Source organism: Pseudoalteromonas sp. DSM 26666 (assembly GCF_900116475.1).
Classification (GTDB): Bacteria; Pseudomonadota; Gammaproteobacteria; order Enterobacterales; family Alteromonadaceae; genus Pseudoalteromonas; species Pseudoalteromonas tetraodonis.
Genome location: NZ_FPAR01000015.1, coordinates 1 through 57,671 on the forward strand (window position 1 = coordinate 1; position 57,671 = coordinate 57,671).

Sequence of the window (57,671 nt, forward strand, 5' to 3'; positions counted from 1 at the left end):
AGTCGTTTCCAACTGTTGTCCCCCACCTCAAGGCATGTTCCCAAGCATTACTCACCCGTCCGCCGCTCGTCAGCAGATAGCAAGCTATCTCTGTTACCGCTCGACTTGCATGTGTTAGGCCTGCCGCCAGCGTTCAATCTGAGCCATGATCAAACTCTTCAATTAAAAAGTTTTATGTCTTTCGACAGCTCAATGAATTCTGAATTTATTTAATATCTTTCGATATTGAATTGACTGTGCTGAATAATTACCGAAGTAACTATTCTGTTGGTCACTCAGTTTCAATTGAGACTCTAAATTTGTTTGCCTCGTTACTTGCTCAATAAAGAGCGAAGTAGCTTGGCTGTTAGAACTCAATCTGTACGAGTGCCCACACAGATGATTGCTTTATATTGTTAAAGAACGTTGCGACATTGTCGCTAGGGATGCGTATAATACATCCTTTATTTTTCGAGTCAACACTTAATTTTAAACTTTCTTTCGATGATTTAAACTTAAGTTTTACTTAACTCTCTGAGTAGCTCATTCCTCGCTATGCGTTGGCGTTCCCCGTCTCAGTGGGGTCGCATTATAGGGAGAACAGATTTTTACGCAAGTACTTTTTTAAAGAAAAACTAAAAAAACACACTGTTCGGTCAGTATCTGAGCTAAAACAGATGAAACAGCTAGTTTTATAATCAAATCAGGCTTTGCTGGTACTTAAATAAGCGCTACTGTTACACTGATACTATTCATATTGTTTAATTTAAAGGTGCATATATGGCAATACGTTCTTATAAAGGAATAACTCCTGCGTTTAATGATTCTGTTTATATAGACGAGTCGTCTGTATTAGTCGGTGATATCACCCTAGGTGATGATAGTAGTGTATGGCCACTAGTTGCTGCCCGTGGTGATGTTAATCATATTCGTATCGGTAAGCGTACTAATATACAAGATGGCAGTGTTTTACATTTATCAAGAGCGACTAAAAGCAATTCTGAGGGTTACCCACTTATTATTGGTGATGATGTTACCGTGGGTCATAAGGTAATGCTGCATGGCTGCGTTCTAGGTAACCGCATACTCGTGGGCATGGGCGCTATTATTATGGATAACGTGATTGTAGAAGACGAGGTGATTATTGGTGGTGGTGCTTTAGTACCTCCTAATAAGCGTTTAGAGTCTGGCTATTTGTATGTAGGTAGCCCAGCGAAACAAGCCCGCCCTTTAACAGAGCAAGAGCTGAGCTTTTTAAAAGTGTCTGCCGATAATTACGTGCAGCTTAAAGATGAATACTTAGCTGAAGACGCGAAATAACCACAACTTTTTGCTTAATTAAGTAAACTCACTTCTATTTGCCCTGCCGAGTTATAGCTTTCGTCTTCGATTAGCTGCTCGGCACGCTCTTCATAATCAAATCGATATTGTTCAAAATAACGCGTTGCATGACTCTCATCGGCTAAATTTAAACTACTTACAGCAATCACACACTCAACTAGCATTCCGCTTACTTGTGCAAAAAAAACTAATTGATGAGTTGGCTCTCTAAATTCGAGTCGGTCTATAAACTGTATTGCTTGATTCATTTAAGTACTCCCTGCTTTAGTGCAATAACAACGGGAACAATGTCCGGCATTTTATTTCGCCATACATAATAAGCTTGTGCAGCTTGCCCTACTAACATGCCACTGCCATCTAATAGCTTAGCCGCTTTATTGTGTTCGCTCACCCAATTCATAAATAGCGTATTTTGCGTCGCATAAAACATATCATAAGCCATTTCACATGCGCTTAAGTGCTTTTCGCTTAACGCAGGTAATTCGCTATTCATGCTACTTGAGGTTGAATTAATAACTAAATGATAATCGGCAGAAGGAAGGTCGTCAAAACCATACCCCGAAACATTGCCGTGCTCGGTAAAGAGTTTTGCCAATGTTTGGGCTTTGTGTGCCGTGCGATTAACAATAGTGATTTCTTTAGGCTGCTGCTCAAGTAAAGGTAAAATAACACCACGGGCAGCGCCACCCGCACCAATGATCAACAGGCGTTTACCTGTTATTGTTATTTTATTCACTAGTAAATCGTTCACAAAACCTATGCCGTCGGTGTTATCACCGAGTAAACTGCCATCATCGCGCTTTTTAAGGGTGTTTACTGCGCCTGCAAGTTTAGCAACTGGAGTGAGTTCATCGGCTAAAGCAAAGGCCTGCTCTTTAAAAGGAACAGTGACATTTGCGCCTTTGCCCCCTTGCTCAAAAAAAGTCGCGACTGTTTTTTCAAACTCATCGATAGGTGCTAAGATTGCGCTATAGTCGATTTGCTCTCCCAATGACTTAGCAAACTGCTGATGTATGCTGGGAGATTTTGAATGTTTGATTGGATTTCCAAAAACCGCATATTTGTCCATTTTAAACAACCTCTTTGCAGTTTTAGTACTGCCTATTAACGATGATAAAACTATGATTAAAAGACTCTTTTCAAGATCAAAGCCGTCTACAACCACTCAAGCGCCTACGCCAGAGAAAACCCCGTATGAAATCATCGGCGGAGAAGCGCCCACGCGTGCAATTGCCAATAGATTCTACGACATAATGGCCAGCGATGAATACGCTAAACCGTTATATGATATGCATCCTCAACCATTAGATAGAATTCGCCAAGTATTTTTTGAGTTTTTATCGGGTTGGCTTGGTGGCCCAGACTTATTTGTAGAAAAACATGGCCATCCAATGCTGCGCAAACGCCATATGCCATTTCCTATTGATCAAGATTTACGTGATCAGTGGATGTATTGCATGAATAAAACCTTAGATATAGAAATAGATAATCCTGTGTTACGCGAAGGCTTACGTCAATCACTGGCTCAGCTTGCCAGCCATATGATTAACCAGCATTAACCTACCTAGTTCTTTAATTGGGGATTATTTGCGCTAAGTCAAAATCCGCTTTTCTAAAATAGAGATAATACCCTATCAAATAATTAGAAAAGCGTGGCGCGTGTGAAATCAATCCAACATAAAATTTATGCTTTATTAGCTCTAACTGGCGTTATTGTATTAATAGCTAGTATTTTTAGTAGTGCTAGCCAACAGCGCACGCTCGCCCAAGATACGGTGGCAGAAAACATTAAACTGCTTGCCGATAATTATTTTGACTCAATAAACACCATGATGCTAACCGGTACTATGGCTAATCGAGAATTATTGAGCCAAAAGCTGCGTAAACATCCTAATATTGAAGACGCCCACATTATTCGCTCTGACATAGTTAATAAACTGTATGGGGCCGGAAATAAAAACCAAACAGCAAGTAATAACAACGAACGCGAAGCACTAAAGGGTAAAGAAAGCTTATTTATAGAGCAAAACACTGATAGCCGCAGTATGACCTACCTACGCCCTATGTATGCTAGCTCTGATTATAAAGGTACTAACTGTTTAGGCTGCCACCAAGCGCAAGAAGGCGATGTACTGGGCGTGGTAAAAATTAGTTACTCCTTAGCCGATATTGATAGCGAGGTGACCTACAACACATTAATAACCACCAGCCTGCTTTCTACTATTTTTATTATTGCCTTTGTGCTGCTAGGTATAGTGTTTAGAAAAATATTTATACTACGCCTTAAAAAGCTCGGCCATGCAATGCACTTAGCCACTACTAATAAAGATTTAACCTTACGCATTGAAGATAACGCCGAAGATGAACTCGGCTGGCTTGCCACTAGTTTTAACCAAATGATTGCTACGTTTAAAGATAACATTGCTCAGGTATCTCACTCTTCAAAAGTGCTTATTCATTCAGCAGAGAAAATTTATACTTCTGCCGATACTACTGAGCGCGCTATTTTAGAACAAAAGAAAAGTACCGACTCGGTAGCTGCAGCAATTAATGAGCTAGAAAGCTCATCCAATGGAGTAAGAAACACCACTCATTTTGCTCAAGAAAAATCTGAGAACAGTAATGAGCTAGCACAGCAAAGCATGCAGGTTGCAGAGCAAACCGAACTCAGTATAAATCAACTAGCTGAAGATGTACGCCAAGCGGCAGATCAAGTGAGACAACTGCAAGAGCAAACGCTTGAAGTGGGTAAAGTGCTTGAGGTGATCAGCAGTATCGCCGAGCAAACAAATTTATTAGCACTTAATGCAGCCATTGAAGCTGCCCGTGCAGGTGAAGCAGGCCGAGGGTTTGCCGTTGTTGCTGATGAAGTACGAACTTTAGCAACCCGAACTCATGCCTCTACCGATGAAATACGCCGTACTATAGATAAGTTGCAATCAGAAGCAGCGCAAACAGTTAAAACCATGGGTGAGTCCTGTGCGGAGGCAGACGAAAGAGCGCAACAAGTACAACAAGTTGCACAGGCTTTAAAAGATATTTCTAGCCAAATGAATGAAATAAATGAGCTAAATATACAAATAGCCGATGCAGCAGAGCAGCAAAATCTAGCCGCCGAAGAAATAAACAGAAGCGTTGTTGGTATCAGTGATAATGCAGAGCAATCGTTAGTGGATGCGGATGAAAATCAAAAAGTCAGTGAAGAGTTACTCAATTTAGCTCGCTCGTTAGATGAGCAGGTACGAAGCTTTAAACTAAAACAATAATTTTAAAAGCCAGTCAATAAGTAGTTTATTGACTGGCGGACAATTTCTAGCCTAGAGCTAACCAATCACGTGGCTTTAAGAAATCTTTATATAGTAATGCCTCTGCACTGTCTTCGGCTGGGGTATAGTTATATTCCCAACGTGCTAAAGGTGGCATCGACATTAAAATAGATTCAGTTCGGCCACCGCTTTGTAAGCCAAATAATGTGCCGCGGTCCCAGACTAAATTAAACTCAACATAACGACCACGGCGATATAATTGAAAATCGCGCTGTTGTTCGGTGTACTTATCGTTTTTGCGACGCTCAATAATAGGAACGTAAGCATCTAAAAAGCCATTACCCACCGATTGCATAAATGCAAAACTTTGCTCAAAACCTAACTCATTCAAATCGTCAAAAAATAAGCCGCCTACGCCGCGAGTTTCATCACGATGTTTTAAATAAAAGTATTCGTCACACCATTTTTTATATTTTGGATATACATCATCGCCAAACGGCTGACACACATCGTGCGCAACTTGGTGCCAATGCACTACATCTTCAAGTACAGGGTAAAACGGGGTTAAATCAAAACCACCACCAAACCACCAAATCGGTTCTTCACCTTCTTTCTCGGCAATAAAAAAGCGCACATTGGCATGGCTTGTTGGTATATGTGGGTTTTTAGGGTGGATCACTAACGATACACCACACGCATGAAAACTGCGCCCGGCAAGCTCAGGTCTATGTGCAGTGGCAGAGCCCGGCATAGAGGCACCAAATACATGAGAGTAATTAACTCCCCCTTGCTCTATCACATTACCATTGGTGATAACGCGAGTACGACCACCGCCGCCCTCTTCTCGCTGCCAGCTGTCTTCAACAAACTGTGCTTTCCCGTCTGCTGCTTCTAAGCCTTGGCAAATGGTATCTTGCAAAGCCATAAAGTACGCTTTTACTTGTTTTAATAATTCGCTTTGCATCGTTAACCTCTGAATACATTGCCTGTCATGGCATCTTTAATGGTACTTGGTTGCGTATTACCACCTAATGGTTCATCAACATAAAAACTAACCTGCTCGCCAAACTGCTGCTGAGCTTCAACAATACTTGTTACCGTTGCTTGGCCGGTTAAATTTGCACTTGTTGATACCAGTGGTTTACCAAACTGTTGGCATAAACGTTTAACTGTAGGGTGGTTAGTTACTCTTACTGCAATAGTATCAAACTGCCCTGTTAACCACTTTGGGGTAGACTTAGCTGCAGGCATCACCCAAGTGAGTGCGCCTGGCCAACTTGAAAAAATATCGGCACGTTTATCCATAGGCAGCTTAGCGTCATCGACGTATTTTAATAATTGCCCGTAATTGTCAGCAATTAAAATAAGCCCTTTTTCAACGGGGCGTTGTTTAATATCAAGTAAACGTTCCACAGCCTGTTGATTGTCAGGATCGCAACCAAGGCCATAAACAGCTTCGGTTGGGTATAAAATAACATCGCCTTGTTCTAAGCTAGTTATTGCAGCAGATAAAGAAGAAAGGTCAGACAAAATTGTCTCCAGAGATATTTACGTTATTCAGTGGCAGCAAACTTATGCATACAGCTTTTTTGTGGGCATTGTAACACAACACCACTCGCGGTTTTTTTCTCAGTAACAACTGGCCAGTCACATACAGGACACGCTTGAGCTACAGGTTTATGATTAAGCGTATATTTACAGCTTGGATAACAGTCGCAAGAATAAAACACTTTCCCAAATTTATTGCTGCGTGAAACCAAGTGGCCTTTTTTACATTTAGGGCAACTAATCACAGGCTCTTCACTTGGCGTATCGTCATGCTCACTGGCAATATAATGACATTCAGGGTAACCGGTACAGCCAATAAACATACCGTAGCGGCCATTTTTCACCACCAGCGGCTTGCTACACTCTGGACACTCGCTGTCCTCAAGTATTTTGATTTCATTGCTATCATGATGTGCAAGCGGGCGAATAAAATCGCACTTAGGGTAACTAGCGCAGCCTAAAAAAGGCCCAGATTTACTATTACGAATAACAAGTTCTGAACCACATTGCGGGCATATCTCATATTCTTTTTCTAAGGCGTGTTTATTAGCCGAGAAAAGTGAATGATCGATTTTACTCATGTAAATCCTAGTGGTTGGTGAATTTTCGCCTAATATACCCAAAACCCTTAAAGATACAAGCTATGGCAGTCGGTTTGTTAACGCTGAAAATAATAAAACACGCAATAATGATTAATGTAACACTTCACTGGGCTCATCAAAAATAAGATCTTCCATTTGCTCATACGCCTGCTGAGAATCAGGGGCGTTAAATAACACCATAAGAATTAACCATTTTAAATCTTCCAAAGTAATAGCTGAATTATCAAGCGCCGCTAAACGGTCCATCACCATTTCACGAGTGGTGCTATTAATAACGCCCGTTTGTTCAACAAACATTAAAAAGCCGCGACACTCGGTGTCGAGAACTTGGCACTCACTGTCGGTAAAAATACGCACTGCATGTTGTGGAGTGGCTAATAAATAAGGCGATTCATTGCTGTATTGTAATGCGGCAAGTTGATCTAACCAGTCAATGGCTTTGTTAATTTCGGGTTTGTTAAACCCAGCGCGGAGTAACTCATCGGTAAGTGTGCTTTGCTCAACAAATACATCACTTTCGCTGTGAACATAGTTTTCAAATAAATACATGAGAATATCAAACATATTATCCTCCAGCGCTTAATTTAATATAGCCGTCTAATACACGTTCAATTTGATCGTCTAACTCTAAATCAAGCAATCGCGCTTGTACTTTATCAATTGGCCACTGTACTCGACGCATAATATCGTCCACACTGGTCACCTCAAAACCAATACTGTTAAGCACCTCGCAATCTGAGGTTACAGCATCAGTTAACTCTTTATAGTTTAGACCAGAAGGGTATGAAAAGTTCATCTCATCAAGAATATCGGCGACGTTTTCTACCAGCTTAGCACCTTGCTTAATTAAAAAATGACTTGCTTGTGCCAGCGGGTTTTTAATTGAGCCTGGCACCGCAAAAACGTCTTTATTTTGTTCAAGCGCATAACGTACGGTGATCAGTGAGCCACTTTTAATTTCGGCTTCAACAATTAAAACGCCTAAAGAGAGTCCTGAAATAATACGATTACGCCGTGGAAAGTTATGCGCGTTGGCCGCGGTGCCCGGTAAAAACTCACTTACCAATAAACCCTGTGTTAATACTTGCTCTGTAAGTAACTTATGGCGTTTAGGGTAATAAACATCAACACCAGTCCCTAGTACGGCAATGGTTTTACCATTTCCTGCCAGCGCTCCTTTATGGGCAGCACCATCAATGCCACGCGCCATACCAGAGGTTACTGTTATGCCAGCAAGCGTTAGCTGATGTGCAAATTCTGCAGCAATTTCAAGTCCTGTGGTGGTTGCATTTCGACTGCCAACAATCGCAATTTGTGGAGAAGACAGTAAGCTGATATCGCCTTTACAAAAAAGTAATAATGGCGCACTGGCTATTTGTTTTAGGTGTTCTGGGTAGGTGGTATCAAAAATACTAATAACAATAATATGTTGCTGGCTAATAAGCTGTTCATAATGCGCAACTTGCTGCCAATTTGTATTACGTAAATTGCTTGCTTGGCTCGCTGTTAAGCCCAACATAACCAGCTGGGAATGCGATAAGGAAAACAGCGACTCTAAACTGTGCTGCTTAGAGAGGGCTAATAGCGTTTTTATTCCAAGCCCTTTGCATAAGTAAAAGGCAAGCCAATGGCTTAGCTTGCCAAACGATTGCTCCATGTTCCCTCCTAGAACACCGACTCGCTACTTAATGAATTACTGCCAAATCTCCAATGCGAATTGGGTGCTGATTTTTAGTGATCAGCGCATAACTAACTTTGTCATACACTTTAAAAATAATCATTTCACCAACTTTCTCTGCTGGCATTTTCCAAGTAACGCTATCTTCATCGGTTTCTGAGCCAAATAATTCGCTAGTAGCCGATACCAATTTTTCTAAACGACTTGAATCTTCGGTATAACGCGGGCCTCTGGCACTATCAATCACCTTAGGTGACTGACGTTCAATATCCAGTACATGACCTACTTTAACTTGTTGCTCTGAACCTAAGTTTAGCACCACTACATCCATCGTGCTAAATTCTCTCACCTCGCGCGGAGAGGCAATCACTTGACCCTGCATTGGCTGTTCAGGACGATGCATCTCAAAATATACTGGCAGCATCTGCCCTTCCATTGCAGGTAATAAAAAGTCACCCTGTTTGATCTCACGTTTTACTGATTCAACTCTTACTGAGGCAGGTTCGCCATTGGCCGCATCACCTGTTCTAAATGCACGAGCCATACCAACATAAGATGCTCTACTCGCTAACTCTTCACCGGTATTAGGGTCAGTATAAGGCGCACCTTTATGATAAATAGCATATGCCTGATGACGTTTTAAGTTACCTTTTACATATAAAATATGGTCAATAGTTTGGGTTTTGGTATTTTCGTTGGCGCCCAAAATATAGGGCTTTTCTTTTATCGAATCGCTGTTAATAGCTTGCTCAAACGACAAATACGGTTTAATCAACGCAAGAGGTAAAGTTGTTATCGCATCTTTCCCTTTTGGCGTAATACGTCCCATAGGTGATAGCTTTCGATACGCTTTATTAATCACTAAACGCGGATTACCGTCTGTATCGTAAATTAATGCTAACGCATCTCCCGGATAAATAAGGTGAGGGTTGTCTATTTGTGGGTTCATTTGCCATAGTTCAGGCCATAACCAAGGTTCGTTTAGATATATAGCTGAGATGTCCCAAAGCGTGTCACCTTTTTTCACAACATACTGTTTAGGTGCATCTTTTTTTATAGTTAGTACATCTGCCAGCACAGGAAAAGTTGCACCTAATGCAAGTATAATTGCAATTAATGGAGATTTCATTGAGCTTCCTCATAGTGTTTTTTCATTATTATTAACCAAAACCTGTTAAAGGGGAACGTGAATGGCTAAAATAAGAACATACAATACCCTAAATTTAAGCATAAGTGTAAAAGGTAACTATGGCTAGGTTAGAAGTTTTAAGATTTCCAGATGAACGTTTACGTACAATCGCAAAAGAAGTAACTGTTGTTGACGATCAAGTGCGTGAAATTGTCAAAGATATGCTAGAAACTATGTACGATGAAAATGGTATTGGGCTTGCTGCTACACAGGTTGATATTCACCAGCGTATTGTGGTGATCGACGTATCAGAAGAGCGCAATGAACCACTCGTGCTTATCAATCCGCAAATTATCAAAAAAGATGGCTCAACCGTGAGCGAAGAAGGCTGTTTATCAGTTCCTCATTCGTATGCAAAAGTTGACCGTGCAGAAACCGTTACCGTAGCTGCACTGAACGAAGAAGGTAAAGAATTTATTCTTGATGCTGACGAATTATTAGCGATTTGTATTCAGCATGAACTTGATCACCTTCAAGGTAAATTATTTATTGATTATTTATCTCCATTAAAGCGCCAACGCATTCGTAAAAAGCTTGAAAAAGAAGCGAAGTTTGCAGCGCAGTAATAAGCACCTTAGTAAATAATTAGGAAACTCAGTGACACAACCATTACGCATTATATTTGCCGGTACGCCGGACTTTGCTGCACGCCATCTGCAAGCACTCATAAATAGTGAACACCAAATAGTGGGCGTTTACAGTCAACCAGATCGTCCAGCGGGTCGCGGAAAAAAACTAAAAGCCAGTGAAGTAAAAGCGCTTGCATTAGAACATGACCTACCCGTTTTTCAACCGCAATCACTCAAAACAGACGACGCACTTGAAGAGCTAAGCAGCCTCAATGCCGATATCATGATTGTCGTTGCCTACGGTTTAATTTTACCTAAAGCCATTTTAGATGCCCCACGTTTAGGGTGTTTAAATGTACATGGTTCTATTTTACCGCGCTGGCGTGGCGCCGCACCTATTCAACGCGCTATTTGGGCAGGCGATCAGCAAACCGGTGTAACCATAATGCAAATGGATGAAGGGCTAGATACCGGCGATATGCTGCATATTAGCCGCTGCCCTATTGATAGTACTGAAACCAGTGCAAGCTTATACACTAAGCTTGCTGAACTGGGACCTGATGCATTAATCGACACCATAAATCGTTTAGCTAACGGGGACATAACGCCTGAACCACAGAACGACGCCGATGCCAATTACGCTAAAAAGCTCTCAAAAGACGAAGCCAACATTGATTGGTCTATGGATGCCGAGCAAATCGAGCGTAATATTCGTGCCTTTAACCCATGGCCAGTATGCTTTACCCAAATGCGTGGTAATACGGTAAAAATATACCAAGCAAACGTGGTTGAACAATCAGGCGCAGCTGGCACTGTATTAACAAGTGATAAAAACGGTATCGTTGTGGCTTGTGGTAAACACGCTTTATCTATTGGCGAATTACAACCACAAGGCAAAAAGCCAATGGCAATTAATGATTTTTTAAACGGTCGTAGCGACTGGGTCACACCCGGCACCGTATTAGGCGAAAATAATGAGTAATGTAAGCAATGTCAGAGCGCTAGCCGCTGAAACTTTATATAACGTGGTTGATAAAGGCGCATCGCTTAATCAAGAACTCCCTTTCGCTAGCCAAGGCCTATCTCCTAAAGATAAAGCCTTACTGCAGCAAATTTGCTATGGAGTATTACGTTACTTACCTAGCCTAGAAAATTATTGCCAGCATTTAGTAGAACAACCGCTTAAAGGCAAACGCCGTATTTTCCAGTTTTTGTTGTATGTGGGTATTTACCAACTACAACACATGCGTGTACCGCCGCATGCAGCAATTAGCGAAACAGTTAATGCGTTACAACAATTACGCGCTCTTGGCTTAAAAGGGCTTATTAACGCCATTTTACGAAGCTTTCAGCGCCAACAAGCTGAGCTTGAAGAAAAAGCCAAACAAATTCCGGTGTGTTTATACAACCATCCAAACTGGTTTATAAAGCAAGTAAAAGAAGCCTACCCAGATAGCTGGGAAGACATTCTAGAAGCTAATCAGCAACAAGCGCCAATGTGGCTTCGAGTGAATCAATCGCAGTTTAGCACCCAAGAATATAGCGAAATGCTAACCGCTAACGATATTGAACATACTCTAAATCCTGATTTTATTGATGGCATTAAACTAAGCAAACCACGCGATGTGTTTTCACTTCCTGAGTTTGATACCGGTGCCTGTTCAGTACAAGATGCGGCAGCGCAGCTTGCTGCACGCTATCTAGACCCACAAAATGGTGATGCAATACTTGATGCCTGTGCAGCACCTGGTGGTAAAACCTGCCATATTTTAGAGCTTGCCGACGCAGATGTGCTTGCGCTTGATAGCGATGCCACACGCCTAGAACGTGTTAAACAAAACCTAGAACGCATAGGTTTGGGCGCCGACTTACAATGTGGTGATGCATCGCAACCTCACACTTGGTGGGATGAAGAACAGTTTGATCGTATTTTGTTAGATGTACCCTGCTCTGCAACTGGCGTAATTCGTCGTCACCCAGATATTAAATGGTTACGTCGCGCATCCGACATTAACGATTTATCGACCCTCCAAGGCGATATACTCGACAGCATTTGGCCATTGTTAAAGCCAGGCGGTACATTGGTGTATGCAACCTGTTCGGTGCTTCCACAAGAAAACCAACAACAAGTTGCTAAGTTTTTAGCTAATAATGAAGACGCAGAGCATATTCCTTTGCACAGCGAAGACACTAAAACCACACCAGGCTTGCAGTTATTACCAGGCGAAAGTGACGGTTTTTACTACGCTAAATTAGTTAAAAAAGCCTAGGCAACACATTTAGCTACTTCAGTTTAGAGGTAGCTAATACTTTGATGTAATTAGTATTAATAATACGGGTACATAATGAAAATAATCATACTCGGTGCTGGGCAAGTTGGCGGCACACTCGCAGAAAACCTAGTGGGTGAACAAAACGAAATAACCGTAGTTGATATCGACGGTAACCGCTTGCGCGAACTGCAAGATAAGTACGATTTACAAGGTGTTGCAGGCCACGGCGCCCACCCCGACGTGTTAAGTCGCGCAGGGGCTGAAGATGCCGATATGATTATTGCGGTGACCAGCTCAGATGAAGTTAACATGGTGGCATGCCAAGTTGCCTACAGTATTTTTAATACACCGACTAAAATAGCCCGTATTCGCTCTGAGCAGTATTTAAAATACCGCGAAAAACTCTTTCATAATGATGACTTACCTGTCGATCATTACATAGCCCCAGAAGCACTCGTTACTAAGTATATTCGCCGCCTAATAGACTACCCTGGCGCATTACAAGTACTGCAATTTGCCGATGGCATGCTCTCTTTAGTGGCTGTAAAAGCCTACTATGGCGGCTTATTGGTAGGCTATGCCCTATCTACACTTAAGCAGCATATTCCTAATGTTGAAACTCGGGTAGCCGCTATTTACCGCCAAGGTAAAGCGATAAAACCCTTAGGCACCACCGTAATAGAAGCCGACGATGAAGTATTTTTTATTGCCGCAACCAAACACATTCGTGCGGTAATGAACGAGCTACAAAAGCTGGAACGCTCGTATAAAAAAATCATGATTGCCGGTGGCGGTAATATTGGTGCAGGTCTAGCCCGTTCACTGGAAAGAAACCACAGCGTTAAGTTACTAGAGCGAAGTAAAGAGCGTGCCGAACAGCTTTCTGAAATGCTCGACAACACCGTGGTATTTTGTGGTGATGCATCCGATCAGGAGCTGCTCTCTGAAGAACACATTGAACAGGTTGATGTTTTCATTGCCGTTACCAACGACGATGAAGTAAATATAATGTCGGCTATGCTCGCAAAACGCATGGGGGCACAAAAAACCATGGTACTTATTCAACGAGGCGCTTACGTTGATTTAGTACAGGGCGGCGAAATTGATATTGCGATTTCACCACAACAAGCGACTATTTCTGCATTGCTGACTCACGTGCGCCGTGGTGATATTGTAAACGTGTACTCGTTGCGTAAAGGGGCTGCAGAAGCCATAGAAGCGGTTGCCCATGGTGATGAAAATACCTCTAAAGTGGTAGGTCGCGCAATTGCCGATATTAAATTGCCTGCAGGTACCACAATAGGTGCAATTGTGCGAAATGACGATGTACTGATTGCCCATGACGATACAATTATTTTGTCAGGCGATCATGTAATCATGTTCTTAATTGATAAAAAGCACATTAACGTGGTTGAAAAGTTATTCCAAGTTAGCGCTATTTTTCTATAATTAAACTGCTTGAGTTAAGTAATCAACAAACACAAAAAAGCCGCTGACTATTAAGCGGCTTTAGTGGAGTATGATGGGGTAATACTTATTGTACTCTTGCAAATTCTTCTTTAGAAAGTTCACCATTTCCGTCAGTATCTAAGTCATCAAAAATGTTCATTAGTTGTTTATTAGCGGCGGCTTCCTGCTGGCTAATTACACCATCGCCATTACTATCAAAAGAGGCAAAATCTACCGCTGCATAAGCTGCTGATGATGACGCTAATACTAAAATCGCAAGTGTTGTGTTTAATGCTTTCATAATAAGTCTCCTATAAGAGGGAAATCCTTTTCTGAGATCCCTGTGCAATGAAAAAAGTCAAAAATTAAAAGTTTGCAAACTCAGCTTTAGAAAGCTCACCATTACCGTCAGTATCAAGCTCAGTAAATTCGGCTGTTAAATCAGCGTTTACAGCGGCTTCGCTTTGACTAATAGCACCGCTACCATCAGTATCAAGCATGTCAAAGTCGCTTGCTGCAAAAGCAGCTGATGAAGAAGCTAGCGCGATAAGTGCAAATGTTTTATGTAATGTTTTCATAATTTAATCCTTCAAAATGTAATGCAATGGTCTATCAAAAAATTGTGTCTGGCTATCACGGTCCTTGTTATTCTCTTTCATAGGCTTCCTTGCCTATTTAGGCTGTCTTTGGCAACTCAGAATATACTTAGCCTTGTCTTATGCTTTCGAAAATTCTTCTTTTGATAGCTCACCGTTTTGGTCAGTATCAAGCTCTGAGAACATGCTCATTAATTTTGCATCAACCGATGCTTCGCTTTGGCTAATAGCGCCGTTACCGTCGGTATCTAGTGTGTCAAAGTCGCTCGCTGCAAAGGCAGCTGATGAAGAAGCAAGAGCGATAAGTGCAAATGTTTTGTGTAATGTTTTCATAATGAGTATTCCTTAAAATCGTTTAAATAATGGGGGAGCTTTTAACTCCCAAAACTTTAATAGCTTAGGGTTATGCTTTAGAGAACTCTTGTTTTGATAACTCACCGTTTTGGTCAGTATCAAGCTCTGCAAACATGCTCATTAATTTTGCATCAACCGATGCTTCGCTTTGACTGATTGCGCCGTTGCCGTCAACGTCTAGCGTGTCAAAGTCGCTTGCTGCAAAAGCGGCTGATGATGAAGCTAATGCGATAAGTGCTAAAGTTTTATTAATGCTTTTCATAATCAATCTTCCTTCAAAGTTTATGTTTTATGCGATTAAGTGTTTTACTTTAAATCACGTTTCGTTCTATACAGCCTGACTATTACAACTTCGATGCCAAAAATATAAAAACCATAATTTTCAATAAATTAACCAGCAACTAGCTGAAAATGGTGCTATTTAACTCGTTATTTTGTTGCTTTTTAGCAACAGTAGATAAGGCAATAAAATTAAAACAATAAAAATCAAAGAGTTGAGTTTAAGGAAAACCCCACACAGTCGGTGAGCAACCACTAAAAAAGAGGATTAAATAAACAAAAAGGAAGGTGAGTTGAGTTTAATTTTGTTATAAACAAAAAAATTAGAATAAAAAACATATTTAACTAATTGTTTTTAATGAATTTATAAAATAAATTTGAAATGGCTTTTAAAAATAACAACAACACATGGCTATTTGTTGCAAAAGAGCGAAAATGTTAGAGCTTGTTGATATTTTAGAATTGTAAAATGTTCAGCGTCGACAGATAACAGGCCTTATACAATTTCAACTTCAAGTGCACTAGGGTCAATGAAGTGATCCCCCATCAGGGCTTTCATTTGCTCTTCACTGGCAAATAATCGAATTCCGCAATATATGCCCTTAGCATGTTTTTTCACACTGCATATTTGCCCTTCGTGCTTTGTATCTTCATCAAACACTACGATGCAACGCATATCTTTAATGTCGTCGATTTCTTGGGTTGTTTTAATATCAAACATAACACCCGTTAACGAAATATCTTTTATAACGCCTTCAAAAGAAGGGCGATCATCCGATAATTTTAACTTGGCTGGAAACAGCGTCGGTATACGCGCTTGCGAGCGCAGTTCAAATAGCTGTACTTGTGAAGGATAGTCGATAAACAATAACTTAGCCGGGTGAGATGCTACAGACATAAGCTGCTGACGAAACGCTAAAACATGCCCACCACTGCCCTCTATAAGCGCTCTTACCACCACCATCACACCATCGCGTAAATAATCACTTGCCATGGGGAGCCGTTTTGCATTGGGGTAATTTAAAATAATAAACTTATTTTCTAATAAGCCTATAAACTCTGTTTTTACGCGTCGGCTACTCGTGGGGGTGAGAATTTCTAAATCAACTATGCCACCCGTGACGATTTGGTTTAACTTTTCCAAATTGGTTTTTCGCATATTTCCTTCCTGATATTTATAACGTTATCCACGCCAAAATGTTGGGGTAAATAGCACAAGTAAGGTAAATATCTCTAAACGACCAAATACCATTGCCACGGTTAATATCCATTTTGCAGTATCGGTAATAGCGCCATAATGAGAAGCAACATCACCTAAACCAGGCCCAAGGTTATTTAAACACGCTGCCGTTGCTGAGAATGCCGTTATATTGTCTAACCCGGTGCCCATTAACGCTAACATAATAATAATAAAGACTAGTGCATAAGCCGAGAAAAAACCCCATACTGCTTCAACTACTTTATCTGGTAGCGCCTTTCGTCCTAACTTTATAGAGTATATAGCTCGAGGATGCACTAAGCGGTTTAGCTCTCGCACCCCTTGTAGATAAAGTAAAAACACGCGCACTACTTTCATACCGCCGCCAGTTGAACCAGCACAGCCACCAATAAAACTAGAGAATATTAATAAAATAGGTAAAAACAAAGGCCAAGCAGAAAAGTTATCTGTGGCAAATCCTGCGGTGCTGCTTATAGATACAGCTTGAAACAATGCCTGATCGAGGGTTTCATCGCCATTGGCATAAACATCGTGAGATGAAAGTACCGTGAAACAAATCACCACCAGCGCGAGCTGAATACATAGAAACACTTTGAATTCAGGGTCACGAATGTAGACACTAATATTACGACTCGCTACAGCAGCATAATGCAGAGAAAAGTTAATGGCTGCGATAATTAAAAAGAACACACAAATAAAGTTAATTACTGGGCTATCAAAATGCCCCATTGAAGCGTCATAAGTAGAAAAACCACCAATAGCCACCGTAGAAAAAGCATGGCAAATTGCATCAAACCAATTCATGCCAGCGCTCCAATACGCCAAAGTACATGCAAGGGTAATAGACACATAAATATACCAAAGGTGTTTAGCGGTGTCGGCTATACGCGGGGTCATTTTGGAATCTTTTACGGGGCCTGGAATCTCAGCCCGATACAACTGCATACCACCTACGCCAAGCATTGGCAGGATTGCTACCGCTAATACAATGATCCCCATACCACCAAACCACTGTAATTGTTGGCGATAAAACAATACCGATTTAGGCAGATACTCTATACCGGTCAGTACGGTAGCTCCTGTAGTGGTTAAGCCAGAAAAGGCTTCAAACACGGCATCGGCCAAAGAGAGATTGGGTTCTTGTAAAAATACCAGCGGTAAGGAGGCAAACGCGCCTAGTACCAGCCAAAACAAAACCACGATTAAAAAGCCTTCGCGGGCTTTTAAATCGCCATGCTCATGCCTATTTGGGTAATAAGCCATTAAGCCAATAACAACACTGAATATAAAGGCTAAAACAAACGGCACCCCTCCACCATCTTTATAAATTAAAGACACTAGCGCTGGTGGCACCATAGTAATACTGAATAGCGCAACCAATTGGCCAAGAATTTTTATGATGGTACGAAATTGCATTGAGCGTATCGCTTTTTTATTAGTAAATTAAAATAACTACTGTATGACTCGAAATTTAATGTTTAATCATTAAATGGGATGAATGTAAGACTATTACTCTTTGATTGTTAACTCAACTGCGCCGTGGCTTAAATCAAAAATATCTTTGATGGCTTGCTGCGCTTGGCGACTATCAATGGTAATAGTCCACTCAATATTTGCAGTAAACTGCTTTTCAATATTAAGTACCTGAAAGTTCGTTTTTAAATGTTGCTCTATCGCCCCTTGCATACTGTATTCACTAAAGCCCACCAGCTCAGCGCTCGGCACTTTCACCACGGTTTGTAGTTTTGCTAAGGCATTATTGAGTGAACCACCATAAGCACGCACCAGCCCACCCGTACCGAGCTTTATACCTCCAAAGTAACGTGTTACCACAGCGGTCACTTCACCTAAGCCTGAGCCCACTAGCACATTGAGCATGGGTTTACCGGCGGTGCCATTGGGCTCTCCGTCATCAGAAAAGCCATAAACATGGCTGCCCCCTGGGTTACCTGCAACATGTGCCCAGCAATTGTGGCGTGCATCACTATATTTTTCTTCAATATTTTTAATAAAGGCTTTCGCAGCATTTAGATCTGGCGTGTGACCTATATGAACGATAAAGGTACTTTTTTTAATTTCTTCTTGATGAAATACAGCTTCGGCTGGGTATTTATATTCAGACATAGCACTTACTTAGGCTTTAATTAAAAAAATGGGGCCAAAAGGCCCCTTTGTATCCGTTTATTTTAGCGCGTATTGGCTAACTCGTCTTTATAAGGATTTAGTCGAGTAATAAATTACGCGTCATATTTTCTAGGCTATCTTCGTGAACAATAATATTGTCCTCGATACGAATACCGCCAAAAGGTTTAAACGCTTCGACCTTTTCCCAGTTAATAAATTGCTTATTGTCTGTTTGTGCTAAATCACCCAATAAAGAGTCAATAAAGTACAAACCTGGCTCAATAGTAAACACTTGGTTTTTCTCAATTAAGCGAGTACAGCGCAAGAATGGATGACCCTCTGGTGGCGCTTGATGTGCCCCTGTTTCATCACGCATAAAACCACCCACATCGTGAACCTGTGCACCTAAATGATGCCCGAGTCCATGCGGGAAGAAAGTTGAGGTAATTTGACGCTCAACAATTTCAGCTGCAGGTAGTTTAACAATATCAAAATCACTTAATAGCTGAGCAATACGGTTATGACAATCAATATGCAGATCGCCATACAGTAAACCTGGCTTTAAGCTTTTTCCTAACTCAATTTGATGCGCTGTCATAGCGTTAACTAAGTCAGCAAACTCACCCTGCTTTTTAAAGTCGTAGGTACGGGTAATATCCGCAGCGTAACCATTAAAATTAGCGCCCGCATCAATTAAAAATGAATTATGCGTTTGTGGTGCTTTTGGCTCAAAATGGGTGTAGTGCAAAATAGCGCAGTTTTCGTTAAGGGCCACAATGTTGCCATATGGCATTTCGTTTTCACTTTGACGCGTTGCCATTAAGTAAGCTTGCTGAATATCAAACTCGCTACCACCATTAAAAAACGCATCACGCGCTGCTTTATGGCCATCAACCGCAATACGGTTCGCATTACGTAAACACTCAAGTTCATATTGCGTTTTATAAGCACGGTGGTAATGAATATAGTTAAGTACTGGCTCAGGGTTCATAATACTAAAGCCAAGTGCTTGTGCTACTTCGAGGTATTCACCAATGTAGGCAAATTTAGCTTTATCGTAAGGTAGTAGCTTTTCAACCTGATCAGGTTGTAATAACAATTCAATATCGAAGTATTCTGCCCAAAAATCTCTTGGCTCATCAGGTACTTTATGCCAAAAATCAATTGGACGATAAAAAATAAGTTTTGGCTTATCGCTACCATTTACCACTATCCAGCAATGTGGATTATCAATAACCGGTAGCCACGCTTTAAAATGGGGGTTAACTTTAAACGGGTAATACATATCATCTAAAAATTGGCGCTTAGCTTGGCCTGAATGAATGACTAATCCTTCTAACCCTTCTTGCTCACAAATAGTACGTGTACGCTGCTGCAATGTTGCAATATGTTCGGCGTATAAAACGGCTAATTTTTCCATAATAAACCCATCTGTTAAATTTAACTTGCTTTGAGTCTACCACTTATACACAAAGCGCTCAAAAAAGAGGGATACTTACTGTGTAAATATCCCTCTGTGGTTGTAGATTTATTTTTACTATCCGCCCATCGTCATTTCTAATATGGGGGCTAGAAGGTTTCCCTCCCGACCAAGGCGAGTATGATAAACCTGCCGATAAGCAAATACATTTTTTACATAATCTCGGGTTTCTCTGTAAGGAATAAGTTCAACCCATAGCTCAGCCGGCATTGCTTCTTCTGGTAACCAACGCTTAATACGATGATACCCAGCGTTATAAGATGCTGTAGCTAACACCTCATTGCCGTGGTTTTTCTTTTTTAAATACTGTAAATAACGAGTCCCAAGACGAATGTTGGTTTTTGGTTGATACAAACGACGATTAGAAACCGTGCCTTTATTAATATACTTTGCCGTACTCGGTAATAGCTGCATTAACCCGCGTGCATTTGCATGGGAGCGCGCATCAGGTGCAAATGAGCTTTCGCGACGTGCAATAGCAATACTCCAAGTTAGGTCAATTTTGCTTCGCTTGCTGTAACGCTCAAACATTTCTTGAAATGCAAAAGGGAAACGCAAATCCACATAATCCCATGCTTTTATTTTTGCTAGGGTGAATATAGTACTATCAAACCAATCCAGCTCGGCTGCAAGTACCGACGCAGCTAATTTTTCATCATCAGCTGAGGTATCAGTTAAATAATTCCACTCGCGTCGAGCAGCAGTAAAGCGCTCTAACTCATACAAGGCTTTGGCACGCTTAAAGCCCGGTGCGTTACTCACTCTTGTTACTAAAGCTTGATTTACATTAACGGGCAACTCATTTAAATCAACCGGTATGCCCAAACGTGCAGCGGCTAAAAAGCCGTAATAATCACGATTAGCGGCCACTTTAGTCCAAATTGCCTTGGCTTTTTCATGATCTGCGCGTTTGTCATAACTATAAGCAAGCCAATACTGTTGCCCTAAGCTAAGATTTTCTTTACCTGTAAAAAATGCCGCAATTCCCTCCCAATCTTGGGTTTTGAGTAGATTAGCTAACTGCCATTGCATTAATTTACGATCTTGGCGCTCTTTGGGTACTTTATTTAAATAGAAGCTAGCTTGGCTATGGCCGCTCGACGCCAATGAAAGCGCAAAGGTATAATATACATCCGCTTTTTCATCATCAGTGTAATCAAATAACCCCTCAATTTTTTGCCATGCCTTTAATGCCAACTCTTTATCACGCCAAATTAAACGCTTAATACCGTAAAGCGCTATTTCACCCTCTTTCACTGTTTTGCGCTTATAACGGTATAACCCCGCCGCTGCACTTGGGTCACGTCTTACTTTTGAGTATAAATCGGCTAAGTAGCGCTCATTGGCTGGCAACAATGTTTTTAAATAAGGCAGTAAACGATAAGACCCACCTTGTGCCGCTAAAGTGACACGTTGCCAAACAACATCGGGCGTTAAATAACCATTTTGACGCCAGCGTTTAAAAAGGCCATCGCATTCACTTGGCTGCGACTCGCCCACTGTCCATAAGTCGGTTACCTGATTGAGTATTGCTTTTTTAGGCGCACCAAGATCAAGCTGAAAAGTAAGGTGGGTACAAGTAAGCTCACTGTCAGAGGTTTCACGGTAGTTTTTAATAAACGCTGCTTTTTGATTTCTGCGTTTTAAATAGTTTAACCATGCTTTACGCACTGGCCACTCTAATGGCGTATGTTCATAAACAGTGAGAAAATTTTCTATCTCTGTTTGGTGGGCTAAGCTTGGGTAACGTTCCCAATAGGCTTTTTCAACATACGGTTTAAGCGGATGAGACAATGAATCCACCGCTTCTTTAAAATTTTGATAATTGCCATAGCGCGCCTGTTTTTCAGCGTCTAAAAATGCATCAATATCAGTTTTCGCGTTGGCAGAGGGGAAAGAGAAAAATAGAGTCGCTGCCGCTACGCTTAATAAGTATTTTTTCATAATGTCCTTTAGGGCATAGTAACCTTCAAGGCTGACGAAGTGTGGCGAAGAGTAAGTAAACAACAGCACATACACAGCTGTACTATTTATTCTAATAAAACCCAAGCTATGAACACTAAGACAGCGCAATAAAATGAATAAAGAAAACTTTCAAACCCACCTTAGCACCAAACCAGCTATATTTTAACCAGACGTTTGTAACCAAGATAAATTTTTCGTTGCATTTTTAATTTAAAGCAAGCACACTGGTCTGAATATGAACTCATCGTACCAGTCTTAGTTCATCAACTAGGGAGAATAATAATGTTATATAAAAGCGATTCCTTTGAAGTTAGCTTCGTGAAGGAAAACATCGCCGAGTTTAAGTTTTGTGCTACAGGTTCTGTAAACACATTATCTCAACAAACTCTTTCAGATTGCGCGGCAGCATTAAAAGAATTAGCCGCTAACGCTGATATTAAAGGCATGATTTTTACCAGTGATAAAGACCACTTTATTATTGGTGCAGATATCTTCGAATTTTTACCTACTTTTACTAAACCTGAAGCAGAATTAGTAACGTGGATCAAAGATGCAACTGACGTTTTTGATGCAATTGAAGATTTACCATTTCCAACACTAAGTGTTATAAACGGCTTGGCGCTTGGCGGCGGCTGTGAGTGGGCACTTGCTACCGATTATCGTGTTGCAAGTGACTCAGCAAAAATGGGTTTACCAGAAGTTAAATTAGGCATAATGCCTGGATTTGGCGGCACAGTGCGCCTTCCGCGCATTATTGGCGCCGATAACGCGATGATGTGGATCACCACAGGTAACGAAAATCGCGCAGCTGATGCCCTTAAAGTAGGTGCGTTTGACGCAGTAGTTAGTGCCAACAAACTACAAGAGTCAAGTATAGCAACATTAGAATTAGCGATTGCTGGCAAGCTAGATTGGCAAGCAAAACGCGCTGTAAAATTACAACCGCTTAAATTAAACCGTGTTGAGCAAGGCATGAGCTTTGCAATGGCAGAAGGTATGGTAATGGGTAAAACCAAAGGCCACTATCCTGCTCCAGTTATGGCCGTTCGCACTATTAAAGCGGCAGCAAACTGCTCACGCGCCGAAGCAATGGCAATTGAAAATGCCAACTTTGCAAAGCTTGCTCGTACCAACGAAGCAGCCGCGCAAACAGGTATCTTTTTAGCAGACCAATACATTAAAGGTAAAGCACGTAAATTTGCTAAGCACAGCGATGTAGAAATTAAACAAGCTGCTGTATTAGGCGCAGGTATTATGGGCGGCGGTATTGCATACCAATCTGCTTATAAAGGTACACCAATCATAATGAAAGACATCCAACAGGATGCACTTGATTTAGGTATGGGTGAAGCGTCTAAGCTATTAGGTGCAAAAGTTAAGCGCGGCCATATGCCGATGGAAAAAATGCTAGCAACGCTTAGCAAAATCAAACCAACGCTTAACGATGCAGACCTACAAAACGCCAACATTATTGTTGAAGCGGTAGTAGAGAACCCTAAAGTGAAGCAAGCCGTACTTGCTGATCTTGAAAAGAATATGCCAGAAGGCACTGTGCTTACGTCAAATACATCGACTATTTGTATTGACCTACTTGCAGAAGCACTTGAAAAACCAGAAAACTTCTGTGGTATGCACTTTTTCAACCCAGTACCAAAAATGCCATTAGTAGAAATTATCCGTGGTGCAAAAACCTCAGATAAAACCATTAATGCCGTAGTTGATTACGCACTTAAACTAGGTAAATCGCCGATTGTTGTTAACGATTGCCCAGGCTTTTTTGTAAACCGTGTTTTATTCCCTTACTTTGCAGGCTTTAGCAAATTAGTGGTTGAAGGCGCTAACTTTGCAAAAGTAGATAAAGTCATGGAAAACGTATTTGGCTGGCCTATGGGTCCGGCTTACCTACTTGATGTAGTCGGTATTGATACTGCTTTCCATTGTACTGGCGTAATGGCAGACGGCTTCCCTGAGCGTATGGCACGTGCAGAGAAAGATCCAGTGACTGTTTTTGCTAACGAAAAACGTTTTGGTCAAAAGAACAAAGCAGGTTTTTACAAGTATGAAACAGACCGTCGCGGTCGTCTTAAGAAATCGCATGACCAAACAGCGATTGAACTACTTGCACCAATTACAGACGCACCAAAAGAATTTGATAAACAAGAAATCATTGACCGTTGTATGATCCCAATGATCAACGAAGTGCTACTTTGCTTACAAGAAGGCATTGTTGCTTCTCCTCAAGAAGCTGATATGGCACTTGTATACGGTGTTGGTTTCCCTCCATTTAGAGGCGGCGCGTTCCGTTACTTAGATCAAACAGGTTTAGCTAATTTTGTTGCAGCAGCAGACAAATACGCTCACCTAGGTGCGATTTACCAAGTATCAGAGCAAACTCGCAAGTGGGCTGAAGAAGGCCGTGTTTTCTATAAGGTGGAAGGTTAATATCATGAATAATCCAGTAATTGTAGATTGTATCCGCACACCAATGGGTCGCTCAAAAGGCGGCGTATTTAAAAACAAACGTGCAGAAGACTTAAGCGCTCATTTAATGAAAGGCTTATTAGAACGTAATCCAGCAGTTGACCCTGCGTCAATTGACGATATTTATTGGGGTTGTGTACAGCAAACTTTAGAGCAAGGCTTTAACGTTGCACGTAACGCATCTCTACTTGCAGGCATTCCACATTCAGTGCCAGCAACCACAGTTAACCGTTTATGTGGCTCATCAATGCAAGCATTGCATGACGCTGCTCGCGCTATTATGACTGGCGCTGGTGATACTTACCTAATTGGTGGTGTTGAACACATGGGCCACGTACCTATGACTCACGGTAACGACTTTCACCCTGGCCTAGCTACATCAATTGCACAAGCATCTGGCTCTATGGGTTTAACTGCTGAGTACCTTGCTACTATTCACGGTATTAGCCGTGAGCAACAAGATGAGTTTGCTTACCGCTCGCATCAACGTGCACATGCAGCAACAGTTGAAGGGCGTTTCCGCCGCGAAATTTTAGCAATGGAAGGTCACGATGCTGACGGTTCACTTATCCTTGTTGAAGATGATGAAGTAATTCGCCCTGAAACAACCGTTGAAGGCTTATCGCAACTTCGCCCAGTGTTCAACCCTGCTTCGGGTTCTGTTACTGCGGGTACGTCTTCAGCACTTTCTGATGGCGCATCAGCTATGTTAGTGATGAGCGAAGAAAAAGCAAAAGAACTTGGCTTACCAATTCGTGCATATATTCGCGCGATGGCCGTTGCCGGTTGCGATCCATCAATCATGGGTTACGGCCCAGTACCAGCAAGTAAAAAAGCATTGGCACAAGCTGGTATTACTATTGATGACATCGATGTTGCTGAACTTAACGAAGCATTCGCAGCACAATCATTACCCGTACTTAAAGACTTAGGTTTAGCGGATGTGGTTGACGAAAAAGTGAATTTAAATGGCGGCGCTATCGCACTGGGTCACCCGCTGGGTTGTTCGGGTTCGCGTATTAGCACCTCACTTATTCACTTAATGGAAGACAAAAACGCAAAATACGGATTAGCGACTATGTGTATTGGTTTAGGCCAAGGCATAGCAACTGTATTTGAACGTGTTCAAGACTAATTAGTGTTGAATATGTAAAACCAGCTTGGTGATTAAAAAGGCGAACTAGCGCAAGTTAGTTCGCCTTTTTTATGCCACCAGCAGTGGGGATTTTTGCTATTTAACCTGAACTCTGGTTAAGAGATTTACTAACACATTGAATCAATGAAAGATATTTGTGCTTATTTATCTCTAGCTAGAGATTTTTAGTGAAAACAAGGCGAAATTACGCGTCAATAGCTCGCCTATTACAAGTAAATTCAACGCAGTTAGCGCTGAAAATAGCTGCTTGAGATGGATTTATTATCCGGAGTTCAGGTTATTTATATTGTGTGATCGGGTGTAGTAAATTATTTTTAATAAGGCCGACTGATTTACACTCAGCAAAACAGTTAACCAACCGGCTGAATTACGCTAAACTATCCGACCTAACTTAAGCAGCGACTATATTACAGGTAATTTTTATGAGTTTTGATAACCCCGATCACCAATTAGATGCCATCGGCCTGCGCTGCCCAGAACCTGTGATGATGATACGCGCTGCAATTCGCAAAATGAGCGACGGCGAAACACTGCTTATTATTGCCGACGACCCTTCAACCACCCGCGACATCCCCAGCTTTTGTACCTTTATGGATCACACGCTAGTGGCTAAAGATGTTGAAGAATCACCGTATAGGTATGTGGTGAAGAAAGGGTTGTAAAGCTATCAGCTATCAGCTATCAGCTATCAGCTATCAGCTATCAGCTATCAGCTATCAGCTATCAGCTATCAGCTATCAGCTCAAAATTAAAAAAACCGTGTTTGTTAAATCAAGCACGGTTTTTTATTTTATCTTTAAACTAACGACTGACGGCTGATGGCTTACAGCTTTTACTTCTTCGTTATCGTCACTTGCGGCTCATCGTAGTCACTAAAATCAATGCTGACTATGTAGGAGCCTTTAATCGCTGGTGTGTAGCTAAAGTAATTATAAATGGTATTACAGTCGGCGCGTGTTGATTGGCCGAGTGTTAGGCTTTGCCCTGATGGCTGTGAATCGCTGTAGCCACAGTTAAAACCTTCACTAAAATCCGCATCGGCTATTTTAAATTCGTACACTTTGCCAGGGGTCGAAAATTTAACTTGAGCTTGATAAAGCGCAGGGCCAACTTGTTTAAATTGATATTGAGGTTCGGCATCCCATAATGTGAAGTCCCCTCTTAAATAAATACTACGATCCAATTCTTGCTGCGGCAACACGTCGTTAATTGAAATTTGGCTGGTACAAGCACTCAATAAGCCCACTAAGGCTAACGTGAAAATGCGTTTCATTGGGAGCTTCATGGTGAATCCTCTATTAACTAATATAAATAAAACACTAAAAAGCCAGCATTATGCTGGCTTTTTTAATAGCTGTTAGCTGTTATTTTTGTAATACAGAAATATCTGCAATTTCTAAAAATAACCCACTTAACTGACTTAAAAGCGCAAGGCGGTTTTGCTTAACCGCTTCATCGTCGGCCATTACCATGACATTGTCAAAAAAGTTATCAACACTGTCACGAATGCCAGCTAATTGGCTTAATGCCTCTTGGTAGTTTCCATCGCTGTATAGTGGCGCTAAGTCGGTAGCAAATTTTGCAACTTGAGAAGCCAGTACTTTTTCTGCGTCGTCACTTAGTAAGCTCTGTTCAACATCACCTTGCGTTGTAATGTTGTTTTTAGCCAGAATATTACTTACACGCTTATTAGCGGCTGCAAGCGATTCTGCGGCGTCTAGAGTGCGGAAATGGCTTACGGCTTTAACTCGGCGATCAAAATCAACAGGCTTCGTTGGACGGCGCGCAAGTACCGCTTGAATTACATCTACCTCAATGCCTTCATCTTGATACCAAGCACGGAAGCGCCCTAGCATAAAGTCAAACACATCCGTTGATACATTTAGGTTAGTCAGCTTTTCACCAAACAGAGTTTGTGATTTAGCAACCAGGTCTAAAATATCAAGCGGTAGCTGTTTTTCTACCATGATACGTAATGCACCAATAGCAGCACGACGAAGTGCAAATGGGTCTTTATCACCTTTTGGTGCTTGGCCTATACCAAAAATACCCACCAGCGTATCAAACTTATCGGCAATGGCGACTGCACAGCTGATCACATTAGTTGGTAAGTTGTCACCGGCAAAACGTGGCATGTATTGCTCGTTTTGTGCCACTGCGACTTCTTCTGCTTCACCATCGTGACGCGCGTAATGCATTCCCATTACACCTTGTACGTCGGTAAATTCCATTACCATTTCGGTCATTAAGTCAGTTTTACTTAATAAGCCAGCGCGAGCTGCCAGTGCTTTGTCGGCACCAAGTTGCTCTGCAATGTAACCTGCCAGTTCACTAATACGCTGTGACTTATCTTTAAGCGTACCAAGTTGTTTTTGGAACAATACGCTATCAAGAGATTCTAAACGGCTTTCTAATGTTTTCTTTTTATCGGTTTCAAAGAAGAATTGTGCATCGGCTAAACGCGGGCGCACTACTTTTTCGTTACCAGAAATAACTACACTAGGATCTTTACTTTCGATGTTAGAGACAAACAAAAACTTATTTAAAAGTTTGCCGTCTTGATCTAATAACGGAAAGTATTTCTGATCGTCTTTCATGGTGTAAATAAGCGCTTCAGCAGGTACATCTAAAAATGCTTCTTCAAATGTGGCTGTTAGCGTTACTGGCCATTCTACCAATGAAGTAACTTCTTCAAGTAAGTCTTCATCCATAGCAACAACGGCATTAACTGCTTTGGCTGCGTCTTCTATTTGCGCGCGAATCTGTGCTTTACGCTGTTCGTAGTCAGCAATAACGTAAGCTGATTTAAGTACCTCAAACACCTCATCAGCATGATCAATGCTAATTTTTTCTGGATGATGAAAACGATGACCTTGCAGTTGATTACTCACTTGCTTACCAAGAATTTCACCTTCAACAAGTTCACTACCGAATAAAATAGTCACGGTATGCACAGGGCGAATAAATTGTGTTTTATTCGCACCCCAACGCATTGGTTTAGGGATAGGTAACTTAGCGAGTGCTTTGCTTATAGCGTCGGTCATTAACGTTTTGGTTTCTTGCCCTGCTACTTTAGCAATATGTAATAACCATGCGCCTTTATCGGTTTCGAGTGTTTGCGCATCTTTTACTTCAATTCCACAACCACGAGCCCAACCCATGGCTGCTTTGGTTGGGTTGCCCTCAGCGTCAAATGCCGCTTTAGTTGCAGGGCCGCGTTTTTCAACTTCTTTGTCTTGTTGTTTAGCGTCTAGCGCTTTTACTTGTAAACCTAAACGACGAGGCGATGCATACCAGCTCACACCTTGGTGAGCAAGTTCTAAGCTTTCAAGTTCTGCTGTTAAGTTTGCAGCAAAGGCTTCGGCTAATTTACGAAGTGCTTTTGGTGGCAACTCTTCGGTGCCAATTTCTACTAATAAATTTTCTGCTGACATGCTTACTTATCCTTACACAGCGGGAAACCAAGTGCTTCACGTGCATCGTAATAACTTTGTGCACACGCTTTTGATAACGCACGAACGCGTAAAATATAACGTTGACGCTCAGTTACTGAAATAGCATGACGTGCGTCTAATAAGTTAAATGCGTGCGATGCTTTCATTACTTGCTCGTAGGCTGGCAATGGTAGGCTTGCTTCAATTAGCTTTTGGCTCTCAGCTTCACATTTATCAAACTGTTCAAATAAGTCGGCTACGTTTGCATGTTCAAAGTTATAGGTTGATTGCTCAACTTCATTTTGATGAAACACATCACCGTAAGTTACGCGCCCAAATGGGCCGTCTGCCCATACTAGGTCGTAAATGCTATCTACGCCTTGAATGTACATTGCTAAACGCTCTAGGCCGTAAGTAATCTCACCCGTTACCGGTGAGCATTCTAAACCGCCCACTTGCTGGAAGTAGGTAAACTGCGTTACCTCCATGCCATTTAACCAAATTTCCCAACCTAGGCCCCACGCACCTAATGTAGGTGATTCCCAGTTATCTTCCACAAAGCGAACTTCGTCAGTGAGGGTATCAATACCTACAGCAGCTAAAGAACCTAAGTAAAGCTCTTGAATATTGTCTGGTGATGGTTTTAACACAACTTGGAATTGGTAGTAATGTTGTAAGCGGTTTGGGTTTTCCCCGTAACGACCATCGGTAGGACGACGACACGGTTGAACGTATGCGCTCGACATTGGCTCTGGGCCAATTGATTTTAAAAATGTTTGCGGGTGAAATGTCCCTGCGCCCACTTCCATGTCAAGTGGTTGAATAATGACACAGCCTTGCTGTGCCCAATAATCCTGTAAAGCCAGGATCAAACCTTGAAAGGTTTTAACGTCATATTTTTGCATATTTGGCTTTTTACTATCTGAGAAGTAGCGTGAAAATTACCCTCAGTATACCTTGTGCACACTCAGGTTTTAAGCAGTTTGTGCGTTTGAAAAAATAAAAAAGGAGCCTAAGGCTCCTTTTTTGTGATTACGATAATGTTTTATACGTCTAAGTTAACCACACGCAGTGCGTTCGTTTCAATAAACTCACGACGCGGCTCAACTTGATCGCCCATTAAAGTGGCAAATAATTGATCCGCTGCAACAGCATCTTCAATTGTTACTTGCAACATACGGCGTGCGCTAGGATCCATGGTGGTTTCCCAAAGCTGATTTGGATTCATTTCACCCAGTCCTTTATAGCGTTGAATGTAGATCCCGCGCTTAGACTCTGCGATCAACCATTCCAATGCATCCACAAAGTTATCAACAGGTTTTGTTTTCTCACCACGTTGGATATATGCACCCTCTGTGATGATATTAGCAATGTTTTTACCTGTTACAGCAATGCGTTGGTAGTCTCTTGATGTAATAAAGTCATAATGAAGTACGTGTGCTTTATCCACACCATGCTGACGAATATTCACAACTGGATAATACAAGTTACGCTCTGTATCGTGCTCAGTTCCCGCATGGAAAATAGTTGCATCTTCATCACGTTCAATTAAGTCATCAACCAGCTCTTTAGTCCAAGCAATTACCTTAGCTTCGTCTGAAAGGTCTTCTTTTTTCAGCTCACTTTGGTAAATCAAACGGTTCATAACTGTGTTCGGATACTTACGCTTTAAGCGCTCGATAACTTTAACCGTGTTTTGATAATCGTGAACAATTGACTCTAATGCTTCACCATCAACCGCTTCAGCACTATCACTAGTGTACAGTGCTGCATTGCTTAGCGCTAAAGATGTAAGGTAATCAACTAATGCTGGATCATCTTTAATATAACGCTCTTGCTTGCCTTTTTTCACTTTATAAAGTGGAGGCTGAGCAATATAAATATAACCACGTTCAACAATTTCCGGCATTTGACGATAGAAGAATGTTAGTAGCAAAGTACGAATGTGAGAACCATCCACGTCGGCATCGGTCATGATTATGATACGGTGATAACGTAATTTCTCAGGGTTATATTCGTCACGGCCAATACCACAACCTAGTGCAGTAATTAGCGTTGCCACTTCTTGTGAAGAAAGCATTTTATCAAAACGTGCTTTTTCTACGTTTAAGATTTTACCTTTAAGCGGAAGAATCGCTTGATTCTTACGGTTACGACCCTGCTTGGCTGAACCGCCAGCTGAGTCACCCTCCACTATATATAGTTCAGATTGGGCTGGATCTTTTTCTTGGCAATCCGCTAGTTTACCCGGTAAACCAGCTAAATCCATAGCACCTTTACGGCGGGTCATTTCACGTGCTTTACGAGCGGCTTCACGCGCGCGTGCTGCATCAATAATTTTGCCAACAACAATTTTTGCATCCATTGGGTTTTCTAATAAAAACTCAGTGAATTTTTCAGCCATTGCTTGCTCTACAGCAGACTTAACTTCACTAGATACTAGCTTGTCTTTTGTCTGTGATGAGAATTTAGGATCAGGAACTTTAACACTAACAACAGCCGTTAAGCCTTCACGAGCATCATCGCCCGTTGCGTTACTTGTTGTTTTAGCCTTTTTGTTAAAGCCTTCTTTTTCCATGTAGTTATTAAGCGTACGTGTTAGCGCAGATCTAAAACCAGCTAAGTGAGTACCACCATCACGTTGTGGAATGTTATTAGTAAAACAGTAAATGTTTTCTTGGAATGCATCATTCCACTGCATTGATACTTCTACACTAATACCATCTTCTTCACGTTCGTGAGTAAAATGGAATACCCCTTTATGCACTGGTGTTTTATTGCGGTTTAGGTATTCAACGAATGCTCTGATACCGCCTTCGTACTTAAAGTGGTCGCTTTTATTTTCTTCGCGCTCATCGCTTAATATGATACTTACACCTGAATTCAAAAACGACAGCTCGCGTAAACGCTTTGCTAAAATATCGTAATGAAAATCAAGGTTAGTGAACGTTTCGCCACTTGGCCAAAAACGAATTTCAGTACCATTTGTTTCAGAATCACCAATTACAGCTAGTGGTGCATCAGGTACACCCATAGTGTAAAACTGCTCATGAAGTTTACCTTCACGACGAATGGTTAGTTTTAATTTTTCTGATAATGCATTTACTACCGATACACCAACACCGTGTAAGCCACCTGATACTTTATAAGAGTTATCATCAAACTTACCACCGGCGTGTAGCACCGTCATAATTACTTCAGCTGCAGATACACCTTCTTCTTCATGTATAGAAGTAGGAATACCACGGCCGTTATCTCTTACAGATACCGAACCGTCTAAGTGAATAGTGACATAAATATCATCACAGTGACCCGCTAAGGCCTCATCGATAGAGTTATCAACGACCTCAAACACCATGTGGTGTAAGCCCGTACCATCATCGGTGTCCCCTATATACATACCAGGACGCTTTCTTACTGCATCTAATCCTTTAAGTACTTTAATACTCGACGAATCATAATTCTCAGACATGGTTAATCCCACTTATCTTGTTATTAGGTTGCCATGTTTCACGTGGAACATTTTTAGTTCTCGTTGCATGGGTTCCACCACAGCAGAAATACTTTCAGATAAAATTGAAGAAATAAATATTTGAGAACTACAGTGAGTCAATAACTGGCCCACTTTCTCTTTTGTATCTTCGCTTAGTTCTGAAGGTAGATCATCTATTAGCAATATAGATTGCTTATCTGTCTCTGACTCAATTAAGCTATTTTGCGTTACTTTTAACGCATACAACAATAACTTTAATTGCCCGCGTGAGAATACATTCTCAACACTGCTGCCAGCGACACTAAAACTAAAATCAGCCTTATGAGGGCCTTTACTTGTAAAGCCTTGGCGAGCATCTCGCTCAAAACTTTGCTCTAACGCATCACAAAGAGATTCACTCTCTTTCCAGCCCGCATTGAAGCTAATTTCTAAATCGCGTATTAGCGTTAATTCTGCACACATTTTATCAAAAAATTGCTGCTTAAACCTAGTTATATACGCGATTCTTAATTTATTTATTTGTTCTGCCAGTCTAACAAATTCTTTGTCCCAAAACTTGATTTGGTCAAAATAATTCTTAGGCTTAGATTTTAATAAGGCGTTGCGTTGTTTAAGCACTTTATTAAACGATTGCCATAAGAAAAAAAACTCATGTTCCACGTGGAACAAACCTAAGTCTAAAAACTTTCTGCGCTCCTTAGGACCGCCAAAAAATAGTGAATAGCTTTCTGGTGTTATTATTTGTACCGGCATTAACTGGGCAAGTTCAGATACTTTCCGACTCGCCTTACCCTGGATTTTTAAATTGGTTTCACCCGCTTGGGTTTTACTAATACCAATAGGGATAGATAAATCGTATAACGCTTTGCGGCCATGAATAACAAACTGATCTTGCTGGTGTGCAATAATACTTTTATGTTTAGAAGTTCGAAAAGATTTGCCGTGAGAAAGGTAATATATAGCCTCTAAAAGGCTGGTTTTTCCGCTGCCGTTTTCACCATAAATTATATTAACGCCATTAACTGGTTCTAGCGTCAGCGCCTCAATATTACGAAAATATTTGAGGCTCAAATGACTTAAGCTCATTATGTATTTATAATCTTATAAACGCATAGGCATAACGACGTACATCGCTTCTTCATCGCCTGCACCTTCTATTAGTGCACTGCTATTTGAATCGGCAAGTGTAAATAACACATCTTCAGTTTTTAATGTATTTAATACATCAAGCACGTAAGACACATTAAACCCTATTTCTAGGTCATCGCCCTCGTACATTACTTCAACTACTTCTTCCGCTTGTTCTTGCTCTGGGTTGTTAGCCGTAATTTTTAATAAACCGTTTGATAAATTTAAACGTACACCACGAAATTTTTCGTTCGATAAAATCGATACGCGTTGAAATGCATTACGTAACCATTCTCTGTTTGCTGTAATAACTTTATCGCCACCGCGTGGTAAAACACGACGGTAATCAGGGAAACGGCCATCAACTAATTTACTCGTAAAAGTAAACTCAATATCAATAATACGGATGTGGTTAGCACCAAACTGAATAGTCACTAACTCTTGGTCGGCAACCATTAGGCGCATAATTTCTTGCACGCCTTTGCGCGGTATAATTAATTGGCGCTGTGTATTTAATGACTGACCTAGTTGCTTTTGTGCAATCGCTAAACGGTGCCCATCAGTGGCGACTGTTTTTATATCGCTGTTATCAACTTCAAACGACATGCCGTTTAAGTAATAACGCACATCTTGGTTTGCCATTGAAAAGTGCGTGCTTTCAAGTAATTTACGTAACTCTAAACGCGTTAGTTGAAATTCAACTTCACCATCCCACTGCTCTAAATTAGGAAAATCTTCAGCCGCTAATGTGGTCAATGAAAAACGACTTTTACCACTGGTTAAAAGTAGCTGATGGTCTTGCAAGCTTAAAGTAAGATCAGAACCATCCGGTAAACTTTTACAAATATCGAGTAATTTTTTAGCCGGTAATGTGAGCTTGGTATCGGCAACATCATCACCTACAAACACGCTCGCCACTAATTCAATTTCAAGGTCGGTCCCTGTCATTGAAAGCTGGCCATTTTCTACCACGAGTAATACGTTAGATAAAATGGGTAACGTATGCTTACGCTCTATGGCACCCGATACTTGCACCAATGGTTTTAAAAATTGTTCTCTTGATATTGTTATTTGCATAATAAAGTCAGCCCTAAGATGACAATGTTCTTATTAAATTTTGGTAATCTTCTTTAATCTCGTGGCTTTCGTCACGTAATGATTTAACTTTGCGACACGCGTGCAGTACTGTTGTATGGTCACGCCCACCAAAGGCATCCCCAATCTCAGGTAAGCTGTGATTAGTGAGTTCTTTAGATAATGCCATGGCAACTTGGCGCGGCCTTGCTATAGAGCGGCTGCGGCGCTTAGACAGTAAATCAGACACACGTATTCTATAGTATTCTGCTACCGTACGTTGAATATTGTCTATGGTGACTAGCTTATCTTGCAGTGCGAGTAAATCACGCAGTGCTTCTTTTACAAAGTCGATAGAAATTGGGCGGCCGGTAAAGTTTGCATTAGCAATTACACGGTTTAAAGCCCCTTCAAGTTCACGTACGTTTGAACGTAATTTTTTAGCGATAAAAAATGCCACTTCATGCGGTAAATTAATTTTACTTTGCTGGGCTTTTTTCATCAAAATGGCAACGCGTGTTTCTAGCTCTGGCGGCTCAATCGCGATAGTTAATCCCCAACCAAAACGAGATTTAAGGCGATCTTCAACCCCTTCTATCTCTTTAGGATAACGGTCAGAGGTTAAAATAATTTGCTGGTTACCTTCTAATAATGCATTAAAGGTATGAAAGAACTCTTCTTGTGAACGTTCTTTATTAGCAAAAAATTGAATGTCATCAATCATGAGTGCATCAACACTGCGGTAATAACGCTTAAATTCTTCAATCGCATTATTTTGCAGTGCTTTAACCATGTCTTGCACAAAGCGTTCTGAATGCATGTAGACAATTTTAGCATCTGGCTTATTGGCCATAATACCGTTGCCTACCGCATGTAATAAATGCGTTTTACCTAAGCCCGTACCACCGTAAATAAAAACAGGATTAAATGCAGAGCCAGGATTATCTGCTACCTGAGTGGCAGCCGCTTTTGCTAATTGGTTAGATTTACCCTCAACAAAACTATCAAAGGTATAGTTTTCTTTAATGTTTGATTTATAACCCGATTTAGGAGCGGGCTCAACAACTGGTTTTTGTTCTCGTGGTTGTTGTTTTGCCGTTGCTTGCGTACTTGGTGCTGATTGTGTTTCAACTACCGGCGCAGCTTGTGCATTTAATAGCGGCTTGCTGCCTACATCAAAGCGTAATTCAGGGGCTTCTACACCACAAATTTCAACCAGTAACTCATTTATTCTATTTAGGTATTTTTCTCTTACCCAATCAAGTACAAAACGATTAGGCGCATAAATCGTCAAGGTATCTTCGGTACTTTCTGCTTGAAGTGGTCTGACCCACATACTAAATTGCTGCGAAGGCAATTCATCTTGCAATACATATAAACAACTTTGCCAAACCGACAGATACACAGTAAAACTCCCAGAGATATAATTTTTATTCCCGCACATCAATAATGATTCAAAAATCACACCTGTATTGCGTTTAAATGGCTCAATAAGCAGCCCAAGACCGACTATTATGAATGCACTTTATCCACAAGTAAAAGATTGATTTTTATAAAATTGTTGATATCGATGTATAAATATAATAACAGACTGATTTAAATAGCTTTTTATTTTAAAGCCTGATTAGAGATCATAACAAAACTGGCAGCAGATCGCGACTATAATTTATGATCTAATTTACTTTTCCCATGCTTTTATTCACTTTTTATACAGGGGCTGTGGAAAACTTCTTATTTATGATGATCCTATCGGATCATGAAAATTGATCACAAATAAACATGCTTTACGCGCTCTATTATGATTGACTTTTCGTCACTTCATCTATAATATCTCGCGCTCGCAATGGCACCTGTGCCAGGATCGCGACCTGCATAGGATGTTTTAACTTTAACCGATCGGATGAGATTGTTATGAAAAGAACTTTTCAACCTAGCGTTTTAAAACGCAAACGTACACACGGTTTCCGTGCTCGTATGGCAACTGTAAATGGCCGTAAAGTATTAGCTCGTCGCCGTGCTAAAGGCCGCAAAGTTCTTTCTGCTTAATTTATAAGTGGAAGACTTTAGCTTTGGCAGGGAGTTACGTCTGTTAACTCCCTCGCATTACTCTCGCATATTTAATGAACCCGCTCGGGCTGCAACTCCTTTCTTTACTTTATTAGCAAAACCAAGTGACCAGTCAAAACCTAGGTTAGGCCTTACTGTTGCTAAAAAACGTGTAAAAAAGGCATGTCAACGAAACCGTATTAAACGTCTTGCTCGCGAAAGTTTTCGTTTAAACCAACATACTCTCGATAATATAGATATTGTGTTGATGGTAAAAAGTGGCATTGATGAACAGTCTAATGAAGAATTAACCAAACAACTTACAAAGCTGTGGCGTAAGATTAATGAACGCTGCAAACCTGGTGCCCCTAAACCGCCACCATTTAAAAAACGCCCAAACAAATCAGCTAAATCGACTAAACAAACCCAATAGCAATAGAATTACAGGGTTAATTAAGGTATCTTTAGCTCACCTTTTAATCATGCGTTTAAAATCTCATAGTGAGTCTTTAAATACATGGTATCTATTCACTAAACATAACGTAGGGGCATGTACAACATGAGGTTACTTAAACCACTTGCTGCGTTACCAACACGTTGTTTAGTTTTATTTATCCGCGGTTATCAAAAGTGGATTAGCCCGCTATTAGGTCCGCATTGTCGTTTTAATCCAACATGCTCTAGTTACGCTATTCAAGCAATTAATTTGCATGGATCGGTAAAAGGGAGTTGGTTAGCAGTTAAACGCATATTAAAATGCCATCCTTTACATTCAGGCGGAGACGACCCCGTACCTGAAAAATTAACCCGTATTAACCACCAACACGAGAAATAAGAGCTGTTATGGAATCGCAACGCACGTTTTTATTCATCGGCCTAATGCTAGTGTCGTTTTTATTATTTCAAGAGTGGAATAATGACTACAACACACCAAAAGCCGATCCTAGTGCCACTACACAAACACTAAAAGCAAACTCACCGGAATCAGATGATTATGTTCCAGCTTCATCAGACTCTGGTTTACCTGCTTCAACTACTTTAGCTAAACGCTCAGTCATTGATATTACAACTGACGTGTTCAAAGTTAAAATTGACACCAAAGGCGGTGACATTGTTGAAACAGACTTAATTAATTATAAAGAAACCAAAGGCAGTGATGTTCCTTACATGCTACTTGGTGAGTTTGATGGTAAACAATACTTTTCACAAAGTGGTTTAATAGGTTTAAATGGCCCAGATGCATCTGCAAATGGTCGTCCTACTTACCAATCAGAGCAAACCTCTTACACCTTAACAGGTGATGAGCTTCGCGTTCCACTGCAATTTACCGACAGCAACGGTGTAAGCTTTACTAAGACTTATGTATTCAAAAAGGGTCAGTATGATGTTGGCTTAGAATATAAAGTTAACAACACCACCAGCGCGCCTGTACAAGTACAGCTTTACACACAAATAAAGCGTACCGTACAAGAAAAAGGCAGCATGGTTGATCAAAACTATTTAGGGGCTGCATACGGTACAGATGAGGAACCATACGAAAAGTATAGTTTTTCAGATATGGCCGATAAAAACCTAAACATTAATACCCAAGGTGGTTACGTTGCCTTTATTCAGCATTACTTTGTAAGTGCTTGGGTACCAATGCAAGATCAAGCGAATACACTTTATAGTTTAATCACTAAAAGTAACGCAGCTATTATTGGTGTTAAAGACGAAGCGGTAAATGTTCAAGCTGGTAGTGAGCAAGTACTTACTGCAACTTATTACATGGGCCCTAAAGAGTCAGATAAACTTGAAGCGATTCACACTGACCTAGACTTAACCGTTGATTACGGTTGGTTATGGTTTATCTCTCAGCCGTTATTTGTACTATTAAAATGGTTACACAGCATTTTAGGTAACTGGGGTGTAGCAATTATTGCTATCACTATTATCGTTAAAACATTAATGTATCCACTGACTAAAGCACAGTACACCTCAATGGCTAAAATGCGTGCATTACAGCCTAAGATGAAAGCGCTAAAAGAAAAGTATGGCGATGATCGTCAAAAATTCGGCCAAGCGACCATGGAAATGTACCGTAAAGAAAAAGTAAACCCTATGGGTGGCTGTTTCCCTATTTTACTGCAAATGCCAATCTTTTTAGCCTTGTTCTATGTATTCTTAGAATCAACAGAACTACGTCATGCTGAATTTGTACTTTGGCTAACTGACCTTTCTGCGAAAGACCCATACTACGTATTACCAATCTTATTTGGTGCGAGTATGTTTATAACGCAAAAACTACAACCTATGACGGTTACCGATCCAATGCAGCAAAAAATGATGACCTTTATGCCGGTTATCTTCTCTGTGTTCTTCTTATGGTTCCCATCTGGTTTAGTACTTTACTGGTTAGTGTCTAACCTTATCTCTATTGTCCAGATGTTAATCATCTACCGTGGCATGGAAAAGAAAGGTATTAAAGTAAGGGGCTAACTCCCCTTACCTACAAAAAAGGCGACCTAGGTCGCCTTTTTTAATATCTGAAATTTACTCACTAAGAATAGGCGAATAAAGCGACTTTGGTACACTGCGCTCACTAAAGTTCACACCCGTTATTGTCAGAGAGAAAATAGCTAAACCTATCGCCACGTAACCTGATATGCCTAACCACTCAAAAACAGTTTTTTTACGCCTCACTCTGAGCCAACTCATATATATGCCAACAGCACTAACAAAACTCATAAAACTGCCGAATAGCGCCCAAATAAGTTTAGTGCCGAGGCCTGCAAAGTTACCAAAATGCAAAGGATCGGCAGTATCTTTAATACGAGGAATAAGCGGTAAATCCTCTCCTTTTTGTACTGCTAATACTGTGCCTGTCGTTGGCTTTAAATACACGCGATTAGCGCGTAAGCGAAGTAAAATATCATCGTTATAACCACGTACTTCAATAGGTTGATTCTTTTTATTACCATAACGTATATAGCGAATATCAAGCGTCGGAAATGCCTGCTGAGCAGCGTTATAAGCCTGAGTTAAGCTTATTGGTTTTGCATTAACAGTGGGTGTTTGTTTTTTAAATTCACTAACAGCGACTGGTGGTGCAATATAATGCTTTATTTTCGCTGTTTGCAAACCATGTTCAATAAGGTACCACAGACCTGTTATGGCTATGATAGCCATAAACCACATACTCCATAACCCAAGAAACTTATGCCAATCAGACCAGCCATTACGTTTATCTAAAACCAGCTGGGCAGGCTTTTTAAAAAAGCCCTGCCACCAGCGACGATACACATAAAAACTCGAAACCAGCAGAATAACCAATAAAATACTTAAGCTTGTAACAATTAGCTTACCTATCCAGCCCATGGATAAATACATGTGCCAGTTACGTAAAAACCGTGAAGCACGTGCCCATTCACCCTCACCTAACACATGCCCTGTGGCTGCATCTAAATAAATAAACCGAAATGCGTCATCTATTTTTAGTGCAACTTCCAAAGCAAAGTACTCTTGCTTATGGCGCTGAAGATACAACACTTGTGCACCTGAATAATGCTTGTTGAGGGTATTTTCAATGGCTTGATAGTTGGTGATTGAAGAGGACGTTAACGCACGATACTTACTGTCTGTCAGGTATTCAATTTCATGACTTAACGTCGCAAGTGTACCAGATAAACAAACAACAAAAAGCAGGACACCAACAAAGAGCCCTGCCCATGAATGCAGATTAAACCATTGTTTAGCGTTCACACGCCACCTTTAAAAGCTGTATTTAGCACTAAGATAAATACGGCGAGGTTCACCTGGGAAGTGCCCTGTACGTTCAATAAAGCCACTACTAGCATATTCTTTATCAAACAAATTTTTAACCGACAATTGCCACTGCCAATTATCTACTGTGGTTTGCCATGCCATATTATAAATAGTGTAAGGCTTAACTTGTTGACCACCTAAGCTTAGCTGTTCGTCAACATAGTCTAAACCGGCAGAAATAGAGGAAGATAAGCGAGGAAGCTCGTAGCGTGTCCAAATGCCCACTGTATTTTGTGGGGCATTAGCAAACTTATCACTATCAGGGATTTGATTACGAATGCTTTCATTCGCTTTAGTGATACGGGTATCATTATAGGCATAGTTAGCAGTCACAACCCAGCGCTCGGTAATATCACCAACCACTTCAATTTCAAATCCTTTACTTTCTACTTCACCTACAGCCACCAGATCGTCAACACCATCGCCAGCCACATCACCTAATAAGCTTGCTTGGAGGATATTTTCACGAACAATATTGTAAGCGGACAAATTAACTGCCAAGCTATCATCAAGCAGTTTACTTTTTAAACCAACTTCATTGATACGGCTTGTTTCTGGAGAAAATGGCCCACCCTTAGCCGTTTCTTGATCACTTGCACTTTGTGGAACAAAGCCCGTACCGTATAAAGCATAGGGGTAGAAAGTATCGTTAATGTTGTAAGTTGTACCCACACGATAAGTCACATCACTATCTGAAAACTCAGTTTGATTTAACTCGTCTTTATCTTCAAAGCGATCATATCTTAACCCTGCGGTGATACTCCAATTAGTGGTAATATCGAGCTGATCTTGAACATAAGCACCAAAACGAGTGCTATTCGTTCGACCTAACCGTGGTGTAATGCTATCTAAATTATAATCATCAGCCGCTGTAAGACCATACTCAGGGTTGTAAAGATCAAGCCCGGGTACAGGCCCACCTTGACTCTGTTGCTTTGCCGTACGATAAACACTTTCAAAGCTATGCTCATACCAATCACTACCCAGTAATACTTGATGTTGCATATCAGCCAATACAAACTCCGCAACCGCATTAGCCGTTAAACTAAAACCTTCATTCTCACGAACTTGATCACGAAACTCTCGATCACTCCAATCAAGCACACCATCGCCATCTGTATCATCGAGTCCTTTCGGTTCATGATAGTTTTGCACTTCTTTATTATCGAAATAACGAGCCGTAATATCCGTTCGCCAAATATCATTAATATCGTGCTTTAAAGTAGCTTGATAAACATGAGCTTCAACATTTTGAAAGTCAGTCGCTTCATTATGATTCCAGCTAATATCTGTAATAAATTGGCCATTATCATCAGCGGGTACACCGCGTAAACGTGCACCACCTAACTCTTGCTCAATAAAAGTGTATTGCGTAGTCAGCTCTGTCGCACTATTAATTAACCAAGTATAACCAAGATCAACAATGGTGTTATCGCTACTGGTATTAGTACGAAAGGGATTTTCTGAATCACGATATAAACCAACACGGTAAGCATGGTTATCGAGCGATTCACTTAGCGTACCAGTACTTTGTATTGCCCCACTGAAAAAGTCATCATTGCCTACTTCAACTTCAATGCTGTGCTCATCGGTAAACTTTGGCTTTTTAGTTACATAATTAATAATGCCGCCAGGGTTTCCGCTACCATAAATAGCGCCCGCAGGGCCTTTTAATACGGCAACTTGTTCAATATTAAATAACTGTGGGACAGCAAAACCATTAAATGGGTCGCCTTTTACACCATCGTATAAGATCTCATCTTGGCGAAAACCACGAAACGTCACCCCGGAATAACTAAATGCGTTAACCCCTGCAATATTGCTATATAAATCGGTAATTTGACGTGCAGCCTGATCGTTAATTAACGCTTGGGGAAGAATTTGAATGGACTGCGGGATTTTCTCAATTGGGGTATTTGTGCGAGTCCCAAAACTGGATTCTGTTGGTCTGTATAAAGAAAAAGCACGGCCAACAACATCAATAGTTTCTATTTCATTTTCAATATTTTGATTTTCAGCTAGTGAAGAACCTGAAAAACTGACTAGAACAGCCAATAAAACTGGAGAATAGCGCATAAAGTTTCAGTACGTAGAAAAATAATACGCATATGCTAATGAATATAGTTATCATTTTCAATAACTGATTATTAATTAAAACTAAATAATGAAATGCTTAAAATGTATCTGCTGACGCATTTTTACATACAGCTATTCGCATGAAATAAAGCCATAGGTTACAATACAAACCAGCATTCACTTTCATATTGGCAATTTCAAACGCATGATTAATCAAGACACTATCGCAGCACAAGCAACCGCACCAGGACGTGGTGGGGTTGGTATTATTCGTGTTTCAGGCAGCCTAGCAAAGCAAGTCGCTGAGAAAATAGTAGGCAAAATACCTAAAGTTCGCTTTGCTGACTACGTGCCTTTTAATAACCTTGCAGGGGATCAGCTTGACCAAGGTATTGCAATTTACTTTGCCGGCCCACACTCATTTACCGGTGAAGACGTACTCGAACTTCAAGGCCATGGTGGCCCTGTTGTCCTTGATATGCTACTTAAAGAAATAAGTAAAATAGACGGTGTACGTTTAGCAAAGCCTGGTGAATTCTCTGAGCGTGCGTTCATGAACGACAAGCTTGATTTAACTCAAGCTGAAGCTATTGCAGATTTAATTAATGCAACCAGTGAGCAAGCGGCTAAAAGCGCCCTACAGTCACTTCAAGGACAATTCTCTAAGCACATAGAAACCCTAGTAGAAAAAGTCATTCACTTACGTATGTATGTGGAAGCAGCTATTGATTTTCCTGACGAAGAAATCGATTTTTTATCAGACGGAAAAGTCGGCGGGGATTTGAATGCCATTATTGAGCAACTCAATGCGGTTACTAATCAAGCCAAACAAGGCAGCATAATGCGCGAAGGTATGCGTGTCGTTATTGCAGGTCGTCCTAATGCAGGTAAATCAAGCTTACTTAATGCATTAGCAGGACGAGAAGCGGCAATCGTAACAGAAATAGCCGGCACCACCCGCGATGTACTTCGTGAGCACATACATATAGATGGTATGCCACTACATATAATCGACACCGCAGGCCTGCGTGAAAGCCCAGATCGCGTTGAACAAATAGGTATTGAGCGTGCATGGGATGAAATAAACCAAGCCGATCGCGTGTTATTTATGCTTGATGGTACAGATACAGCCGATACCGACCCTCATGCTATTTGGCCAGAATTTATGGCTAAGTTACCCCAAGGTATGGGCGTGACCGTGATCAGAAACAAAGCCGATTTATCAGGTGATGTAGTCGGTATGGATCAAGAGCAACAATATCCGGTCATCAGTTTAAGTGCTAAAAATGCTGACGGCATAGAACTAGTGCGTGAGCACTTAAAAGCCTGTATTGGTTTTGATGGGGCCACAGAGGGTGGATTTATGGCGCGTCGTCGTCACTTAGATGCCCTTGAGCATGCAGCCTACCACTTAGATACCGGTAAAACACAATTAGAAATGCATGTGGCCGGTGAAATTTTGGCTGAAGAACTGCGTTTAACGCAGCAGTATCTTAACGAAATAACTGGTGAATTTACCTCAGATGATCTACTTGGCAAAATATTTAGCTCGTTCTGTATCGGCAAATAGTCGAATTAATAAGTAACGATATAATTTATTAAGGGTGCTTAGGCGCCCTTTTTAATGCCTAATCTTACAATAACAACTCACCAAGCTGTGCTTTAATAATCCACTTTAAAAACCAAACAGACTACAAATACAGTTTAAGCTGCACTTATATCAGCCTCAATTGCCTTTAATAATGTACATAAAAGATGTAACAACGCTAATAATCACAGCAAATAGCGGCTAGAAAGCCTTAATTTATAGAAAAAATAGCCGTAGTTATGCCTATTAAACACTCTAAAAGTGAAGCTATAGCATTGGTTATCCATGTTTGAATAGGGGGAATGATCAAGTCATAAAAACAAAACGTAGCTAAAAAATACGTTTTGTTCGTCTACATCACCAGCAAAATTCAGTTAAATATTCACTTTAGATCACTCAAATTTATTTTTTTTGCAGATCAGTTATCCACAATTGCGTGTTTTTTTGCTTCAGCGAGGAATTAAACGTCTTTAAAATGGGGAAATAAGCTGTATTTAATTAAAAAAGGGCTGTTTATAAAAAATAATAATGGTTATTTAGCCTGATCTGACTAAATAGATCATTTTTTAAAATTATTTTCGATCCCAATTTAAGGTTATCAACAAGCTTTATATCCACATTAAGATCAACAAGCATCTATACGTTTATTTTCAATCGCTGGTGGCAAATACTAAATATAAAATCAATGAGTTAGCAATAAAATTGCAACTTTAATTGATAGTTAAGCAGAGCTTTCCCCAACCTTATCAACAACTTGATCAGAAGATTACATTTAAAGATATTTTGTTAAACCTTTAATTATCAGGTAGTTAAGCAGTACATTTAAGTGAAGGCTTAAATAAGTACAAAAATAGTTATACAAAATGGCACTCTTAACTTTACTGTTATACTCACTGGGCTATCATAGGCGGCAATTAAAACTAATAGTGATCACAAATATTCATGAGTTCAGTAAATCTTATCGTTGGTAGTCAAATGGGATCCGCAGAATACGTTGCCGAGCAACTAAGCGATGCGCTTAATAGCCAAGGTATTAATACCCAACTACATGATCAACCTGAATTTAGTGAAATAGATCAGCAAAATACCATTTGGTTAATTTGTACATCAACCTATGGTGCGGGTGATTACCCAGAAAACCTTATTAACTTTGTTGATGAGTTATCTCAAGTTGATGATTTATCGCACTTAAAGTACACGGTCATTGCTTTAGGTGATACCAGTTATGACACGTATAACCTTGCAGGGCGTAATATAGATACGCTTTTAAGCCAAAAAGGCGCGATACAGTTAGCACCGCGGTTAGAACTGAATATTCTTGATGAAGCACTTCCAGAAGATACGGCCTTAGCTTGGTTAGACTCGTGGATAGCAAAAACAGGTCTAAAATAGAAAGATCAAGTAAAAAGTTATAAATAAAGTTACCCACAATTTACTAATAATTTAAAAGATTTTGTGGATAAACACTGATTAAACTGCTTTTTTAACCATGCTTATCCATGGGATAAGATCGAGACTTGATCGGCCTGTGCATAACAGCCTGTTTTGATCAGAGCTTATTTGCCTGAAGATCCGATCATATTAACACCTTTAGATCCGATCTAATTATATGTTTTTAATCATGATCTAAAGCTTATCAACAGAAAAGCTGATCAGTAGTAGTAATAGTATTAAAAGATCTCTTTAAAAGATCCTTTATATTATTAGAGATCACTTACTTAGATCTTGAGCACTGTTTAATCATTTATCTTCTGCTAATTTCTAGGTAGAATACGCTCCCTTTTGAAGTTTACTGGTTTGATTTAAGTAGGATCCCATTAATGATTTTTCACGAAAATTTTGACGTTATCGTAGTAGGTGGTGGACATGCTGGCACTGAAGCCGCATTGGCAGCTGCCCGTATGGGGATGAATACCCTGCTGCTGACTCACAATATGGATACCCTTGGTCAAATGTCTTGTAACCCAGCGATTGGTGGCATTGGCAAAGGCCACTTAGTTAAAGAAATTGATGCCCTTGGTGGCGCAATGGCTCAGGCTATTGACAAAGGCGGGATCCAATTCCGTACGCTTAATTCTTCTAAAGGCCCTGCTGTACGAGCTACTCGTGCTCAAGCGGATCGTGCTTTGTACAAAGCGGCTATTCAGAACACACTTCAAAACCAAGAAAACTTAAAGATTTTTCAACAATCATGTGATGATCTTATCGTTGAAAACAACCGTGTAACAGGTGTCGTTACCCAAATGGGTCTGCGTTTCAGTGCTCCTAGTGTAGTACTAACCGTAGGCACATTCTTAGGTGGCCAAATTCATATCGGTCTTGAAAACTTTAAAGGTGGCCGTGCAGGCGATCCACCTTCAATTGCATTGGCTAATCGTTTACGCGAACTTCCATTTAGAGTGGATCGTTTAAAAACAGGCACACCACCACGTATTGATGCACGCACTGTTGATTTTTCTAAAATGCAAGAACAACCAGGTGATGCACCAACACCGGTATTCTCATTTATGGGTAAACAAAGTGATCACCCACAACAAATTCCGTGTTACATCACTTACACCAATGAAAAAACACATGATGTTATTCGCAAAAACTTACATCGCTCACCTATGTACTCAGGTGTTATCGAAGGAATAGGCCCACGTTACTGTCCGTCTATTGAAGATAAAATTGTCCGTTTTGCTGATAAAGATAAGCACCAGATATTTGTAGAGCCAGAAGGCTTAACGTCATACGAGTTATATCCTAACGGTATTTCAACCAGCTTACCGTTCGATGTGCAGTTAGAAATTGTGCAATCGATCACCGGATTTGAAAATGCACATATTTGTCGTCCTGGCTACGCTATTGAATATGACTTTTTTGATCCGCGCGACTTAAAACAATCATTAGAAACTAAATTTATTGATGGTTTATTTTTTGCTGGTCAGATTAATGGTACGACCGGTTACGAAGAAGCGGGCGCACAAGGTCTGATCGCAGGTATGAACGCGGCATTACAAGTGCAAGGCAAAGAGTCGTGGACGCCACGTCGTGATGAAGCCTATGTTGGCGTACTAATTGACGACCTAGCAACACTGGGTACAAAAGAACCGTACCGCATGTTTACTAGCCGTGCTGAATACCGTTTGTTACTACGTGAAGACAACGCTGATATACGTTTAACTGAAAAAGGCCGTGAATTAGGTTTAGTTAACGATGAACGTTGGCAAGCATTCAACGAAAAAATGGAAGTGATCGCTAAAGAGAAACAGCGTATTAAAGATACCTGGATCCATAAAGATCATGCGGTTGTTGATCAAGTAAATGAATTACTAAAAACGCCACTTGTGCGTGAAGCCAGCTTAGAAGAATTATTACGCCGACCTGAAGTGCGTTATAACGACTTGATGGCCATTGAAGGACTCGGATCTGAGTTTACCAATAAGGCCGCCTTAGAGCAGGTTGAAATTCATACTAAGTACGCAGGTTACATTGCACGCCAGCAAGATGAGATCAATAAGCAGCTTCGTCATGAAGAAACAATTTTACCAAAAGAGTTTGATTATAAAACCGTCTCTGGTTTATCAAATGAAGTTGTTGCTAAGCTAATTGATGCTCGTCCAGACACTATTGGTCAAGCTTCGCGTATTTCTGGTATCACCCCAGCGGCGATTTCGCTATTATTAGTGTATCTGAAGAAGCAAGGCTTGTTGCGCAAAACTGCGTAACGGTAAAGGTACATTGTGTTACAGCAACAATTAACAACTTTGTTAGCGCAAACTGATATTGCGCTAACACAAAAACAACAGCAACAGCTTGTTCGCTATGTCGAATTACTCGATAAGTGGAATAAAGCCTATAATTTAACCTCAGTACGTTTACCTCAAGAAATGATGGTTAAACATATAATGGATAGCTTAGTTGTTGCGCCTCACTTGACCGGTCATCATTATATTGATGTTGGCACAGGTCCTGGTTTACCGGGCATAGTGTTAGCTATTGCCTTACCCGATACGCAGTTTGTATTATTAGATAGTTTAGGTAAACGTGTACGTTTTTTAATGCATGTTAAACATGAGCTTGGCCTTGATAATGTGACCCCTGTGCAGTCAAGAGTTGAAGAATATCAACCAAGTGTTAAATTAGATGGCGTACTAAGTCGTGCATTTGCATCGTTACAAGATATGATTGACTGGTGTTCGCACTTAATCGATCATTCAGGTAAGTTCATTGCACTTAAAGGGGTATTTCCAAGTGAGGAATTAGACTCACTCCCTGCTGGTGTTAAGTTTGAGCAAAAAATTGCATTAGAAGTACCCGATTTAGATGCACAACGACATTTAATAATTCTTTCTAAAGACTAGGGATCAGAGACACTGTGGCAAAAGTCATCGCATTAGCAAATCAAAAAGGCGGAGTAGGTAAAACGACCACTGCCGTTAATCTCGCTGCATCTATGGCTGCAACGAAACGTAAAGTGCTGTTAATAGATCTCGATCCGCAAGGCAATGCGACCATGGGCAGTGGCGTCGACAAATATGGTGACGTCCCTACTATCTATGATTTACTCATAGAAGATAAGCCTATTGATGAGGTGATTATTAAAGAAACCTCAGGCGAGTATCATATGATTGCTGCAAACGGCGATGTGACCGCTGCAGAAGTTAAATTGATGGAATTATTTGCTCGCGAAGTACGCTTACGCAATGCACTTGAAAAAATTCAGGATCAGTACGAGTTTATTTTTATAGACTGCCCACCTTCTTTAAATATGTTAACCGTTAATGCCATGGCCGCTGCCGATTCTATTTTAGTACCTATGCAATGTGAATATTATGCATTGGAAGGATTAACTGCATTAATGGATACGATTACGCAACTTGCTAAGTTAGTTAATCCTAACTTACAGATTGAAGGCATACTTCGTACTATGTACGATCCGCGTAATCGATTAGCAAATGATGTATCAGAACAATTAAAACAACATTTTGGCGATAAAGTATACCGTACGGTGATCCCACGTAATGTTCGACTTGCAGAAGCCCCAAGTTTTGGCGCACCGGCAATGTACTACGATCGAGCATCAAGTGGTGCGAAAGCGTATTTAGCTCTCGCGGGTGAAATGCTACGCAGAAAAGAAAAAACAACTCCCGTTGTCGCCTAACTTTGAGGTAAAAAAATAACATGTCTGCTAAAAAACGAGGTTTAGGCCGAGGACTCGATGCACTTTTAAGTTCATCTAAACCTGCACCAAGCGAAAGCAAGGAACACGACAGCGCCAATGTAACAAACGCAGTTGAAAATGCGGCACAGCCTAGCAACAGTGAATTACAAAAACTACCCATCGAGTTTTTACACTCAGGGAAATACCAACCTCGTAAAGACATGTCTGAAGAGGCACTTGAAGAACTCGCCAGTTCAATTCGTTCACAAGGGATAATTCAACCGATTGTTGTGCGCCCAGTTGCGCATAACAGTTATGAAATTATTGCCGGTGAACGTCGTTGGCGCGCTGCTCAAATTGCCAAGCTTGAGTTTGTACCGTGTATTATTAAAGATGTACCCGATGAAGCGGCCGTTGCCATTGCCTTAATTGAAAATATTCAGCGTGAAGACTTAAACGCCATGGAAGAAGCGATAGCGCTTAATCGCTTGCTTAATGAGTTTGAGTTAACGCATCAACAAGTGGCGGATGCAGTTGGTAAATCGCGTACGACCGTGACTAACTTATTACGCTTAAATAATCTTAATAACGATGTAAAGATATTGTTAGAGCATGGTGACATTGAAATGGGTCACGCTCGTTGCTTATTAGCACTTGAAGGTGAAGTGCAATCAGATGCAGCCCGTTTAGCTGTTGCGAAAGCATTGACCGTTCGCGAAACTGAAAAGCTAGTGCGCTCTATTTTAGAGCCTGCTCCAGCAAAAGAAGTAATAGAAAAAGACCCAGATGTTAAACAGTTAGAGCAACAACTTGCTGATAACCTAGGGGCAAAAGTAGAAATAAATTACAACAAAAAAGGCAAAGGGAAGTTGGTTATTTCTTACACTAATCTTGACGAGTTAGACGGTATTTTAAACCGTATCAATCAAGACTATTCCCACCATTAATTCATTGGATGTCTAAAAAGGGACATTTACAGCGATTTTGTGTTACAAAGCACCTACTCAAGTTGCAAAACTGGCAGGATTAAGTATAATTTCGCCAGTTTTCATACCCTGACAATTAGAGCGTCATAAAGGTTAATTAAAAGTGACTAATAAGTTAGCAGGCCCGTATAGGCTTGCCGCATTAAAATTAATTTGCCTTCAGGGATTTGTAGCCCTTTTAGCTGCACTAATAATTTTTATAGGTTGGGAAACCAATGCCGCACTTTCAGCATTAGCTGGTGGCGCTGTCGCAGTACTTCCTAACTTTGTATTTGCGCTTTATGCATTCAGATATATGGGTGCAAGTCGAGCAAATCAAGCGTATGCCTCGTTGAAACGCGGCAACGGATTAAAATTTATGCTAACAATCGTTTTGTTTGCACTAATGCTAAAGCTTTATCCGGTAGTTTTATTACCTTTCTTTTGTGCTTATGTGTTGGTGTTGTTTACAGGATTGTTTACACCCGTTTTTTTTAAACATTAACTTTTGGGATATAACATGGCTGCAGAAGAAGTTACTCTATCTAGCCATATTCAGCACCACTTAACCAATGCTAAGATGTGCTCGACCGACGCTGGTCTTGCCTTCAATAAAGCATGTACGGATAGTGGCTTCTGGACATGGCATGTAGATACCCTCGCATGGTCTATCGGACTAGGTCTAATATTTTTATGGATCTTCCGTAGTGCCGCAAAAAAATCAACTCTGGGTGTACCTGGGAAATTTCAGTGTTTCATTGAAATGGTTGTTGAGTTCGTTGGCGACAACGTACGCGATACTTTCCACGGTAAAAGTAAGCTAATTGCACCATTAGCATTAACAATATTCGTGTGGATATTCTTAATGAACTTAATGGATTTAATCCCCGTTGACTTCCTACCAGCATTTGCCGGATTTGTTGGCGAAACTGCGTTTGGTATGGATTCACACGACGTATACATGAAAATTGTACCAACTACAGATATCAACATGACAGCAGCACTTGCGCTGGGCGTGTTCATTCTAATGATTGGTTACTCAATAAAAATAAAGGGTATCGGCGGTTTTATTAAAGAACTAACACTTCATCCGTTTAGTTCAAACAATACAGCTATGCAGATTCTTTTAATCCCATTTAACCTATTACTAGAGCTTATCGCATTGGTTTCTAAGCCGTTTTCACTGGCACTGCGTTTGTTCGGTAACTTATATGCAGGTGAGTTAATCTTCATCCTTATCGGTGCAATAGGTTTAATGCAACTACCGTTGCACTTTGTATGGGCTGTATTCCATATCTTGGTAATTGTATTGCAAGCATTCGTATTCATGATGCTTACAATCGTATACCTAAGCATGGCAAGTTCGGATAATCACTAATTTATAACTTTTAATTTTTACTTTTAATTACAATTGAAACTTTGGAGAAAAAAATGGAACTAGTATTAGGTCTTAAGTACATCGCAGTAGCTTTACTTATCGGCTTCGGTGCAATCGGTACAGCAATCGGTTTTGGTAACATGGGCGGTAAATTCCTTGAAGCATGTGCGCGTCAACCTGAGCTTGCACCATCGCTACAAGTTAAAATGTTTATCCTTGCTGGTCTAATCGATGCTGTAGCAATGATTGGTGTTGGTATCGCGATGGTATTGTTGTTCGTACTTTAATTTTATTTTTTGAACAGCTTACTATTTAAGGAGGAGCGGTTGTGAACTTAAACGCCACTCTTATCGGTGAATTAATTGCGTTTACGGTGTTCGTATTATTTTGTATGAAATACGTATGGCCACCACTAAACGGTGCAATTGAAGCTCGCCAGAAGAAAATCGAAGATGGTTTAGCTGCCTCTGATAGAGCCGAAAAAGACTTAGAACTTGCGCAACACAAAGCTGCAGAACAGCTTAAAGATGCAAAGGCTCAAGCGGCTGATATCATTGAACAAGCTAAAAAGCGTGCCGTGCTAATTGTTGACGAAGAAACTGTTCGTGGTCAGCAAGAGCGTGAAAAAATTATTGCTCAAGGGCACTCTGAAATTGAATCAGAGCGTAACCGTGTGACAGAAGAGCTACGTAAGAAAGTAGCAACTCTGGCTGTGGTTGGCGCAGAAAGAATTTTAGAGCGCGAAATCAATCAAGCCGCACATAGTGACATCGTTGAAAAACTTGTCGCTGAGCTGTAATTAGGAGGGTATGAGCATGTCTGAATTGACTACTATCGCTCGCCCATACGCTAAAGCGGCTTTTGAACTTGCCGTTGAAAAAGGCACCATTGAAAGTTGGAATGACATGTTGTTCTTTGCTGGCCACGTTGCCAGCAATGAACAGGCATCAACCATTTTAGCTGGATTGCCTACTGCTACTGCACAAGCTGAGTTATTTATTAACTTATGTGGTGAGCAGCTCAACGAACAAGGTCAGAACCTAGTTAAGGTGATGGCTGAAAATGGACGTTTGATTGCACTACCTGAAGTTGCTCATTTATTTTCTGCTTTAAAAGCAGACTATGACAAAGAAATCGATATTGACGTGATTTCGGCAACGCCTCTTGCTGCAGCGCAGCAAGAATCATTGGTAGCGGCACTTGAAAAACGTTTCGCACGCAAAGTTAAGCTGAATTGTAGTGAAGACGCTACAGTTGTTGGCGGTCTTATTATCAAGGCAGGCGACACTGTAATTGACGGCTCTTTACGCGGTAAATTAAATCGCTTAGCCACAACACTACAATCGTAATTGGGAAAAAGAGCATGCAACTTAATTCCACTGAAATTTCAGATCTGATCAAACAACGTATTGAGAAGTTCGAAGTTGTAAGTGAAGCTCGTAACGAAGGTACAATTGTATCTGTTACTGACGGTATCATTCGCATCCACGGTCTAGCTGACTGTATGCAAGGTGAGATGATTGAGCTTCCTGGCAACCGTTATGCTATCGCACTAAACCTTGAGCGCGACTCAATTGGTGCAGTAGTAATGGGTCCTTACGCTGACCTTACAGAAGGCGTAAAAGTATACACAACTGGTCGTATCTTAGAAGTGCCTGTTGGTGCGGGTCTACTTGGTCGTGTTGTTAACACACTAGGTGCTCCTATCGATGGTAAAGGCGCTTTAGATAACGACGGTTTTGAACCTGTAGAAAAAATTGCACCAGGTGTAATCGAGCGTCAATCAGTAGATGAGCCAGTGCAAACTGGTTACAAATCTATCGATGCAATGATTCCAGTTGGTCGTGGTCAACGTGAGCTTGTTATCGGTGACCGCCAAACAGGTAAAACTGCACTAGCAATCGATGCAATCATCAACCAAAAAGACACAGGCGTTAAGTGTGTGTACGTAGCGGTTGGTCAAAAAGCATCTACTATTGCTAACGTAGTACGTAAATTAGAAGAGCACGGTGCACTTGCAAATACTATCGTAGTTGTAGCATCTGCTTCTGAATCTGCGGCACTTCAGTACTTAGCACCGTTCTCGGGCTGTACTATGGGTGAATACTTCCGTGACCGTGGTGAAAACGCATTAATCGTATATGATGATTTATCTAAGCAAGCTGTTGCTTACCGTCAAATCTCATTGCTACTTAAGCGTCCACCAGGCCGTGAAGCATACCCAGGTGACGTATTCTACCTTCACTCGCGTCTTTTAGAGCGTGCATCACGTGTAAACACTGATTACGTTGAAAAATTCACTAACGGTGAAGTGAAAGGTAAAACAGGTTCATTGACGGCATTGCCTATCATTGAAACTCAAGGCGGCGACGTTTCTGCGTTCGTACCGACAAACGTTATCTCTATCACCGATGGTCAGATCTTCTTAGAAACTGACTTATTCAACTCAGGTATCCGTCCGGCAGTAAATGCTGGTATCTCGGTATCGCGTGTTGGTGGTGCTGCACAAACTAAAATCGTTAAGAAACTAGGTGGCGGTATCCGTCTAGCCCTAGCTCAGTACCGTGAATTAGCTGCGTTCTCGCAGTTCGCGTCTGACCTTGATGATGCTACTCGTGCTCAACTTGAGCATGGTGAGCGTGTAACAGAGCTAATGAAGCAGAAACAGTACGCGCCAATGTCTGTTGCTGAAATGTCTTTGTCGTTATTCGCAGCTGAGAAAGGTTACTTAAAAGACATCGAAATCGCTAAAATTATGGATTTCGAAGCGGCTTTACTTTCTTACGCAAATAGCACATACGCAGAGCTTATGGCTCAAATCAATGAAACTGGTAACTACAACGCCGAGATCGAAGCGCAGCTTAAAGAACTTCTAGAGAAGTTCAAGTCTACGCAAACTTGGTAATTTAGTTATTAATGGTGTGCTTTATATCTTAAAGCACACCTTGATTCGGAGAGAGAGTCATGGCCAGCGGAAAAGAGATTAAAAGCAAGATCGGCAGTATTAAAAATACTCAAAAGATCACTAGCGCAATGGAAATGGTTGCTGCGTCTAAAATGAAAAAGGCGCAAGAACGAGTGGCTTCAAGCCGTCCATACGCTGAAAAATTACGTAAAGTGATTGGTCGTGTTGCTCAAGCAAATCTTGATTTTACTCACCCGTTCTTAGAAGAACGTGAAGTAAAACGAGTTGGTTATATTGTTATCTCTACTGACCGTGGTCTGTGTGGCGGTTTAAACTCAAACGAGTTTAAAAAAGTCGCATTAGAGATTAAAGCGTGGAAAGAAAAAGGCGTAGATGCTGATTTTGCTACTTTAGGTAGTAAAGCAGCTGGCTTCTTTCAACGTTTTGGTGGTCAAGTACTTGCTAAAAAAGCAGGTCTTGGAGATAAGCCTTCAGTACAGGACGTAATTGGTCCAGTAAAAATAATGCTAGATGCATTCTCTGAAGGTAAAATTGACCGTTTATTCCTGGTATATAACAATTTTGTTAATACCATGAAGCAAGAGCCAATAGTAGATCAGTTACTCCCTTTGCCAAAAGCTGAAGAAGAAGTATCTACACATGCGTGGGATTACTTATATGAACCAAACCCAGAGGCTATTTTAGAGTCTTTGTTAGTACGTTTCATTGAGTCTCAAGTATACCAAGGTGTAGTTGAAAACGCTGCCTCTGAACAGGCTGCCCGCATGGTTGCAATGAAAGCTGCAACTGATAATGCCGGTGACCTTATGGATGAGTTACAGCTTGTATATAACAAAGCTCGCCAAGCAGCAATCACACAAGAAATTAGTGAGATTTGTTCTGGTTCAGCAGCAGTTTAATGCTTCAGGCAAAGATTAACGAGAGGAATAGACATGAGTTTAGGTAAGGTCGTCCAAATTATCGGCGCCGTTGTGGATATCGAATTTCCACAAGACAGCGTGCCAGCCGTATATGACGCGCTAAAAGTAACAGATGGCGATTTAGCTGGTTTGACTTTAGAAGTTCAACAGCAGCTAGGTGGCGGTGTGGTACGTACTATCGCACTAGGTACTACAGACGGTTTACGTCGTGGTGCTGCAGTAGCAAACACAGGCGAAGCAATTCAAGTTCCAGTTGGTACTAAGACCCTAGGTCGTATCATGAACGTACTTGGTGAGCCAATTGATGAAGCAGGTCCAATCGGTGAAGACGAGCGTATGTCTATCCACCGTGCAGCACCTACTTACGAAGAGCAATCAAGCTCAGTTGAACTTTTAGAAACGGGTATCAAGGTAATCGACCTTGTATGTCCATTCGCTAAAGGTGGTAAAGTTGGTTTATTCGGTGGTGCCGGTGTTGGTAAAACCGTAAACATGATGGAACTTATCCGTAACATCGCAATCGAGCACAGCGGCTACTCAGTATTCGCAGGTGTTGGTGAGCGTACTCGTGAGGGTAACGATTTCTACCATGAGATGAACGATTCAAACGTACTTGATAAAGTATCGCTTGTATACGGTCAGATGAACGAGCCACCGGGTAACCGTTTACGCGTAGCGTTAACAGGTCTTACTATGGCTGAGAAGTTCCGTGACGAAGGTCGCGACGTACTTTTCTTCGTAGATAACATCTACCGTTACACACTTGCGGGTACAGAAGTATCAGCACTTCTTGGTCGTATGCCATCAGCGGTAGGTTACCAGCCTACACTTGCTGAAGAAATGGGTGTACTTCAAGAGCGTATCGCATCTACTAAGACAGGTTCAATTACTTCAATCCAAGCGGTATATGTACCTGCGGATGATTTAACGGATCCATCTCCAGCAACAACGTTTGCTCACTTAGATGCAACAGTGGTACTTTCACGTGATATCGCATCACTAGGTATCTACCCAGCGGTAGACCCTCTTGATTCATCTTCACGTCAGCTTGATCCACAAGTAATCGGTGAAGAGCACTACGGTATAGCGCGCGGCGTTCAAACAGTTCTTCAGCGTTACAAAGAGCTTAAAGACATCATCGCGATTCTAGGTATGGACGAGCTTTCTGACGAAGATAAGCAACTTGTATCTCGTGCACGTAAAATCCAGCGTTTCCTATCTCAGCCATTCTTCGTGGCAGAGGTATTTACAGGTGCGCCAGGTAAATACGTTTCACTTAAAGACACAATTGCAGGCTTCAAAGGTATCTTAAACGGTGAGTTTGATGATATGCCAGAGCAAGCGTTCTACATGGTTGGCTCTATCGAAGAAGCTCAAGAAAAAGCCAAAAGCATGTAATTAGGAGGGTAGTATGGCAGCTATGACTGTACATCTTGATGTAGTAAGTGCTGAAGAGAAATTATTTTCTGGTTTAGTAGAATCTATTCAAGTATCTGGTAGTGAAGGTGAGTTAGGTGTTAACGCCGGTCACGCCCCACTACTAACTGCCCTTAAACCTGGTATGGTACGTTTAGTTAAGCAATTTGGTGAAGAAGAACTCATCTATATTGCTGGCGGTACACTAGAAGTTCAACCGAACATAGTGACCGTACTTGCTGATACAGCTGTTCGTGGTGAAGACCTAGACGAAAAAGCTGCAGAGCAAGCTAAGCGTGACGCTGAAGCCCAAATGGCAAAAGGCGCATCTGCTGAACTTGATTACAATCAAGCAGCAATGCAACTAGCTGAAGCAATTGCTCAGCTACGCATTATTCAGCAATTACGTAAAAAGTAAGCCTATCTGGTTTTTAAAAGCCCACTTTATGTGGGCTTTTTTGTGCTTGATGATAAATCCCGTGGCTATTTGTAAATAAATTAATCGTTATGGCTAATATCTCTTCATTATTACTTATATCTACGCAAGATCCTCGTTACAATAACCCTATTCTATTAGGTGTTATTTTGCTTAAGTTAAGATTCAGTAGTCATTGCTTAGCCTACTGAGTATTTGCACATGATGTGACTTACGTAATCTACTTTGCAGCACACTTATTCTATCAAGCTAAAACAACGGAAAAAGGAAATTGTTTTAATGGCTCTAACAAC

Annotated in this window: 56 protein-coding genes and 1 rRNA gene (1 of these 57 running past the window's edge); 30 read left to right on the top strand and 27 right to left on the bottom strand. The window is 40.9% G+C overall.

Features of this window, described 5'->3' with window-relative positions:
- Nucleotides 1–165 (bottom strand): 16S ribosomal RNA (locus BM380_RS17590); the annotation flags it as partial.
- A 594-nt stretch (nucleotides 166–759) separates the two neighbouring features.
- On the opposite strand from BM380_RS17590, the gene BM380_RS17595 reads away from it, so the two are divergent.
- Entirely contained in the window at nucleotides 760–1,299 is a 540-nt protein-coding gene (locus BM380_RS17595; protein WP_028834916.1) for a gamma carbonic anhydrase family protein, read from the top strand.
- A 14-nt stretch (nucleotides 1,300–1,313) separates the two neighbouring features.
- Here BM380_RS17595 and BM380_RS17600 read toward each other — a convergent pair whose 3' ends face one another.
- Together BM380_RS17600 and aroE are read right to left on the bottom strand one after the other, a co-directional pair.
- On the bottom strand, nucleotides 1,314–1,568 hold the full coding sequence (locus tag BM380_RS17600; protein WP_013463676.1) for a DUF1488 family protein: 255 nt from the start codon (nucleotides 1,566–1,568) through the stop codon (nucleotides 1,314–1,316).
- Nucleotides 1,565–2,389, bottom strand: a complete 825-nt coding sequence (gene aroE / locus BM380_RS17605) for a shikimate dehydrogenase (RefSeq protein ID WP_090495402.1) — start codon at nucleotides 2,387–2,389, stop codon at nucleotides 1,565–1,567. The genes BM380_RS17600 and aroE overlap by 4 nt, the downstream gene beginning before the upstream one ends.
- A 52-nt stretch (nucleotides 2,390–2,441) precedes the next feature.
- Here aroE and BM380_RS17610 point away from each other — a divergent pair, with 52 nt between their 5' ends.
- Nucleotides 2,442–2,879 carry a group II truncated hemoglobin gene (locus BM380_RS17610; RefSeq protein ID WP_013463674.1) on the top strand — a complete coding sequence of 146 codons (438 nt, stop codon included), beginning with the start codon at nucleotides 2,442–2,444 and terminating at the stop codon, nucleotides 2,877–2,879.
- 102 nt (nucleotides 2,880–2,981) lie between these two features.
- Nucleotides 2,982–4,586, top strand: a complete 1,605-nt coding sequence (locus BM380_RS17615; RefSeq protein WP_090495404.1) for a methyl-accepting chemotaxis protein — start codon at nucleotides 2,982–2,984, stop codon at nucleotides 4,584–4,586.
- A 46-nt stretch (nucleotides 4,587–4,632) separates the two neighbouring features.
- Here the strand turns inward: BM380_RS17615 and hemF are convergent, their stop codons facing one another.
- The 6 genes from hemF to BM380_RS17645 form a co-directional block, all read right to left on the bottom strand.
- Nucleotides 4,633–5,550: an oxygen-dependent coproporphyrinogen oxidase gene (gene hemF / locus BM380_RS17620; RefSeq protein ID WP_013463672.1), complete on the bottom strand. Its 918-nt coding sequence runs from the start codon at nucleotides 5,548–5,550 to the stop codon at nucleotides 4,633–4,635.
- A 2-nt stretch (nucleotides 5,551–5,552) separates the two neighbouring features.
- Nucleotides 5,553–6,116, bottom strand: a complete 564-nt coding sequence (locus BM380_RS17625) for an L-threonylcarbamoyladenylate synthase type 1 TsaC (RefSeq protein WP_028834913.1) — start codon at nucleotides 6,114–6,116, stop codon at nucleotides 5,553–5,555.
- 23 nt (nucleotides 6,117–6,139) lie between these two features.
- On the bottom strand, nucleotides 6,140–6,715 hold the full coding sequence (locus BM380_RS17630) for a DNA topoisomerase family protein (protein WP_013463670.1): 576 nt from the start codon (nucleotides 6,713–6,715) through the stop codon (nucleotides 6,140–6,142).
- A 111-nt stretch (nucleotides 6,716–6,826) separates the two neighbouring features.
- Nucleotides 6,827–7,300 carry a DUF494 family protein gene (locus tag BM380_RS17635; protein ID WP_013463668.1) on the bottom strand — a complete coding sequence of 158 codons (474 nt, stop codon included), beginning with the start codon at nucleotides 7,298–7,300 and terminating at the stop codon, nucleotides 6,827–6,829.
- Nucleotide 7,301: 1 nt separating this feature from the next.
- On the bottom strand, nucleotides 7,302–8,393 hold the full coding sequence (dprA, locus tag BM380_RS17640; protein ID WP_033102906.1) for a DNA-processing protein DprA: 1,092 nt from the start codon (nucleotides 8,391–8,393) through the stop codon (nucleotides 7,302–7,304).
- 28 nt (nucleotides 8,394–8,421) lie between these two features.
- Nucleotides 8,422–9,543 carry a LysM peptidoglycan-binding domain-containing protein gene (locus BM380_RS17645; protein WP_016900042.1) on the bottom strand — a complete coding sequence of 374 codons (1,122 nt, stop codon included), beginning with the start codon at nucleotides 9,541–9,543 and terminating at the stop codon, nucleotides 8,422–8,424.
- Between the two features lie 119 nt (nucleotides 9,544–9,662).
- Here BM380_RS17645 and def point away from each other — a divergent pair, with 119 nt between their 5' ends.
- From def to trkA, 4 genes are all read left to right on the top strand, one after another.
- A complete protein-coding gene (def, locus tag BM380_RS17650) occupies nucleotides 9,663–10,169 on the top strand; it encodes a peptide deformylase (protein WP_013463665.1) in 507 nt (168 codons plus the stop codon).
- 31 nt (nucleotides 10,170–10,200) lie between these two features.
- Nucleotides 10,201–11,154, top strand: a complete 954-nt coding sequence (gene fmt / locus BM380_RS17655; protein WP_090495405.1) for a methionyl-tRNA formyltransferase — start codon at nucleotides 10,201–10,203, stop codon at nucleotides 11,152–11,154.
- Nucleotides 11,147–12,442 carry a 16S rRNA (cytosine(967)-C(5))-methyltransferase RsmB gene (rsmB, locus tag BM380_RS17660; RefSeq protein ID WP_064663329.1) on the top strand — a complete coding sequence of 432 codons (1,296 nt, stop codon included), beginning with the start codon at nucleotides 11,147–11,149 and terminating at the stop codon, nucleotides 12,440–12,442. Before fmt ends, rsmB begins: the two co-directional genes overlap by 8 nt.
- 75 nt (nucleotides 12,443–12,517) lie before the next feature.
- Nucleotides 12,518–13,894, top strand: coding sequence for a Trk system potassium transporter TrkA (gene trkA, locus BM380_RS17665; protein WP_008112933.1), 1,377 nt, complete (start codon nucleotides 12,518–12,520; stop codon nucleotides 13,892–13,894).
- 85 nt (nucleotides 13,895–13,979) lie between these two features.
- On the opposite strand, the gene BM380_RS17670 is transcribed toward trkA, so the two are convergent.
- The 9 genes from BM380_RS17670 to BM380_RS17710 all read right to left on the bottom strand — a co-directional run bounded on the left by BM380_RS17670 (nucleotide 13,980) and on the right by BM380_RS17710 (nucleotide 21,890).
- Nucleotides 13,980–14,195 carry an EF-hand domain-containing protein gene (locus tag BM380_RS17670; protein WP_016900039.1) on the bottom strand — a complete coding sequence of 72 codons (216 nt, stop codon included), beginning with the start codon at nucleotides 14,193–14,195 and terminating at the stop codon, nucleotides 13,980–13,982.
- Nucleotides 14,196–14,259: 64 nt separating this feature from the next.
- Nucleotides 14,260–14,472, bottom strand: coding sequence for an EF-hand domain-containing protein (locus BM380_RS17675; protein ID WP_090495407.1), 213 nt, complete (start codon nucleotides 14,470–14,472; stop codon nucleotides 14,260–14,262).
- Between the two features lie 138 nt (nucleotides 14,473–14,610).
- On the bottom strand, nucleotides 14,611–14,823 hold the full coding sequence (locus tag BM380_RS17680; RefSeq protein WP_013463659.1) for an EF-hand domain-containing protein: 213 nt from the start codon (nucleotides 14,821–14,823) through the stop codon (nucleotides 14,611–14,613).
- Nucleotides 14,824–14,893: 70 nt separating this feature from the next.
- Complete coding sequence (locus BM380_RS17685) at nucleotides 14,894–15,106, bottom strand: EF-hand domain-containing protein (RefSeq protein WP_090495408.1); 213 nt, start codon at nucleotides 15,104–15,106, stop codon at nucleotides 14,894–14,896.
- A 513-nt stretch (nucleotides 15,107–15,619) separates the two neighbouring features.
- A complete protein-coding gene (locus tag BM380_RS17690; protein ID WP_064663327.1) occupies nucleotides 15,620–16,282 on the bottom strand; it encodes a flagellar brake domain-containing protein in 663 nt (220 codons plus the stop codon).
- Between the two features lie 24 nt (nucleotides 16,283–16,306).
- Nucleotides 16,307–17,758 carry a TrkH family potassium uptake protein gene (locus BM380_RS17695; RefSeq protein ID WP_013463656.1) on the bottom strand — a complete coding sequence of 484 codons (1,452 nt, stop codon included), beginning with the start codon at nucleotides 17,756–17,758 and terminating at the stop codon, nucleotides 16,307–16,309.
- A gap of 93 nt (nucleotides 17,759–17,851) precedes the next feature.
- On the bottom strand, nucleotides 17,852–18,466 hold the full coding sequence (locus BM380_RS17700; protein WP_013463655.1) for a YigZ family protein: 615 nt from the start codon (nucleotides 18,464–18,466) through the stop codon (nucleotides 17,852–17,854).
- 97 nt (nucleotides 18,467–18,563) lie between these two features.
- Complete coding sequence (gene pepQ, locus BM380_RS17705) at nucleotides 18,564–19,886, bottom strand: Xaa-Pro dipeptidase (RefSeq protein ID WP_013463654.1); 1,323 nt, start codon at nucleotides 19,884–19,886, stop codon at nucleotides 18,564–18,566.
- Nucleotides 19,887–20,003: 117 nt separating this feature from the next.
- Nucleotides 20,004–21,890 (bottom strand): lytic transglycosylase domain-containing protein, encoded by a 1,887-nt coding sequence (locus BM380_RS17710; RefSeq protein WP_024601481.1) that lies wholly within the window; start codon nucleotides 21,888–21,890, stop codon nucleotides 20,004–20,006.
- 303 nt (nucleotides 21,891–22,193) lie between these two features.
- Between BM380_RS17710 and fadB the strand changes: the two genes are divergently transcribed.
- The 3 genes from fadB to tusA all read left to right on the top strand — a co-directional run bounded on the left by fadB (nucleotide 22,194) and on the right by tusA (nucleotide 26,210).
- The gene (gene fadB / locus BM380_RS17715; protein ID WP_090495410.1) at nucleotides 22,194–24,353 is read left to right on the top strand and encodes a fatty acid oxidation complex subunit alpha FadB; all 2,160 of its coding nucleotides are present in this window, start codon (nucleotides 22,194–22,196) and stop codon (nucleotides 24,351–24,353) included.
- 4 nt (nucleotides 24,354–24,357) lie between these two features.
- Nucleotides 24,358–25,527, top strand: a complete 1,170-nt coding sequence (fadA, locus tag BM380_RS17720) for an acetyl-CoA C-acyltransferase FadA (protein ID WP_090495411.1) — start codon at nucleotides 24,358–24,360, stop codon at nucleotides 25,525–25,527.
- A gap of 443 nt (nucleotides 25,528–25,970) precedes the next feature.
- Complete coding sequence (tusA, locus tag BM380_RS17725; RefSeq protein WP_090495413.1) at nucleotides 25,971–26,210, top strand: sulfurtransferase TusA; 240 nt, start codon at nucleotides 25,971–25,973, stop codon at nucleotides 26,208–26,210.
- Between the two features lie 170 nt (nucleotides 26,211–26,380).
- Here the strand turns inward: tusA and BM380_RS17730 are convergent, their stop codons facing one another.
- The 7 genes from BM380_RS17730 to dnaA form a co-directional block, all read right to left on the bottom strand.
- Nucleotides 26,381–26,833, bottom strand: a complete 453-nt coding sequence (locus BM380_RS17730) for an early set domain-containing protein (RefSeq protein ID WP_016900032.1) — start codon at nucleotides 26,831–26,833, stop codon at nucleotides 26,381–26,383.
- Between the two features lie 79 nt (nucleotides 26,834–26,912).
- The gene (glyS, locus tag BM380_RS17735; protein ID WP_090495415.1) at nucleotides 26,913–28,982 is read right to left on the bottom strand and encodes a glycine--tRNA ligase subunit beta; all 2,070 of its coding nucleotides are present in this window, start codon (nucleotides 28,980–28,982) and stop codon (nucleotides 26,913–26,915) included.
- A gap of 2 nt (nucleotides 28,983–28,984) precedes the next feature.
- The gene (gene glyQ / locus BM380_RS17740; protein WP_010392717.1) at nucleotides 28,985–29,887 is read right to left on the bottom strand and encodes a glycine--tRNA ligase subunit alpha; all 903 of its coding nucleotides are present in this window, start codon (nucleotides 29,885–29,887) and stop codon (nucleotides 28,985–28,987) included.
- Between the two features lie 140 nt (nucleotides 29,888–30,027).
- On the bottom strand, nucleotides 30,028–32,454 hold the full coding sequence (gene gyrB, locus BM380_RS17745) for a DNA topoisomerase (ATP-hydrolyzing) subunit B (protein WP_090495416.1): 2,427 nt from the start codon (nucleotides 32,452–32,454) through the stop codon (nucleotides 30,028–30,030).
- Between the two features lie 12 nt (nucleotides 32,455–32,466).
- Nucleotides 32,467–33,561: a DNA replication/repair protein RecF gene (gene recF / locus BM380_RS17750; RefSeq protein ID WP_028834900.1), complete on the bottom strand. Its 1,095-nt coding sequence runs from the start codon at nucleotides 33,559–33,561 to the stop codon at nucleotides 32,467–32,469.
- A gap of 15 nt (nucleotides 33,562–33,576) precedes the next feature.
- Nucleotides 33,577–34,680, bottom strand: coding sequence for a DNA polymerase III subunit beta (gene dnaN / locus BM380_RS17755; RefSeq protein ID WP_008112965.1), 1,104 nt, complete (start codon nucleotides 34,678–34,680; stop codon nucleotides 33,577–33,579).
- Between the two features lie 13 nt (nucleotides 34,681–34,693).
- The gene (gene dnaA / locus BM380_RS17760; protein WP_008467048.1) at nucleotides 34,694–36,082 is read right to left on the bottom strand and encodes a chromosomal replication initiator protein DnaA; all 1,389 of its coding nucleotides are present in this window, start codon (nucleotides 36,080–36,082) and stop codon (nucleotides 34,694–34,696) included.
- A gap of 506 nt (nucleotides 36,083–36,588) precedes the next feature.
- On the opposite strand from dnaA, the gene rpmH reads away from it, so the two are divergent.
- From rpmH to yidC, 4 genes are all read left to right on the top strand, one after another.
- Complete coding sequence (rpmH, locus tag BM380_RS17765; RefSeq protein ID WP_008112968.1) at nucleotides 36,589–36,723, top strand: 50S ribosomal protein L34; 135 nt, start codon at nucleotides 36,589–36,591, stop codon at nucleotides 36,721–36,723.
- Between the two features lie 7 nt (nucleotides 36,724–36,730).
- Complete coding sequence (rnpA, locus tag BM380_RS17770; protein WP_008467046.1) at nucleotides 36,731–37,156, top strand: ribonuclease P protein component; 426 nt, start codon at nucleotides 36,731–36,733, stop codon at nucleotides 37,154–37,156.
- Between the two features lie 126 nt (nucleotides 37,157–37,282).
- Nucleotides 37,283–37,558 carry a membrane protein insertion efficiency factor YidD gene (gene yidD, locus BM380_RS17775; protein WP_024601490.1) on the top strand — a complete coding sequence of 92 codons (276 nt, stop codon included), beginning with the start codon at nucleotides 37,283–37,285 and terminating at the stop codon, nucleotides 37,556–37,558.
- Between the two features lie 8 nt (nucleotides 37,559–37,566).
- Entirely contained in the window at nucleotides 37,567–39,201 is a 1,635-nt protein-coding gene (yidC, locus tag BM380_RS17780) for a membrane protein insertase YidC (protein ID WP_016900028.1), read from the top strand.
- Nucleotides 39,202–39,255: 54 nt separating this feature from the next.
- On the opposite strand, the gene BM380_RS17785 is transcribed toward yidC, so the two are convergent.
- Together BM380_RS17785 and BM380_RS17790 are read right to left on the bottom strand one after the other, a co-directional pair.
- Nucleotides 39,256–40,464, bottom strand: a complete 1,209-nt coding sequence (locus BM380_RS17785; protein WP_090495418.1) for a PepSY-associated TM helix domain-containing protein — start codon at nucleotides 40,462–40,464, stop codon at nucleotides 39,256–39,258.
- Nucleotides 40,465–40,473: 9 nt separating this feature from the next.
- Nucleotides 40,474–42,603 (bottom strand): TonB-dependent siderophore receptor, encoded by a 2,130-nt coding sequence (locus tag BM380_RS17790; RefSeq protein WP_090495419.1) that lies wholly within the window; start codon nucleotides 42,601–42,603, stop codon nucleotides 40,474–40,476.
- Between the two features lie 205 nt (nucleotides 42,604–42,808).
- Here BM380_RS17790 and mnmE point away from each other — a divergent pair, with 205 nt between their 5' ends.
- From mnmE to glmU, 16 genes are all read left to right on the top strand, one after another.
- On the top strand, nucleotides 42,809–44,173 hold the full coding sequence (mnmE, locus tag BM380_RS17795) for a tRNA uridine-5-carboxymethylaminomethyl(34) synthesis GTPase MnmE (RefSeq protein WP_013466273.1): 1,365 nt from the start codon (nucleotides 42,809–42,811) through the stop codon (nucleotides 44,171–44,173).
- A 960-nt stretch (nucleotides 44,174–45,133) separates the two neighbouring features.
- A complete protein-coding gene (locus tag BM380_RS17800; RefSeq protein WP_024601476.1) occupies nucleotides 45,134–45,583 on the top strand; it encodes a flavodoxin domain-containing protein in 450 nt (149 codons plus the stop codon).
- 428 nt (nucleotides 45,584–46,011) lie between these two features.
- The gene (mnmG, locus tag BM380_RS17805) at nucleotides 46,012–47,901 is read left to right on the top strand and encodes a tRNA uridine-5-carboxymethylaminomethyl(34) synthesis enzyme MnmG (protein WP_090495421.1); all 1,890 of its coding nucleotides are present in this window, start codon (nucleotides 46,012–46,014) and stop codon (nucleotides 47,899–47,901) included.
- 15 nt (nucleotides 47,902–47,916) lie between these two features.
- Nucleotides 47,917–48,537, top strand: coding sequence for a 16S rRNA (guanine(527)-N(7))-methyltransferase RsmG (rsmG, locus tag BM380_RS17810; RefSeq protein ID WP_008464169.1), 621 nt, complete (start codon nucleotides 47,917–47,919; stop codon nucleotides 48,535–48,537).
- Between the two features lie 14 nt (nucleotides 48,538–48,551).
- Nucleotides 48,552–49,337: a ParA family protein gene (locus BM380_RS17815; protein WP_008112117.1), complete on the top strand. Its 786-nt coding sequence runs from the start codon at nucleotides 48,552–48,554 to the stop codon at nucleotides 49,335–49,337.
- A gap of 20 nt (nucleotides 49,338–49,357) precedes the next feature.
- Nucleotides 49,358–50,284 carry a ParB/RepB/Spo0J family partition protein gene (locus tag BM380_RS17820; protein WP_016900011.1) on the top strand — a complete coding sequence of 309 codons (927 nt, stop codon included), beginning with the start codon at nucleotides 49,358–49,360 and terminating at the stop codon, nucleotides 50,282–50,284.
- A 142-nt stretch (nucleotides 50,285–50,426) separates the two neighbouring features.
- Nucleotides 50,427–50,807: an ATP synthase subunit I gene (locus tag BM380_RS17825; protein WP_013466267.1), complete on the top strand. Its 381-nt coding sequence runs from the start codon at nucleotides 50,427–50,429 to the stop codon at nucleotides 50,805–50,807.
- A 15-nt stretch (nucleotides 50,808–50,822) separates the two neighbouring features.
- The gene (gene atpB, locus BM380_RS17830) at nucleotides 50,823–51,680 is read left to right on the top strand and encodes a F0F1 ATP synthase subunit A (protein WP_013466266.1); all 858 of its coding nucleotides are present in this window, start codon (nucleotides 50,823–50,825) and stop codon (nucleotides 51,678–51,680) included.
- Nucleotides 51,681–51,733: 53 nt separating this feature from the next.
- Entirely contained in the window at nucleotides 51,734–51,967 is a 234-nt protein-coding gene (atpE, locus tag BM380_RS17835) for a F0F1 ATP synthase subunit C (RefSeq protein ID WP_004335261.1), read from the top strand.
- 41 nt (nucleotides 51,968–52,008) lie between these two features.
- Nucleotides 52,009–52,479: a F0F1 ATP synthase subunit B gene (gene atpF / locus BM380_RS17840; protein WP_013466265.1), complete on the top strand. Its 471-nt coding sequence runs from the start codon at nucleotides 52,009–52,011 to the stop codon at nucleotides 52,477–52,479.
- A gap of 16 nt (nucleotides 52,480–52,495) precedes the next feature.
- A complete protein-coding gene (atpH, locus tag BM380_RS17845; RefSeq protein WP_016900009.1) occupies nucleotides 52,496–53,029 on the top strand; it encodes a F0F1 ATP synthase subunit delta in 534 nt (177 codons plus the stop codon).
- A gap of 14 nt (nucleotides 53,030–53,043) precedes the next feature.
- The gene (gene atpA, locus BM380_RS17850; protein ID WP_013466263.1) at nucleotides 53,044–54,585 is read left to right on the top strand and encodes a F0F1 ATP synthase subunit alpha; all 1,542 of its coding nucleotides are present in this window, start codon (nucleotides 53,044–53,046) and stop codon (nucleotides 54,583–54,585) included.
- 59 nt (nucleotides 54,586–54,644) lie between these two features.
- Complete coding sequence (gene atpG, locus BM380_RS17855) at nucleotides 54,645–55,505, top strand: F0F1 ATP synthase subunit gamma (protein ID WP_008464174.1); 861 nt, start codon at nucleotides 54,645–54,647, stop codon at nucleotides 55,503–55,505.
- A gap of 33 nt (nucleotides 55,506–55,538) precedes the next feature.
- On the top strand, nucleotides 55,539–56,924 hold the full coding sequence (gene atpD, locus BM380_RS17860; RefSeq protein WP_008464175.1) for a F0F1 ATP synthase subunit beta: 1,386 nt from the start codon (nucleotides 55,539–55,541) through the stop codon (nucleotides 56,922–56,924).
- A gap of 13 nt (nucleotides 56,925–56,937) precedes the next feature.
- The gene (locus BM380_RS17865; RefSeq protein WP_008464176.1) at nucleotides 56,938–57,360 is read left to right on the top strand and encodes a F0F1 ATP synthase subunit epsilon; all 423 of its coding nucleotides are present in this window, start codon (nucleotides 56,938–56,940) and stop codon (nucleotides 57,358–57,360) included.
- A gap of 297 nt (nucleotides 57,361–57,657) precedes the next feature.
- Nucleotides 57,658–57,671: the 5' portion of a bifunctional UDP-N-acetylglucosamine diphosphorylase/glucosamine-1-phosphate N-acetyltransferase GlmU gene (gene glmU / locus BM380_RS17870; protein ID WP_090495422.1), read on the top strand. It continues 1,345 nt past the right edge of the window; the window shows 14 of its 1,359 coding nt (coding positions 1–14); the start codon lies at nucleotides 57,658–57,660; its stop codon lies off the right edge, out of view.

Excerpts from the sequence above, each read along its gene's own strand:
- BM380_RS17595 (WP_028834916.1), top strand. The coding sequence starts at position 760 with ATGGCAATACGTTCTTATAAAGGAATAACTCCTGCGTTTAATGATTCT.
- BM380_RS17600 (WP_013463676.1), bottom strand. The coding sequence starts at position 1,568 with ATGAATCAAGCAATACAGTTTATAGACCGACTCGAATTTAGAGAGCCA.
- aroE (WP_090495402.1), bottom strand. The coding sequence starts at position 2,389 with ATGGACAAATATGCGGTTTTTGGAAATCCAATCAAACATTCAAAATCT.
- BM380_RS17610 (WP_013463674.1), top strand. The coding sequence starts at position 2,442 with ATGATTAAAAGACTCTTTTCAAGATCAAAGCCGTCTACAACCACTCAA.
- hemF (WP_013463672.1), bottom strand. The coding sequence starts at position 5,550 with ATGCAAAGCGAATTATTAAAACAAGTAAAAGCGTACTTTATGGCTTTG.
- BM380_RS17630 (WP_013463670.1), bottom strand. The coding sequence starts at position 6,715 with ATGAGTAAAATCGATCATTCACTTTTCTCGGCTAATAAACACGCCTTA.
- BM380_RS17635 (WP_013463668.1), bottom strand. The coding sequence starts at position 7,300 with ATGTTTGATATTCTCATGTATTTATTTGAAAACTATGTTCACAGCGAA.
- dprA (WP_033102906.1), bottom strand. The coding sequence starts at position 8,393 with ATGGAGCAATCGTTTGGCAAGCTAAGCCATTGGCTTGCCTTTTACTTA.
- BM380_RS17645 (WP_016900042.1), bottom strand. The coding sequence starts at position 9,543 with ATGAAATCTCCATTAATTGCAATTATACTTGCATTAGGTGCAACTTTT.
- def (WP_013463665.1), top strand. The coding sequence starts at position 9,663 with ATGGCTAGGTTAGAAGTTTTAAGATTTCCAGATGAACGTTTACGTACA.
- rsmB (WP_064663329.1), top strand. The coding sequence starts at position 11,147 with ATGAGTAATGTAAGCAATGTCAGAGCGCTAGCCGCTGAAACTTTATAT.
- trkA (WP_008112933.1), top strand. The coding sequence starts at position 12,518 with ATGAAAATAATCATACTCGGTGCTGGGCAAGTTGGCGGCACACTCGCA.
- BM380_RS17670 (WP_016900039.1), bottom strand. The coding sequence starts at position 14,195 with ATGAAAGCATTAAACACAACACTTGCGATTTTAGTATTAGCGTCATCA.
- BM380_RS17675 (WP_090495407.1), bottom strand. The coding sequence starts at position 14,472 with ATGAAAACATTACATAAAACATTTGCACTTATCGCGCTAGCTTCTTCA.
- BM380_RS17680 (WP_013463659.1), bottom strand. The coding sequence starts at position 14,823 with ATGAAAACATTACACAAAACATTTGCACTTATCGCTCTTGCTTCTTCA.
- BM380_RS17685 (WP_090495408.1), bottom strand. The coding sequence starts at position 15,106 with ATGAAAAGCATTAATAAAACTTTAGCACTTATCGCATTAGCTTCATCA.
- BM380_RS17690 (WP_064663327.1), bottom strand. The coding sequence starts at position 16,282 with ATGCGAAAAACCAATTTGGAAAAGTTAAACCAAATCGTCACGGGTGGC.
- BM380_RS17695 (WP_013463656.1), bottom strand. The coding sequence starts at position 17,758 with ATGCAATTTCGTACCATCATAAAAATTCTTGGCCAATTGGTTGCGCTA.
- BM380_RS17700 (WP_013463655.1), bottom strand. The coding sequence starts at position 18,466 with ATGTCTGAATATAAATACCCAGCCGAAGCTGTATTTCATCAAGAAGAA.
- pepQ (WP_013463654.1), bottom strand. The coding sequence starts at position 19,886 with ATGGAAAAATTAGCCGTTTTATACGCCGAACATATTGCAACATTGCAG.
- BM380_RS17710 (WP_024601481.1), bottom strand. The coding sequence starts at position 21,890 with ATGAAAAAATACTTATTAAGCGTAGCGGCAGCGACTCTATTTTTCTCT.
- fadB (WP_090495410.1), top strand. The coding sequence starts at position 22,194 with ATGTTATATAAAAGCGATTCCTTTGAAGTTAGCTTCGTGAAGGAAAAC.
- fadA (WP_090495411.1), top strand. The coding sequence starts at position 24,358 with ATGAATAATCCAGTAATTGTAGATTGTATCCGCACACCAATGGGTCGC.
- tusA (WP_090495413.1), top strand. The coding sequence starts at position 25,971 with ATGAGTTTTGATAACCCCGATCACCAATTAGATGCCATCGGCCTGCGC.
- BM380_RS17730 (WP_016900032.1), bottom strand. The coding sequence starts at position 26,833 with ATGAAGCTCCCAATGAAACGCATTTTCACGTTAGCCTTAGTGGGCTTA.
- glyS (WP_090495415.1), bottom strand. The coding sequence starts at position 28,982 with ATGTCAGCAGAAAATTTATTAGTAGAAATTGGCACCGAAGAGTTGCCA.
- glyQ (WP_010392717.1), bottom strand. The coding sequence starts at position 29,887 with ATGCAAAAATATGACGTTAAAACCTTTCAAGGTTTGATCCTGGCTTTA.
- gyrB (WP_090495416.1), bottom strand. The coding sequence starts at position 32,454 with ATGTCTGAGAATTATGATTCGTCGAGTATTAAAGTACTTAAAGGATTA.
- recF (WP_028834900.1), bottom strand. The coding sequence starts at position 33,561 with ATGAGCTTAAGTCATTTGAGCCTCAAATATTTTCGTAATATTGAGGCG.
- dnaN (WP_008112965.1), bottom strand. The coding sequence starts at position 34,680 with ATGCAAATAACAATATCAAGAGAACAATTTTTAAAACCATTGGTGCAA.
- rpmH (WP_008112968.1), top strand. The coding sequence starts at position 36,589 with ATGAAAAGAACTTTTCAACCTAGCGTTTTAAAACGCAAACGTACACAC.
- yidD (WP_024601490.1), top strand. The coding sequence starts at position 37,283 with ATGAGGTTACTTAAACCACTTGCTGCGTTACCAACACGTTGTTTAGTT.
- yidC (WP_016900028.1), top strand. The coding sequence starts at position 37,567 with ATGGAATCGCAACGCACGTTTTTATTCATCGGCCTAATGCTAGTGTCG.
- BM380_RS17790 (WP_090495419.1), bottom strand. The coding sequence starts at position 42,603 with ATGCGCTATTCTCCAGTTTTATTGGCTGTTCTAGTCAGTTTTTCAGGT.
- mnmE (WP_013466273.1), top strand. The coding sequence starts at position 42,809 with ATGATTAATCAAGACACTATCGCAGCACAAGCAACCGCACCAGGACGT.
- BM380_RS17800 (WP_024601476.1), top strand. The coding sequence starts at position 45,134 with ATGAGTTCAGTAAATCTTATCGTTGGTAGTCAAATGGGATCCGCAGAA.
- mnmG (WP_090495421.1), top strand. The coding sequence starts at position 46,012 with ATGATTTTTCACGAAAATTTTGACGTTATCGTAGTAGGTGGTGGACAT.
- BM380_RS17820 (WP_016900011.1), top strand. The coding sequence starts at position 49,358 with ATGTCTGCTAAAAAACGAGGTTTAGGCCGAGGACTCGATGCACTTTTA.
- atpB (WP_013466266.1), top strand. The coding sequence starts at position 50,823 with ATGGCTGCAGAAGAAGTTACTCTATCTAGCCATATTCAGCACCACTTA.
- atpE (WP_004335261.1), top strand. The coding sequence starts at position 51,734 with ATGGAACTAGTATTAGGTCTTAAGTACATCGCAGTAGCTTTACTTATC.
- atpH (WP_016900009.1), top strand. The coding sequence starts at position 52,496 with ATGTCTGAATTGACTACTATCGCTCGCCCATACGCTAAAGCGGCTTTT.
- atpA (WP_013466263.1), top strand. The coding sequence starts at position 53,044 with ATGCAACTTAATTCCACTGAAATTTCAGATCTGATCAAACAACGTATT.
- atpG (WP_008464174.1), top strand. The coding sequence starts at position 54,645 with ATGGCCAGCGGAAAAGAGATTAAAAGCAAGATCGGCAGTATTAAAAAT.
- atpD (WP_008464175.1), top strand. The coding sequence starts at position 55,539 with ATGAGTTTAGGTAAGGTCGTCCAAATTATCGGCGCCGTTGTGGATATC.
- BM380_RS17865 (WP_008464176.1), top strand. The coding sequence starts at position 56,938 with ATGGCAGCTATGACTGTACATCTTGATGTAGTAAGTGCTGAAGAGAAA.